A 41581-nucleotide genomic window follows, 5' to 3' on the forward strand; every position below is an offset into this window, starting at 1 on the left:
GACGAATCTCCAGCCTGTCCTCACCTGTCAGCCTTGCTGCTTTCCCTCTGCCTCGCACCCAGTGCCTCCCGTCAAGCAGGGTGCCATGGTGAGCACCCACGTGGTGCGTTCACCGCTTGAGACCGCCTCCGCATCAACGGACACCCACGACATGTCTGGTCCGGCGTCCGGCAGTCGGAGCGTAGTTACTATTTTCAGCGGCCAGCTTGCTCACCAATGGTTCACTGGAGCAGCCGCAGCGGCGTATCCCGCCCCATGGCGATGAACGGCGCCCAGTAGTGCGGATGGGGCTGCGCGCTGCGCAGCTCCCGCATCGCTTCACGCAGCGCCGTGGCCAGGCCCTCGCCGCCGAGCAGGTGGCGATAGTAGGTCTCCATCAACGTGCGCGTCGTCGCGTCGTCCACCTTCCAGAGGCTCATCACCACCGTCTCCGCTCCCGCCACCAGGAAGGCCCGGCGCAGGCCGTAGACGCCCTGGCCTCGCCGGACCGCGCCCCGGCCCGTGTCACAGGCGGACAGGACCACCAGCTGCGTGCCCCACAGGTCCAGGCCCGCCAGCTCCAGCGCCGTCACCAGCGCGCTGTCGGAAGCATTCTTCTCCGTCTCCCCCGCGAGCAGCAGGCCGGAGCGCAGCAGCGGATCCGGCGGGCGCGCGGCCTGCGGATCCTCGCCCAGCGCTCCGAAGGTCGCGACGGCTCGCGCGTTCTCCGGCGCGGCGGCGTCCTCCAGGAAGAAGCCGTGGGTCGCCAGGTGCAGGATGCCCGGCGTGCTCAGGTGCAGCAGCCGCTCCTTGGTCGCCTTCGGTCCCAGGAACAGCTGCGCCTGCGGGAACAGGCGCTGGATGGCCTCCGCCTCCTCGCGCGAGCCCGGCAGCGGCACCGGTGCCCAGTCACGCGCCACCAGGTCCTCGCGCCGCAGCGAAGGCGAACGCTCCGCCACCACGGACGCGCCTCCCGCGGGGAGCGTGGAAGCCTGGAGCCCCGTGTTGAACGTGGGATCCGCCAGCACCACCACCGAGGACGCCGGCCTCCGCTGCTGGGGCCGGGGCAGCAGATCCTTCCCGGAGGTGACGTAGGTGAAGTCGTAGCTGTCCACCAGGTACCGCCGGCCGTCGTGCAGCGCCGCGAAGGGCACCAGCGCCAGCTGACCATCCGGTGAGAGGAAGAGGCGGCGGGCCTTCCCCAACAGCGGGAGCAGCGGTTGGAACGCGAGCCGGTAGAGCGCGTGCGCGGAGTCCTCGAAGGCCGCGTCCCGGCGGGCCAACGCGTCCCGCAGACTGGAGGCCGCGGCCTCGATGGGCGCCGCGGGCCCCAGGTCCAACGCGCGGATGTTCCCGTCGGGCAGCAGCACCAACGCCAGACAGCGGAGCTGGGCCGTGCCCGTTCCCAGCACGAGGGGACGGTCCTCGTAGGTGATGAACTCCACGAGGGCACCATCGTCCGGCAGGGCTCCCGCGACACGGTCGACGATGTCATCCGGCGCGGGCAGCGCGGCCAACGCGCGCAGCGGCGCGGAACGGCTGGCGAGCGTCGCCTCCAACGCATCGCCCTGCTCGGTCAGCGCCGTGAGCTGCCGCTGATAGGAGGACGGCGTGAACGCTCCGGGCCCGTGCAGCGAGAGGCTGGCCAGCTGGGTGCGCAGCTTGCGCAGTTGCTCGAAGGTGCCTCGCTCCTCCGCGCCCAGGCTCCGGTAGACCGCTCGGGAGATGTCCGCCGTCTCCTCCACGGAGCGGCCCTTGAGCAGCAACGCGGCGCTCAATGCCAGACGCCGGACGTTGGCGGAGTCCGGATGCGCTCGCACGAGCGCGTAGAGCTGCTCCTCGTCCGCGCGCAGGTGCTGGAGGAAGCTGGACAGCCGCGCCTCGGAGAACTCGAGCGCCTCGCGACGCAGGCGCTGCTCGGAGACTCCGAAGGCGCGCGTGAACAAGGGCACCGCGTCGTCCAGGCGGTGCTGCGCCAGACGCAGGAGCGCCAGGTTGTTGAGCGACGCAGCGAGGTCCGGATGATTCCGGCCCAGCACGGCTTCACGAATCGCCAGCGCGCGCTCGTAGAGCGGCTCCGCCTGGCTGTACTTCCCCTGGTCCCGGTAGAGCGTGGCCAGGTTGTTGAGCGACCCCGCGACGTCCGGATGCCTCTTGCCGAGAACCTCCTCCCAGATGGCCAGCGCGCGCGCGTAGAGCGGCTCCGCCTGGCTGTACTTCCCCTGCTTCCGGTACAGCGTGGCCAGGTTGTTGAGCGACGCCGCGACGTGCGGATGGTGCGTTCCGAACGCCTTCTCCCAGATGGCCAGCGCCCGCGCGTAGAGCGGCTCCGCCTGGCTGTACTTCCCCTGCGCCTGGTAGAGCGTGGCCAGGTTGTTGAGCGCGGCGGCCAGGTCCGAAGAGCTGCCGTCCGTCGCCGCCTCGCGAATGGCCAGCGCCCGCACGTAGAGCGGCTCCGCCCGGTCGTACAGCCCCTGGTCCTGATAGAGATTGGCCAGGTTGTTGAGCGAGTCCGCGACCAACGGATGCTTCTTGCCGAGCGCCTCCTCCCTTATGGAGAGCGCGCGCAGGCCCAGCGGCTCCGCCCGGCCGTACTGGCCCTGGTCCTGGTAGAGCGTGGCCAGCGTGTCGAGCGAGTCCGCGACCAGCGGATCCTCCTTGCCCAGCGCCGACTCGCGCAGGGCGAGCGCCCGCACGTAGAGCGGCTCCGCCCGGCCATACAGCCCCTGCTCCCGGTAGAGCAGCGCCAGGTTGTTGAGCGAGTCCGAGACGGTGAGGTGATGCTTGCCGAGCACGGTCTCCCTCAAGTCCAACGCGCGCGAGTAGAGCGGCTCCGCGCGGCTGTAGAGCCCCTGCTGCTGGTAGAGGTTGGCCAGGTTGTTGAGGGACTCGGCGAAGGCGGACTGGTTCTCGCTGAGGGTCACCTCCTGGCTGGCGAACGCCCCCATGCGGCGACGCTTGTCCAGGCTGAACAGGTTGTTCGTCCGCCGGGACATCGCGTGCCCATGGTCGTAGAAGCCCCCGGCCTGACGGTCCGTCTCCATGGCGGGCGAGGCGGCGAAGCCGAGCAGCCTGGCCACCGTGACGGCCTTCACCGCGTCGTCGTTCACCACCGCTTCCCGGATGGCCAGCGCGCGCTCGTGAACGACGCCCGCCCGGGCGAAGTCTCCCTGGAGGCGGTACACCTCCCCCAGCAGGCTCAGGCAGTAGGCGACGTCCGGATGCGAGTCCCCGAGCACTGCCTCCCGCAGCGCCAGGGCGTGCTCACCGGGCGCCACGGCCTCCGCGTACCGACCCTCCTCGTAGAGCGTCGCGGACTGCTCGTAGGCCTGGAGCGCGTCCTTCAGCCGCGGATCCGAGGGTTCCCGCCCCACCGGCATGAGCGAGGCACACCCCAGTGCCATCATCACCATGCACCCGAGAACCCACCGCATGCCGACTCCTCCTGGAGACCGAGGCTGACCCAGCCGCCTCCCCCTGTCCGACTTAGAGGCAGGGACCCCAAGAATCATGCAGGAACATGTGCGCGGAGCGACGCCTACTGGCCATACCCCCGGAATTGCTGGAACACGCGCTCCATTTCCGCGTCGTCCAGCACCACGGGCTCGCCCAGTTGGAGCGCGCGCCAATACATGGCCGCCAGCGTCTCCACCTCCACCGCCAGCTTCCAGGCCGCGGCCAGGTCCATGCCCACGGCGACCATGCCGTGGTTGGCCAGCAGACACGCCTTGCGGCCCTCCAGGGCCACCATCATGTGCCTCGCCAGCTCCGGCGTGCCGAAGGTGGCGTACTCGGCGCACCGGATGTCCGTGCCGCCCGCCGCGGACACCATGTAGTGGAAGGCGGGGATGCCCCGGCGCAGGCAGGCCAGCGTGGTGCTGAACATGCTGTGCGTGTGCAGCACCGCGCCCACCTCCGGCCGCGCCTGGAGGAGGTCCCGGTGCAGCTGCCACTCGGTGGACGGCTTGCGGTGGCCCTCGTGCGAGCCGTCGAAGCGCATGAGGACCAGGTCCTCCGGCGTCATCGTCTCGTAGTTCATCCCGGACGGCGTGAGGAGGAAGCCGCCCTCCACCCGCTGGCTCAGGTTGCCGGACGTGCCCTGGTTCAGCCCGGAGGTGTTCATCCGCCGCGAGGTGGCCACCATCGCCTCGCGCAGTGCCTGGTGGCCCCCCGCCCCGCTCACTTCGCGGGGCTCCGCTGAGCGCGCCGCTCCGGGAAGAGGGACAGCATCCCCTCCTCCGTCGCGGGACACACGCCGCGCTCCGTGACGAGCGCCGTCACCAGCCGCGCGGGCGTCACGTCGAACGCGTAGTTCGCGGCGGGGCTCCCCGGAGGCGTAATCCTCACCGTGGCGATGTCTCCCGAAGGCAGCCGGCCCGTGACGTCACTGAGCTCCGTGCCGTCGCGCTGCTCGATGGGGATCTCCTTCACGCCGTCCTGGATGGTCCAGTCGATGGTGGGCGACGGCAGCGCCACGTAGAACGGCACGCCGTTGTCCTTCGCGGCCAGCGCCTTCAGGTACGTGCCGATCTTGTTCGCCACGTCCCCGCGCGCGGTCGTGCGGTCCGTGCCGACGATGCACAGGTCCACTTCCCCGTGCTGCATCAGGTGGCCGCCGACGTTGTCCGCGATGACCGTGTGAGGGACGCCGTGCTGTCCCAGCTCCCACGCCGTCAGCACCGCGCCCTGGTTGCGCGGGCGCGTTTCGTCCACCCAGACGTGCAGGGGGATGCCCGCGTCGTGCGCCAGGTACATGGGCGCCAGCGCCGTGCCCCAGTCCACCGTGGCCAGCCAGCCAGCGTTGCAGTGCGTGAGCACGTTGAGCCGTCCCTTGCGGCCCTTCTTGTCCCACGCCTCCTGGAACAGCTTCAGCGCGTGCTCGCCGATGGCGCGGTTGATGGCCACATCCTCGTCGCACAGCGCCGCCGCCTGCCGGTACGCCGCCTCCACGCGCTCCGACGGCTGCAGCGGCGCGAGCACCTGCCGCATCCCATCCAGCGCCCAGTGCAGGTTCACCGCCGTGGGCCGCGTGGCCCGGAGCATGGTCAGCGCCTTCTCCAGCGCGCCGTCGGACGCGTCCTGGCGCATGGCCAGACACACGCCATACGCCGCCGTGGCGCCGATGAGCGGCGCGCCGCGCACCAGCATGCTGCGGATGGCATGGCCCGCTTCGTCCGCCGTGGACAGCTTCACCTTCACGAACGCGTGCGGCAGGCGCGTCTGGTCGATGACGCCGACGCTCCAGCCGTCGGACTCGACCCAGATGGAGCGCATCGGAACGCCTTGGACTTTCATCGCCGTGTCTTCCTTGTTCGGCCGTTCAGCGCTTGAGGACGCGGCCCGCCACCGCGGAGAGCTTCTCCACCATGGCCGGGTCGCGCGCGTCGGGCGACGTCATGATGGCGTGCTCCAGCGCCGTCTGGCAGCCGGCGTGGCACGGGGTGGAGTGCTGGCTCACGAGCGGCGCGATGTTCTTCACCAGCCCGCGCGCCTTGCCCGCGTTGCCCAGCAGCACCGCGATCACCTGGTCCACCGTCACCGCGTCGTGGTCCGGATGCCAGCAGTCGAAATCCGTGACCATCGAAACGCTCGCGTAGCAGATCTCCGCCTCACGGGCGAGCTTGGCCTCCGGCATGTTGGTCATGCCAATCACATCGCAGCCCCACTGCCGGTACATCTTGCTCTCCGCCAGCGTGGAGAACTGCGGGCCCTCCATCACCAGGTACGTGCCGCCGCGCACGACCTTGATGTCCAGGCCCTCGCACGCGGCCATCACCGCGTCACCCAGGCGCGAGCACGTGGGCTTCGCCATGGACACGTGCGCCACCAGGCCCTGCGAGAAGAAGCTCTTCACGCGCGCGAAGGTGCGGTCCACGAACTGGTCCACCACCACGAAGGTACCCGGCGGCAAATCCTCCCGCAGGCTGCCCACCGCGGAGACGGAGAGGATGTCCGTCACGCCGCTGCGCTTGAGCGCGTCAATGTTCGCGCGGAAGTTCAGCTCCGACGGCGGAATCTTGTGCCCACGCCCGTGGCGCGGCAGGAACACCACCGGCTGGTCGCCGATGCGGCCAAAGCAGAACTCGTCCGACGTCTCACCGAACGGCGACGACACCCGGCGCCACGACACATCCGTCAGGCCGTCAATCTGATACAGGCCGCTGCCGCCGATGATGCCCAGCACGGGCTTGTTGGAACTCGACATGGGGGGAGGCTCCGCTCCGGGAAAGCTCGGGATGAGGAATCAATTCAAGACACGTGCGCGAACGGGTCGAGCGACGTGAAGTCGTGGAACACCGGGTGCCCGTGGCCCGGCGGCAGGGCCACCTCGCCCCGGTCCAGCGCCGCGGTGCGGAAGCCCGCCTGCTTCGCCGCGTCCAGCTCCGCCGTGTTGTCGGAGAGGAACAGGATGTCGCCGGGAGGCAGCTCCAGCGCCTGGGCAATCTTCGTGTACGACGGCGCCTCCACCTTGGGTCCGGTGGTGGTGTCGAAGTAGCCGGAGAACACCGGCGTCAGGTCCCCTTCCACGCTGTAGCCGAAGATGAGCCTCTGCGCGGCGATGCTGCCGGAGGAATAGACATACAGGCGCAGGCCCTTGCTGTGCCATTCACGCAGGGCCCGGGCCGCGTCCGAGTAGACGTGGCCCTTGATTTCGCCGCGCGCGTAGCCGTCCGCCCAGATGAGCCCCTGGAGCGTCTTGAGCGGCGTGGCCTTGCGGTCCTCGTCCAGCCAGCGCTGGAGCAGGGCGACGGTGCCCACCTCGTCCAGGCCGGGCTCGCCCGCGAGCGTGCGGGCGTCGGACAGGCACTGGCGCACGGCGGCCTGCTGCCCGTGCGTGGCGATGTACTCCGCCAGGTGCTTCCGGGCGAAGGGGAAGAGGACGTCCTTCACGAAGGCGATGGAGCTGGTGGTGCCTTCGATGTCCGTGACGACCGCCTTGGGGGCACTCACGGCGCGTACTTCGGGAAGCGCTCGGCGATGGTCTCGCCGGTGAAGTGGCCTACCCAGCCGTCCGGGCGGATGAAGAAGCGGATGGCGGCGAACCGGGGCGCGGCGCCCATGTCGAACCAGTGCTTCATGCCTTCCGGCACGCTGATGAGGTCACCTCGCGTGCACTCCACCTGGAAGACCTTGTCGCCCGCGTGCAGGTAGAAGCAGCCGCTGCCCTCCACCATGATGCGCGACTCGTCCTCCGTGTGGGCGTGCTCGGAGAGGAACTTCGCGCGGGCGGCCTCCACGTTGGGGGCGTCCGGCTTGATGCGCGCCACGTCCACGGTGTTGTAGCCGTGGGCCTTCATCTCCGCGTCCACCACGTGCTTGTAGGCCGCGAGGACCTCTTCCTGGCCCGCGCCGTCCGGCAGGTCCACGGACGCGTCCACGCGCTCGAAGCGCACGCCCGCGGGCTTCAGCTCGCGACGGATGTCCTCGGGTTCGGTGAAGACGCCCAGCGGCGCCTCCGGCTGGTGGTCGTTGTAGACAATCAGCTTGCTCATCGCCGCACCTTCATCTTCTCGAGTTCGTACGTCAGCAGGTGTTCCAGCGCCACGACGTGGCGGCGGGCCTCGGCCATGCTCCGGCCCCAGGTGTAAAGCCCGTGGCCGGCGATGAGATACGCGACCAGGTCCGTGCGTTTCGCGAGCATCGCGGTCACCTTGTCCGCGAGCCGGGGGATGTCCTGGTCGTTGGGGAAGATGGGGATGGACACCGCCGCCTCGTGCGTGCGCGTGTCGCCCAGGGCCTTGAGCAGCTCGAAGTCCTGGAGCACCAGCTCGCCCTCCGGCAGTCGCAGGTTCGACAGGAGCGCGGCCACCACGGAGTGCGTGTGCAGCACGGCCTGCGCCTCCGGCCGGTCTCTGTACAGCTGCAGGTGAAGGGGCGTCTCCGCGGACGAGCCCTTGGGCGGCGGCGCGTGGATGTCCGCGACCAGGATGTCCGCCTCCACCAGCTCGCCCTTGTCCACGCCGGAGCGGGTGACGGCGGCGGTGCGGGCATCCAGCCTGCGGGAGAAGTTGCCGCTGGTGGCGGGCACGAAGTTGCGCACGCTGAGGAAGCGGCCCACTTCGACGATTTCACGGGCCGCTTCGGACAGGGTCGCGGCGGGGGCCGGGTCGATGCTCATCCATCCCTCGGGGGAGCTTGAGGACGCGATGAAACATCGCGTTGATGACACCGAGCATAATCCGGCGCTCACCGGTAGGCGCAAGGGAACGCAACGCAGGACGTCATGCGTCCTGCCGGGCCGCTCAGCTGCCGTCGAGCGCGAACCTGGCCAGCCGCGCGAGATCCTGCTGACCCTCCCGCTCCAGCACGTCGTTGTGGCCCGCGCCTGGCACGGTCACCACGAGGGCGTGCGGGAAGCGCTGGCCCAGCGTGCGGCCCATGTCCACGGGGACCACTTCGTCCTGCTCGCCATGGATGATGAGGACGGGGATGGGGATGTCCTTGGCCTTGTCGAGCGACTGGTAGCGGTCGCGCATCAGCAGCGACACGGGGAGGAAGGGCATGGTGCGCTGGCCCATGGCGACCATGGACGTGTACGGGGACACCAGCACCATGCGTGCACCGTAACCGCGCCGGGCCATCTCCACGGCGACGCCGGTGCCCAGGCTGCGCCCGCTGAGCACGATGTCCTCTGGCTTCACGCCCTGCTCACGGAGGAACTGGAGCGCGGCCTCCGCGGACGCGTACAAACCCGCCTCGGACGGACTGCCCGGCGACGCGCCGTAGCCGGGGTACTCGACCGCGAGGAAGCCCAACCCCACGTCCCCGAGCGCCTGGCCCAGGCCCTGCTGCCACAGGAGCTGCTCGCCGTTGCCGTGGAAGTGCACCACGGTGCGGGCTCCCGGAGGCGCGGGCAGATAGAAGCGATCCACGTTGAGGCCTGAGGCCAGCGGCACCACGCCGAAGCCCGGCTGGTCGCGCAGGTTCGCGGGCTCCGTGTGGGGCGCGGGGTAGATGAGGGAGCGCTGCGCGGCGAAGGCGAGGGCGCACAGCGCGAGGTACAGCATGCCAGTGACGAGGACGAAGGCCATGAGGAGGCGGCGGAAGCGTTGCACGCCGCCAGTCCATCACACCGTGCGCGTCCGGGGCGACACGGTTCAGGTGAACATCCCGAGGACCCGGTCCTCCCGGTAGCCGGGGAACACCTTCGCCAGGGCCACGCCGGGGCGGCAGGCGCGGAGGGCCTCGGACAGGGGGCGCGGACGTCGGTCCAGGAGGGCACGTCCCGGCCGTCCTGGAGGCGGTCCACCGTGAGGGATTCGAAGCGGCCGTGCACGCCACCCTTCACGCCGCCGCCCAGCGCGAACATCACGCCGCCCACGCCGTGGTCGGTGCCCTGATTGCCGTTCTCCTTCACGGTGCGGCCGAACTCCGTCATCACCAGCACCGTCACGGTGTCGAGCTTCGGGCCCAGGTCCGCCGCGAACGCGGCCAGCGCGTTGCCCAGCTCCTCGCAGCGCCTCGCGAACGCGCCCTGGGTGACTCCCTGGGCGACGTGCGTGTCCCAACCGCCCATCTCCGTCGCGGCGACCTCCAGCCCTACGTCGCCCTTGATGAGACGCGCGATGTCCTGGAGACGGCGGGCCAGCGGCGTCCCCGGGTACGTCACGCCGGGAGTAACGGGCAGCTTCGCGAGGCGGGCTCCGTCCAGCTTCGACATGGCCTCGAAGGCGTCCGCGCCCGCGCCCTTCAGCGCTTGATCCACCGCGCCGGAGTAGAGCGCGGAGAAGCCCTGGCGCGCGTCGCCATGCTTGCGTCCGGTGCGCAGCCGGAAGTCCTCCAACCGCCCCATCGCGAGGGCCCCCGCGTTGCCGTAGAGGGCTCGCGGCAACGTGGGTTGCAGGGCCACTGCGCGCAGGGGTGAGTCGTCCTTCGCGTCCAGGAGCGCGCGGTTGAGCCAGCCGTCCGCGGTGGACTTGCGTCCCGGCGTGCCGGACTCCAGGAAGTCCTGCGCGTCGAAGTGCGAACGTGGCGTGACGGGAAGCCCCACGCCGGGGAGCACCGCGAGCTTCCCTTCCGACCACAGGGGCATCAGGGCGCCGAGCGAGGGGTGCAGACCGAAGGGGCCCGTGAGCTTCAGTGCGGCGTGCTCGCCCTCGAACTTGAGCGCGAGCGTGGGCCGTGCGCGCTGATAGGCGTCGTCTTCAACGGGTGGAACCAGCGACAGGCCGTCCGCGCCACCTCGCAGGAACACCGTCACCAGTGCGCGACGGGTGGGCGCATCACCAGGACTCGCGGCCCAGGCGCGGGACAGGAAGGACGGCGCCAGCACGAGGCCCGCGCCCGTCATGCCCAGGGCTTGAAGGAGCTGCCTGCGGGAGAGTCGTGTCGTCATTGTTTCTGGAACTCCGGCGAGCCGAGCAGCAGCCCCGCGATGAGAGGCACGTCCACGGGTGGCGCTTCATCCACGGCGCTCGCGGCTTCTCGCTTCTCCGCCAGCGCCGCGAGGATGGTCGCCCTTGTCTCCTCCGATGGCTTCGCGCCCAGCAGCGTCTGTCCCAGGCCGTCCACCCACTCAACAGCGGAGGGCGCCTGCTTCGGCGCGAACGCGTCCAATGACACACGCGCTCCGGGCAGCCGGCCTCCCACCAGGTCCAGACCGAAGTTGAGCCTCGCCACCAGCGCTCCACTGTTCACCCAGGGCTCCGCCACCTCCGGGAACCCCCTGGGCGCGGGGGCCCGGTAGAGCGGCTCTCCCATCAGGGCCAGATGACGCAGCAGGCGGGGCGTCACCTCCACCTGTGCGTTCGTCGCTCGCAGCGCGGACACCACGTATTCGAACGGCGTCTTCACCTTCGCGGCCCGCGCCTGCGGCGACTGGAACTCCGGCGACTGGAACAGCGCTCGATACACCGCGCGCAGGTCTCCCTTCGTATCGAGGAACACCCTCGCCACGCGCTCCACCAACTCCGGTGAGGGCTCATCCGCGACGAAGCGTTGCGCGAGCTTCCGCGCCACGTGACGCGCTGTCGCGGGATGACTCGCCAGCAGGTCCAGCACCCGCTCCCCGTCCTTCTCCCCGCCTCCCGCTGGAATCACCTGGCCCAGCACCACCTTCGACTCCGCGTCGTGCGCCACCTTGCGGAAGATGAAGCCTGGGTCCTTCCTTGGCTGGCGGATGCTCCAGCCCGTGAAGCAGCGCGCGACCTCGCGCACGTCGTCCTGCGTGTAGCCTCCGTCCACGCCCAGCGTGTGCAACTCCAGCAGCTCGCGCGCGTAGTTCTCGTTGAGGCCCAGCTTCGGCTTCGCCTCTTCTTCGTCCTCCGCGTCCTCCATCATCGCGGCCTGACGGCGGAAGCGGCGCGGGTGGCGCAGCTCCTCCTGGCTCAGGCCCTCACGCGTGCTGCGCCAGTTGTCCAGGTAGAAGAGCATCGCCGGGTGGTGCGCCGTCGCGCCCAGCAGCTCCCGGAACGTGCCGAAGACGTGCGGCCGGATGGCGTCGCGCTCGTAGGACGTGGCCAGCCACTTCACCGCGCCTTTGTCCTCGGAGACGTTGAAGTGGTTGAACCAGAAGTCCACCAGCACCTCCTCCAACTGGCGCGGACTCTCCACTGCTCGCAGCACCCTCGCGGAGGAACGCTCGAAGACGACGCGCGCCGGGCCTCGCTCGCGCTTCTCCTCGCGTGGCATCTCCGGGGGCGGCCTCGGGTAGTCCTCCACGAGTTGCGCCATCGACAGGCCCAGCGTGGGGAACGCCTGGAGCTTCGCGCTCAACCCGGGTGGCAGCGCATCACCAGACGCGGGCTGGAGCTGGGCATCCACCCACCCTTCCACGCCCAGCCGCTTCATCTCCGACAGGTCGCTCGCCGAGGGGCCGTACGCCAGCCGCTGCAGCACGTGCACCGCGCGCGCCTCGTCGAAGGGCGCAGGCGCTTCAGGTGCCGTGACCTGCGACCGTGACGCACACGACAGGCACACGGCCACCAGGGGCCAGACAGGGAGGGCGCGCATGGTGATGCATTCAACCCCGGACGCGCCCGGAAGTTACGAGCCTGCCTTCAACTCAGTGCAGCATCGCGCCGAACAGCGACATGCCCAGGTTCACCGCCGACGCGATGACCAGGCCCGCGCCCACCAAGCCCGCGGCCGTGAGGGCCATGGGGTTGCGGTCCGCGGCGCGCAGGCCCTTGTGCAGGGTCTTCTTCAGCATCGTGCGCTGGCAGTGCACATGGATGCGGCCCTCCAGCGCGGCCTGCAGCTGCGCCACCATGTCGTCCACGGACTCGAAGCGCTCCTTGGGGTCCTTGCTCATCCCCTTCTTCACGAACCACATCAGCTCCGCGGGCACCGGGCCCTGCGCGCTGTTCTTGTGCATGGACCCCATGTCCAGCGTGCGCGTCTGCACCGCCGTCATGATGTCCGGCACCGACTGGATGCCGTCCAGGTAGTGCGACAGCGACAAGAGCTCGTGGAAGAGGACCGACAGGCTGTAGACGTCGCTGCGCGCGTCCATCGTGTCGTGCTCGCCGCGCGCCTGCTCCGGGGACATGTAGAGCGGCGTGCCCACCACGGAGCCCAGCTCCGTGTGCAGCGGCCGGGCCGAGTGCAGGTCCGTCGGCGTGCCAGCCGGCAGGGCCCTGTCGGAGGCCGCACCCACGCGGCGCGCGAGGCCCCAGTCCAGCACCGTCACCTCGCCGAAGGGGCCCACCATGATGTTCGCGGGCTTGATGTCGCGGTGGATGAAGCCCTTGCCGTGCGCGTACGACACCGCGTGCAGCACGCCCAGGAAGATCTGCACCCGCACCTGGAACGGATAGCGCACCAGCGCGTCCAGCTCCGAGTGGCGCAGCCGGGCGATGATGGACTCCAGCGTCTCGCCCTTCAGGTGCTTCATCAGGAAGTAGTACCGGCCCTGCTCATCCACGCCCACGTCGTGCACGGGCGCGATGTTCGGGTGGTCCAGCATGCCCACCGTGCGGATCTCCTCCACGAAGCGCAGCACGCGGTCCAGGTCCGCGCCCGGAGGCAGCCGCTTGAGCGCGACCTCCCGCTCGATGTCGTGGTCGCGGATGAGCACCACCTCGCCCATGCCGCCCTGCCCCAGGGGACGCACTTCCTCGAAGCGCTCGCGCTGCAGCGGCACCACGCTGGGCTGCTGGCCCTTCCACTCCACCCGGGGCAGCACCGTGTTGCGGCGCTGGGTCGTGGAACCCCCAGGCGCGAGCGTAGGCGCCAGCTGCGCCCCGGAGGACGGAGAAATGAGCGTGTTTTCCAGGCCGACCGAGAGCGTTTGACTCATGGGACGCCAGGAATAGCAGGCACTCCCCGCGCGCGCCCACATACGCGCAGTCCATGATGCAAACGCGCGAAACTACAAGGCCAGCAGGCGGCCAGGCGTCACCCCGCCGGGGTGAAAGGCACGTCCAGCACCGGCAATTTCGTAGCGCCGGGCAGGTCGTAGTGCCGGTGCCACCACACCATCTGGCCGTGGTGGCAGCCGGCGCTTTCCGCCCTACTGGCCAGGAACGCTATTCCCGAAGTTCGTGTCTCCTACGCGGAGTGCGGGTCCTGTCGGCTGAGGCAGGGGGCCCGCAGGAGACTCGCCAGAACGCGATTTCGTCCCGCCGGGAACATTGAAGGCGTCCGTGGCATGAACTCCGAACCCCTCGCCTTGGGCGTCAGCAATGAGACGAATGGGCTCGCTGGGCGGAACGTCAATCTGGAACGTGAGTTCTCGGCTGTAGGTACCTTGCTGAGCATCAGCCGGAACCATCCAGGAGGAGGGGCCATCCACCATGCGGACGCCTTCCGGTGATTGCACCTGCACCGTCAGGCCGGTACCAAAAGCCGCCAGCTTGCGAATGTCAGCGCGAAGTCGGAGCTGATTCGTCCCTTGCTCAAGAAGGACCCATTGCACCACCGCAGGAGCCTGCGGACTTTCCGAAACCGAAGGAGCCGCTTCTTTCGCGGAAGTCTCCCTCGTTATACGCGGCTGGCCTCCTCCGGAGCTTGGAGCAGCCGCGTCAGGGTGGTGACAAGCGCCCACGAACAGCATCATTGTCGATACCATCAACCCACGAAACATAAGGCGAACCATAGCAACCTCGGCGTTTGAAACGCCTACAAACGATGAAGAGCAGGAACACTCAAACCTGTTAGGCACATCTGCTAGCCCGCGCTGCACACCCCGGCACTACAGACCTGGCCGGCACCACATGATTCACAGGCAGTACCGGGCCCACCACATGCGGCTGCGGCAGTGCCTGCCAGACAGACGCCCGCCCGGCAGCAGCCAGCACAAGTGCTGCGGCAGCTCGAGTCCAAACAAATAGGAGCGTTACTTGGGTAGGGATATGCCACCGTCGGCTCCGTCGCCGAATCCACCGCTTTCGACGGGAAACCTTCACACACCATCGCGTCCAAAAAGTCCGCCAACATGGGGCGCGGAAGGCCGGTGTCTCGCACGTTGACGAACTGACCAGTCCCCATATCTACTTCCCATATGTAACGCGTATACCCCCGCGTGAAGGGCGCCGCGTTCAACTGCCGCGAGCCCAAGGCGCGATCTATCGCCTGGGGGCCCCATGGACGTGACATCGAAAGCCGCCAGAGGATGGCTGAAACCTCATTTTCATCCATGAACTGTATCAGCCCATTGCTCGGGGACGGACGCGACCAAGGGAGCTGTGCGTAAGAATAGGCTCTCGCATCAAGGTTCAGCCAGAACATGGAGCCCCCCTGCTTGTCCACGTAGTAACTGTCGCTCCGCAAGTTGGAACTGAACCAGGTCGCGTAGCCTTCCGACCAGGCTTGGCCAGGAAAGGTCGGCTTGCCTATCGAATGAGGTCCACCCTCTTCAGGGCTGGTTCCGTAACTCGCCATGGCCCAATGGCCCAACTCATGTCCGGTAACCGAGTCCGCCCAATATTGTTGATTTACGTCCGCAGGAATCCACATCTGCGCAAGAAATGGCAGATTAAACACACGCGCAGGCACTGGCGCGAAGCAAGCACCACAAGACCAACTCGTTCCATAGCCCAACCAAACGACAAGCGGCAATCCAGGGCGTCCATCGTAGCGCTGGCGCGCTACCGCATATGCGTACCGCAAATAATCGTAGACCCGGACAGCGCCCGACCCCATCGCCTCGGTGATCGTGAGCGTAGAGGAGGCACTAACATTTGAGGTCCTGAACGCATAGGACCAAAGAGATGGATTTGGCTTCTCCCCAAGAATCTCTTGCATCCCGGGCGCAACATACCCTGGAGCAACAACGGCAAACGCAAGCGAATTGGCCCCGTCACTTGAAGCAAGAGCAACAGCCACTGTGTCCGATGCCTTGGGGGTTGTCGGAACATCAATGGTGAAATTTCCATCATTTTCCGCGACCGCCACGTCCAGCAATTGCCCGTCCGCATACGAAAGAACCAGCACTCCAATGGCAGGTACCTTTCCGAGCGGCCCCCAGTCCGTCCGTTGGGCATTGGGGCCGCGTACTTCATAGGCCACCTTGGCGCTCAACGACTTCTTCGATATCTGCGGGGCGCAAAAGCTCCCCAAAACACTCGAATTGCATCCACCCGCGCAAACGGTGGCCACCCACTTTCCGCTTGAGCAGGTTTCCAGGGCACCGGCGCTCCCACACTGGGATTCGCCCTCGCGGCATGCTCCGGCAAGTACACACACCGCCTTCCCCTGCCGGGTGGCACAACTCTCTCCGCGCTCACAGTCGTAGCCAATCACGAGCGGAGAGGAGGCGCCGGTTGGCGTCACACATGCCTCAATGCGTGTCGCCGAGGCACAACGCCCTGTATCTGGAATACCATCGCAAACAGGGACGCCTGCATCCACTACCTGCGTTCCTGAGTCAGGGCTACCGGCATCTTCCGGCGTGCTACCTGCATCCTGACGCGGTAGCGGTATTTCCCCCGGGTCGTCTGTTTCAGATTTTCCACATGCGCCAAGAAACAGCACTAGCGTCATCAACCACACTCGTAAGCGCATAGTCCCCCCAGCCGGCCCATGTACTCATTGGGGCCGGTGAGTTATTGCCACGGTTAAAGAGGTGGCAGGATTTAGCACTTTTCGTCCGCTACTGAACAGAGGCGAAAATACCCCACCCACAGGGTTCGACAACTGCGCTCGTTGCGGAACACCGTGCGACATGCCATCGCCCAGGCTGTCCACTGCCCATCAGCCAATGACTACTCGGCCGGGGTGAAGGGCACGTCCAGCACCGGCAATTTCGTAGCGCCGGGCAGGTCGTAGTGCCACCACTCCATCCGGTTGCGCTGGAAGCCGGCGCCCTCCATGGCCTTGCGCAGCACCTCGCGGTGTTCGCGTGAGGCGGGGGTGCCACCGGTGTAGCCGTGGTGCGCCGCGGGGGTGAAGTCGTCGAAGGGGGTGGGCATCTCCACCTCCGCCCCGTCCTTCGTCACCAGGGTCAGGTCCACCGCCCCACCCCGGTTGTGGTTGGAGCCCTTGCGCGGGTCCGCCACGTAGCCGGGCTTCGGCAAAATCTTCCACATCTCGTACTGCACCGCGCGCGGCCGGTAGCAGTCGTACACCTTCAGCCGGTAGCCCTGGGGGCGCAGCGCGTCCGCGGCCTGCGTCAGGCGCTTCACCGAGTCCGGCAACAACAGACACCGCGCGCCATCCGGGTACACCTGCCGCTTGAGGAAGTTGTCCTTCGTCGCGTAGCGCAGGTCCAGCATCAGGTCCGGGATGACGGTGGTCGCGTCCACCAGCTCCGCCTTCGGCGCGGCCTTCGGTGCGCCTCCGAGCAGCGCCAGGGTCAGCGTGAGGCCTGTCGCCGAGAGCATCAGCGCACCCCGTCCGTGTACACGGTGGGGTCCGGCACTCCCGCTTCCTGGAAGCCCTTGGCGCGCAGGAGGCAGCTGTCGCAGCGGCCACACGCGCGCCCCTGGGCGTCCGGGTCGTAGCAGGAGTGCGTCATCCCGTAGTCCACGCCCAGCTTCACGCCGGCCTGGATGATCTGCGCCTTGGTGAGGCCGGAGAGCGGCGCGTGCACCTTGAAGGTCGCGCCCTCCACGCCCGCCTTGGTGGCCAGCTGGGCCATGGTCTCGAAGGAGCGGATGAACTCCGGGCGGCAGTCCGGATAGCCGCTGTAGTCCACCGCGTTGACGCCGATGTAGAGGTCCGTGGCGCCCACCACCTCCGCCAGGCCCAGCGCCATGGAGAGGAACAGCGCGTTGCGCGCGGGCACGTAGGTGACGGGGACGTCGTGGGACATGTCGTCCTCCGAGCGGTCCTTGGGCACCGGGATGTCGTCCGTGAGGGCGGAGCCGCCCACCTGCCGCAGGTCCACCGTCACCACGCGCACGTCGCGCACGCCCATGATGGCCGCGACCTTCTTCGCCCGCTCCAGCTCCACCGAGTGGCGCTGTCCGTAGGCGATGGACAGGCACACCGGCTCGAAGCCGTCCGCCTTCGCCATCGCCAGGCACGTCGTTGAGTCCAGGCCTCCGGACAGGAGCACCACCGCACGCTTCGCCATTCCATCCTCCACTTCGGGGCGGCGCACGTTACACGACGGGGACAGGCCCCGGGTGTTTCAGTCGATGCGGTCGCCGCTCACCGTGTACACGGTGGTGCAGGTGACCGGGTTGCATTTGCAGCTCGCTCCCTTGCCCGGCAGGAAGATGTCCGTGAGCGAGCCGCACGCGAGCGACACGTCGTAGCCGTTCTCCGTGGGCGCGGGGAGGTCGCCCTCCGGCACGCCGCCGTCCAGGCGCTTGCAGTCGCGGGCCACGTTGCGCGCCTGGCTGTCGCTCAGGAGCATGACGTTCATGGCCTCCTCGATTTCGGAGTCCTCGCAGCCGGTGCCGCACGAGTCGCGGCGCGCGATGGCGCGGTGGGTGGAGGACACGCTCTGGCCGGTGTAGCCCGCGTCGCGCGAGAACCCCTGCACGGTGAAGAAGCCCGTGCCCGCGTCCGTGTCGCGGGAGAAGGTGCCCTCGAAGTAGAAGCTGCCCGCGTCGTCCAGCTGCGCGAAGTCTCGCGCGCCCGCGTCACACGTGGTGCGCGCCGCGTCCAGCTTCGCCTGGAGGCGGAACGTCCCCATCACCTGGTTTCCCGGGTAGACGGGGTCGGAGAAACAACCCACCGCCACGGCCAGGACCGCCGCGGGGAAGAGCGCCACTGCCAGTCGCTTCAGGTGCATGAGGCGCTCCAGGTTAGGCGTCCAGCGACGCCAGGGCCAATTGGCGGAAGGCTTCGCTGCGGGACAGCACCGCACCCACATCCACGCTGGCCGGGTCACCGCCACGCACGTCCGAGTCCAGCCGCGCCAGCACGCGCCCCGCCGCCAGCGTCGCGGGCATCGCACGCCAGGCCGCCACCGCCGCGTCCTCCCACGTCAGCACCGCGCCGGGACGGGTGAGCTCCACGCCCTCCGAGCCCAGCGCCAGCGCCAGCGCGCACAGCCAGCCCAGCTCCACCGCGCCGAAGCAACCCAGCGCACCCGCGCCCAGCACCAGCGCGTCCGGCGACGTGAGGTACGCCTCCACGCCGCCGCGAGGGTCCACGGACACGCGGACGGCTTCCGCGCCCAGCGACTCGAGCACCGGCTTCAGCGCGACGTGCAGCCGCGCGAGGCTCGACTCCGTCACCGGCACCAGGCCGTCCGGCTCCGGGTGCTGGAAGTCCTGCGCGGGACGCTCCAGCCTGGACACGGGCGCGCGCGGCGCGGGGGCGTCACTGCTCACGAGCGCGGCGCCGATGCCGTCCGTGCGCTCCGCCTCCGGACGTCCCAGGGCGTGCAGCGCTTCCGCGTACAGCGTCCAGCCGTCCACGTCCGGCCACTTCTCACGCAGGAGCGCGGGCCAGAAGCGCACCGCGAGCACCGCGCCGTCCGGGGACGGAGAGAAGCGCTCGGTCACCCACCGCGTCAGCGCGGGCGTGAGTTGCTGCGCGTCCGCGAGCCGCTCCGCCAGGCGCACCGCCGGGCCCACGAGCTGCGCGTCCAGGTAGCCACGGAGGATGACCTCCAGCTCCGCGGGGTCCTGCGTGAGGCGCTCGCGCAGCCGCAGCGCTTCGCCCACCAGGCCGCGCGCTTCCGCGAACTTCACGCGGCGGGCCAGCCGCTCGTCCGTGTCCGGGAGCTGCTCCAGCTGCGTGGCCGCTTCGGCCCAGCGCTGCTGCGCTTCGTAGGCGTCCGCCAGGCGCTCGCGGTACGGCGCCCATGCGTCGGCGCCCGCGAGCTTCGCGAGGGTGTCCGCCAGCGTGAGGAACACCGTGGACTCGCGCGCCTCGTCCACCAGCGCGAGCAGCGACTGCACGGCCGCGAGGCTGTCCGCGTCGTCGGTGAGGGCGGCCTCGAAGGCCTCGCGCGCCTCGGCGGGCTGGGCCAGCGGGCCTTGCAACAGCTCACCGCGCTCCAGGTGCAGCAGCGCGCGCGACTTCGCGTCCTTCGTGTCCTGGGCGATGAGCGCCAGCGTGCGCTCCGCGGACTCCAGCCGGCCCAGCTCGCGCTCCAGGGTGTAGCGCTCGCGCAGCAGTTCCTCGCGGCGCGCGGGCCAACCGTCCGCGGCGAAGGCCAGGGACTCCAGCCTCGCGGACTCCGGCAGTGCGCGCACGCGGGCGAGCACCGCTTCGGCCAGGGCTTCCGGCTCCAGGCCCAGCTCCGGCAACAGGAGCATCAGGCGCGCGCCGAGGCCGGGCTCTCCGCCCAGTTCCTCCAGGGCGCGCAGGCGCGCGAACACCGGGGCCGGACGGGCGCGCAGCACCTCGTCTCGCAGTGCCACGGCGAAGGCGGCGTCACGGTCGTAGGAGAGGGCCGCCAGCTCCAGCAGGCCTTCCCACTCCGCGTCCTCGCGCAGTCCGTCCGCCAGCGCGGAGGCGTGAGCGGGGTCCGCGTCCGGCATCGCGACCAGGGCCCAGAGGGCCACGCGCGTGCGGGGCACGTCGCCCGCCTGCGCGGCCATGGCCAGCGCGTCGGTGTACTCGCCCGCGGCCATGGCGGGCGCGAAGCCCACGTCCAGGGCGCGCGCGAAGGCGCCCAGGCGTGCGAAGCGCTCGGCCAGCTCCGTCGCGGACAGCATGTCCGGCGCGTCGGTGGCGATGCGCTCGACGACCTCCAGCGCCTCGCCCATTTCGCCCGCCTTCTCCCAGAGGCCGGCGGCCTCCAGCAGCAGCGGGGGACGCTCCTCCGGGGCGGCGAGCCGGGCCGCCTGCAACAGCGCGCGGGCCGCGCGGGGCGCGTCTCCGGAGGCGCGGTGCAGGTGCGCGACGAGCAGCGCGGCGCGCAGGTCCGGCTCCGTGGCGACGGCGGCCTTCGCGGCCTTCAGCGCGTCTTCCAGCAGCCCCGCCTTCTCGAAGGCGCGGGCGGCGGCCACCAGCAGCGACACGCGCTGCTCGCCCGACGAGAGCTCCGCGCGGGCCACGCGCACCTCGGCGCGGCGCGCGTGCGCATCACCGAGCAGCGGCTCCAGGGCCTCCAGCGCGTCGGCGTAGCCGGCACCGGAAGCGCCTCGCGCCACCACGACCTCCAGCGCGTCGCGAGCGGCTGCCTCGCGGGCCGCGTCCTTCGCCAGCCCCGCGAACTCCAGCCGGAGCACCGCGGACTCGTCCGCGTCATCCGTGAGCGGAATCAGCCGCTCCAGCGCGGCGAGCAGCTCCGTGGACTCCTTGCGCGCACGCAGGCCGTCCACCAGCGCGCGCAGGGCGGCCGGGTTCTCCGGATCCGCCTCCGCCGCGCGGCGCGTGAGGGCCCAGGCCGTGTCCGCGTCCGACAGCGACTCGTTCGCCACGGACGCGGCGGCGAGCAGCAGCTCCGCGGCGCGCGAGCCTCCCGCGGCCTCCGCGCCCGCTTCGTAGATGCCCAGCAGGTCGCCGTGGCGGCCCAGGGCGCGCAGGCCCTCCACCGCACGGTCGATGACGCCCGCGTCCGCCGGACGCAGCCGGGCCAGGGGCACCAGCGCGTCGATGGCCTCGCGCGGGTCGTCGAAGAGGTCGGCCGCGCGGCGCAGCAGCACCTCTTCCGTCGCCGCGTCCTGGGCCCTGCGCGCCAGCTGCAACGACGCCCGGTACAGCCCGGGGCCGTTGCCCGTGCGCGAGTGCACCTCCGCGAGCAGCGACAGCGCCTCACCGCCGCGCGCGCCCTCCGGCTCCAGCGATACCACCGCTTCGAAGGCATCCGCCGCGTCGTGGAACGCGCCCGACGCGAGCGACGCATGGCCCAGGCGCAGCCACGTGCGCACGCGCACCGGCACCGGCAGCGAGTCCCCGCCCAGCGCCAACACCCGGCGGTCATACGGCTGCGCGGCGGCGGGGCCTCCACCCTGGGCGGCCAGCTCGGCGCGCGCGCAGAGGGCGTCCACGTCACCGCCCGCGCGGCCCAGGTAATCGTCGAAGGCCTCCGCGGCCTTGAGCGCTTCGCCCGCGTCCAGCAGGCGCTGGGCCCGCTCACGCAACAGGGGCAGCGCGTCCTCGGGGTTCACGGCCTCCGCGCGCTGGCCCAGCAGGTCCGCCAGCCGGCGCACGTCTCCGGCGGCGCGCTCGCGCACGTGCTGGAAGGCCTCCGCGTTGGCGGGATCCAGCTCGAAGGCGCGGTCCTCGCAGAGGATGGCGCGCTCGCGGGCACCTTCTTCGCGGAAGGCGCTCGCGGCGGCGAGGTAGCTCGCGGCGGCCTCGGCGGGCGTCTGGCGCTCGGCGCGGCGGAGCATCAGCTCGGCCAGGGCCTGACGCTCGCCGCTCTCTTCCAGGAAGGCGCGGTGGCGCGTGAAGACGGGCTCCCGGAACGGATCCGCCTCCAGGAGGATGGCGTCGAACTCGGCGGCGTCCGCGGGGCGGCGCACCTGGTGCAGCAGCTCCGCGGCCTGCGCGGTCAGGTTCAGGTCGTCCGGCTTCGCGGCGCGTGCGGCGATGAGCGCGGCGGCGGCGGCCTCCGGCTTGTTCGCGCGGTCGCGGTAGAGGACCGCGGCCTGGTACAGCAGCGCCGCGTGACGGTCGGCGTCGAGCTCCGACTCCGCGCACTCCTCGTACCAGGCGGCCAGCTCCGCGAGCCGGCCGTCGCGCTCCAGCAACTCCGCGAGCAGACCTTCGGCTTCCGTGAGCCAGCGATCCTGGCGCAGGGCCTGGCGCAGGAAGCCCTCTGCCTTCGGCGTGTCCGAGAGCTCGCCCAGGTTCAGGCGGGCCAGGCGCAGCAGCACCGCCGCGCCCTCGCGCGTGCCCGTCATCCGGGGCAGCCCGCGCTCCCACCAGCGCGCCTCGGCGGCCGCGTCGTCGCGGCGCTCGGCCAAGGCCGCGCCCATGCGCGCGGTGTCCAGCTCCGCGGCCAGACCGAAGGCACGCTCCAGCGAGGCCTCCGCCGCGTTCAGGTCCAGCTTCACGTCGCGCAGCAACTCCGCGCGGCGGCGCTCGCAGGCGGCGGCTTCGGCGTTGCGTTCACCAGCGGCGAGCAGGTCACGGGCGTTGGCGAGCGAGCGCAGCGCTTCGTCCGCGCGGCCCATCGACTCCGCGAGCCGGGCCTCCTCGTCGTAGGCCGCGAGCGCGGCGTCCACGTCCCCTGCCTGGAGGCTGAGCGCGGCCACCGGCTGGAGCTCCGCGAGGAGTTCCGACGTGCGGCCCGTCTCGCGGTAGAGGGTGACGAGCCGGCGGCGCAGCGGCAGCGGCTCCTTCGCCATCTGCGCCGCGTGGGACAGCAGCGATGCGGCGATGCCCGCGTCCGCCAGCGCCTCGCGCGCCCGCTCCGCCAGCGACACCAGCCGCGCGACGGTGTCCTCGGACGGCGCCAGCACGCGCGCGTGGGCGACGCGCACCTCGAAGGCACCGCGCGGGTCGTCGCGCTCCAGCAGCGCGGAGAGCCGCTCCACGGCGCGCTCGCACAGCGGACGCTCCGTGAGCAGGTACCGGTACGCGGTCACCGCGCGCTTCACATCGCCGGACTGCTCGGCCAGGTCGCCCAGGCGCAGGCTCGTGGCCTCCGCCGCCTCCGGGGCCGCGCGGAAGTCCGCCGCCTGGACCAGGGACTCCTGCAACGGCAGGGCTTCGCGCACCGCGCCGCGCAGGTAGAGCAGGTCCGCCAGCGTGGCCAGGTCCTCGCCCTTCGCGGGCACCCGCGCATGCGCGCGACGCGCCAGGGCCAGCGCCCGGTCCAGCTCCTGGGCCTGCCGCGCGTAGGTGACACCCTCGCGCAGCAGCGCCGCGGCCTCGGCGGCGTCGGCGTCCTCCGCCGCGGCCTCCAGCAAGCCCGCGGCCTCCAGCAGCTCGCCGCGACCGGCGACCAGCGACACCAGCCGGCGGCGCACCGCCGCGTCCGCAGGGGTCAGCCGCAGCGCCTGGCGCAGCGCGGCCTCGGCGGGCGCGCTCTGTCCCAAACGGTCGAGGTAGAGGCTCGCGAGCTCCGAGTACAGGGACGCGGCGGCGGCGGGCGGAGCATGGGGCGCCTCGGCGGCGAGCAACTCCGCGAGCCGGGCCCAGTCCTCCAGGTCGCGCAGCACGCGCTGCAACGCGAGCGTGGCCTCCTCGTGGCGCGGTGCCAGGCCGAGCGCGGCTTCCAGGTCGCGCGCGGAGGCCTCGCGGTCCCCCTGGCCTTCGAGCAGCGCGGCGCGCATCAGGAGCGCTTCCACGCGGCGGGCGATGGGCCCCTGGCGCGCGGCCTCGGCCAGCGCGGCGGCTTCGTCCGCGGGATTGCCGTCGCGGCGGGCCAGCTCGGCGAGCTGGAAGAAGGCATCGCACCGCGCGTCGGCGGGCGGCTCCAGCGAGATGGCGGCACGGAGCGCGTCTCCAGCGGAGGCGCGCTCGTCCTTCTCCAGCAGCACCGTGGCCAGGGCCAGCAGCCGCTCCCGGGCACGAGCGCCCAGGGTGGCATCGGCGGCCACGGCGCGGCGCCACGCATCCAGCTCGGCGGGCGCGTCCGACGCTTCGCGCGCCAGCTCCGCCAGCATCAGCAGCAGCGGCGCGGGCCGGCGCGACAGCTTCGCGGCCTGAGCGCAGTCGTCGCGCGCGGGACCCGTGCGGCCGGCGCTCCGGTGCAGCATGGCCCGGCGCGCGAGCAGTTCGGCGCGGGCTTCACCCGACGCCGCGGACACCAGCGTGCCCAGCAGCTCCAGCCGCTCGGACTCTTCTTCCAGCGTGCCCGTACCGGGCGGAGGCAGCAGCTCCAGCAGCGCCTGCGCCGCCCACGCGTCCTGCGGCTCCTCCGCCAACAGGCTGCGCAGCGAATCCGCCGAGGCGCTCGCGCGGCCCAGGGCGAGGCACAGCTCGGCCAGCTCACGGCGGGCCTGACGACGGGCGTCTCCGGAGAGGCGCGGCCACAGCTCCACCAGCAGGTCCGCCAGGGCCTCGCGGGCACCGGCCTTGCGGTGCAGCGCGGCCAGCTCCAGCCGCGCGTCCAGGTCCTCCGGCGTGCGCGCGCAGAATTCCGCGAGCAGGCGCCGCGCCGCGTCCGTGCGGTTCGCGCGCACGGCGGCGGTGGCGGCCTTGCGCGTGAGGGCCACGCGCTCCGCTTCGCGCGGGGCATCCACGTCCGCGGGAGGCAGTGCCAGCACCGCTTCGAAGTCCTCCAGCGCGGCGCGAGCATCCGTGGCCAGCCGCAGCTCGCCCCGGCGGATGCGCGCGGGCGCGAACGTCGCGTCGCGCTCCAGCGCCTCGGCGAGGAAGGCCTCTTCGCGGCTCGTGCCGGCGGCCAGCAGCGACGCACGGAAGAGCAGCTTCGAGCCCGCCCGGGCATCCGGCACCAGCGTAGCCCGCCGCGCGTACAGCCGCGCCGCCTCCAGCTTCTCGCCGCGCTCCAGCTCCAGCTCGGCCAGGGCCTCCAGTACCTCCGCGGCGAGCGGCCCCTCGGGGCTCGCTTCCAACGCGGAGGCCAGGCGCATCAGCGCGGCGGCCTTCTCTCCACGCTCCAACAGGGCACGAGCGCTCTGGAGGAACAGCGGCGCCGCCTCCTCCGCCCGGTCCGCGCCCGCCAGCGCCTGCGCGCGCGTGGCCCACAGCTCGGCCAGCGCCTGCGTCTCACCGGCCTCCGTGTAGAGGGCCTCCAGCCGAGTGGCGAGCACGTCGTCCAGCCGCCGCAGCGGGAACGCCTGCGCGTACGCGGCGATGGCGCCCTCGCGGTCACCCAGCAGCTCGCACGCACGACCCAGCCGAGCGCGCACGTCCGCCAGCTTCTCCGGCGCCGCGGTGCGCGGCAGCGTGGCCAGCAGCGACTCCAGCGCGCGCCGGGCGTGCTCGGGCCGCTCGCAGCGCAGGCTCAGGTCCGCCAGGTCCAGCAGCACCGCCGCGTCCGGAGCGAGCCGCGCGGCCTTCTCCAGCGCCACCAGCGCGTCGCCCACGCGACCCAGCCGCGCCTCCAGCACGCCAGCCAGTTCGCGCAGCGCCGCCGCCGCCAGCCGCTTGTCACCCTGCGCTTCCGCCACCCGCGCGCGGTCCTCCAGCGCGGTGGCGAGCCCCGCCAGGTCGGAGCGCTTGCGCTGCAACGCGCACAGCTCGCCCAGCGCCGGCAGGTCGTCCGGCTCCGCGCGCAGCACCTCCTGCAACGCGTGAACGGCGAGATCCAGATCGAACGCCAGGTCGCGCGCGGCCACCGCGAGGCGTCGGTACTTCTGCGCCCGCTCCTTCGGCTCCGTCGTCAGCCGCGCCAGCGCCGCGAGGCAGCGGGTGAGCTGCGCGCCGTCGCGGCGGGCCTCGGCCAGCGCGAGCAGCGACTCCAGCGCGGGCCGGTGGTCGCCGTCCGCCTCCAGCGCGAGCGTGAGAAGCTTGTCGGCCTTGTCCGCCAGCTGGAGCTTGCCCCGGTACAGCTCGCCCGCTTCGGCCCACAGCGCGGCGCGGGCCTTCGGCTCTTCCTTGAGGGCGGCGGCCTTCTCCAGCGCCTCGGCCAGCTCCTGCGAGCGGCCGGTGACGCGGAAGTACGGAATCAGTTCTTCCAGCGCGACCGCGTCGCGAGGATCCAACGCGAGCGCCGCTTCCAGGTGCTCACGCGCCCGCGCAGGGTCGCCCAGCTTCGTGCGCGACAGGCGCGCCAGCGCGTGGTGACTCTCGTGCGCTGCATGACGCACGCTCTCCGAACGCGGAGCCGGCCCTGCCAGCTCCAGCGCCTGCTGGTAGCCGCTCAGGGCCTCCTGCAACCGGCCCAGTCCTTCGGCTACGCGCGCGGAGGCGAACAGCGGCTCCGGCTCACCGGGCAGCAGCGACACGGCCTCGCGGTAGCGCAGCAGCGCGTTCTCCGGCTGCTTCAGGCCCTCTTCCCACACCCGGCCCGCGAGCAGGTCCGCCTGTCCCACGCGGTCCAGCTCATGGCGCGCCATGGACACTTCGCGCAGCCGGTCCAGCGCCTTCAGCGCGCGCAGGTGCTCACCGCCGCGGTGGCACAGCTCGCCCAACAGCAGCAGCGCGTCCGGCTGGTCCGGCGACAAACGCAGCGCGGCCTCGCAGTGCAGCCGGGCCCCCGCGATGTCGTCCTCCGTCTGAGCGCACAGCCGCGCCAGATGCACGTGCGCGTCCGCGGCCTCCAACGGATCGCGAGCCAGGGCCGCGAGCCGCCGGTACGCCCGCACCGCGCCAGCCCGGTCGCGCGCCTGATCCGACGCGCGAGCCAGTGCCTTCAACGACGGCAGGTGGTCCGGCTTGAGGCCCAACAGCTCATGCAGTGCCTTCACCGCCACCTGCGGCGCGGTGTCGCGCGAGGAGCGCGCGGCGGCCTCGGCGGCGAAGAACGCAGCGGCCTCTTCCGAAGTACGACGGGCCAGCGCGCACAGCGCCAGGTAGCGCTCCGCCGCGCGGGCACCCTCGCCCCGGCGCTCGCGCACCACGGCCTCGCCCCACAGCGCCGCGGGGCTGCGGTCGCGTCGGCGAGACAGCGTGGCCGCCACGTCCAGGGCCAGGTCATGCGCCTGCGGATCCGCGACGAGCAGCGCCAGCAACCGCTCCGCCGCGAACGGGTGCGCGTCCTGCGCGTCACCGGCCTGGAGGTACGCCTGCCGAGCCTCCGCGAGCCGCCCCTGCGCGACCAGACCTTCCGCGTCCGCGAAAGCCCGAGCGCCCTCCAGCGCCAGCATCAGCTCCTCGTCCGGAGCGGCGGGCGGCGGCAGCCCTCCGGCGGCGAAGCGCAGGCGCAGACCGGTGCTGGAGACCTCCGCCGCGGACAGGCGAGCGGTGTCCAGCGTGGGCACCTTGTAGCCCCGGCTCAGCGAGGCCAGCTCGCACAGCGAGGGCAGCACGCGAGTGGAGAAGCCGGTGGCGCCTCGAACCTCCACGTCCGGCAGCAGACCCAGCGCGCCCACGGCCTCCGACAACAGGCCCGGCAGCTGCACCGACGGCGTGGCGGAGAAGCCATACAGCCGCACGTCGTAGACGTAGACGGCCAGCCGGTCCCCGTCCGCGTCGAAGGCGATCTTGAACGTGAACGGCGTGCGCTCCGGCGCCGGCAGCCGGCCCTGGCCCTCCAGGTAGCCGGGGCGGAAGTGCAGCCGCAGCTCCTCGATGCCCACGAGCCGCCCGGCCAGCTCCGCCACCTTGCGCGTGACCAGGTCCGCGTCGACCGTCAGCTCCAGGAAGCCGAAGAGCAGCTTCTTGCGCTGGTAGCGCGTGGCGCCCGCGCTGACGTTGAACGGGAAGCTGACGTCCGGAATCTGGAGCGCGAAGTCGGCGATGCGCAGCCCGGGCTGGACCTCCAATGCCGGAAAGCCCACGAACGCACGCCGATCCAACAGGCGAAGCTCGGGGGCGGCGCCTGAAGCAGGCGCGACGGGCTTGGGGGACTCGCTATCGGTGGCCATCGGAGGAGGCTGGGGAGGCTACCATGACCCCTAAGCCCTGGAATTTTTAGGCAAACCCTCGGTAGGACGGCAGGCGGCGGGGCATGGCGTACCCAGGCGTTTCCCAGGTGATTCCGTCCAGGAGGAACGTCATGCGCCCAAAGCGGAAGCCGTGCAATATGCCGCGCCGTGCTGGCCCCCGACGCACTGGTCCTCGACGGTCGATTCCGGGTTCTCAAGCCCCTGGGCTCCGGGGGCATGGGTGAGGTGTACCTGGGTGAGCAGGTCTCCCTGGGCCGCAAGGTCGCCATCAAGGTCCTGCACCACGACTTGCACGCCCAGGCCGGCATGGCCGAGCGCTTCAAACGCGAAGCGCGCCTGCTCTCCGCCGTGGAGCACCCGGCGGTGGTGCGCATCGTGGACTTCGGCCAGTCCGGCGACGCCGCGTGCCTCGTCATGGAGTTCGTGGAGGGGCAGAGCCTCTACGACGCGCTCCAGGGCGGCCCGCTGCTCGCCCCCCGCGCGCTGGCGCTGCTCCAGCAGTTGGCGGAAGGGCTGGCCGCCATCCACGACAAGGGCATCATCCACCGCGACCTGAAGCCGGAGAACGTCCTCATCTCCCCGTCCGCGCGCGGGGAACAGGCGCGGCTGCTGGACTTCGGCATCGCTCGGCTGGTGGAGCCGGAGGCGGGCAGCGCGCTCAGCCAGGTGGGCGTGGTGCTGGGCACGCCGGAGTACCTGTCTCCGGAGCAGGCCGTGGGCGCGAAGGTGGACACGCGCAGCGACCTGTACTCCTTCGGGGTGCTGGCCTACCGCGTGCTGTCCGGGCGGCTGCCGTTCGACGGACCTTCACCGCGCCACTTCCTGTCGCAGCACGCCTCGCACGCGCCGCTGCAGCTGGATCGCGCGGCGCCGCAGCTGTCGCGCTACGTGGGGCTGCTGTCGCTGGTGATGCGGCTGTTGGACAAGGACCCGGCGAAGCGCCCGCAGACGGCGAACGAGCTGGCGGAAGCGCTGGGCCTGGCGCACGCGGCGCTGATGGCGTTCACCCCCAGCCAGGGCACGCCCATCGTCCACGCGAACGCGACGCCCTCCGCCGGCACGTCCGCCTTCGGATTGAACCCGGCGGCACCGGCCGGCCCGAGTTCGGGCACGGCGGCGTTCGGCGTGAATCCCGCGCCCGCGGGCCCGGGCTCCGGCACGTCGGCGTTCGGCGTGGCGCAGGCTGCGCCTCCGGTCACGGCGCCCCCGGTGCAGACCGCGCCGCGCACGGGCACGGCGGCGTTCGGCATGACGGGCCGGCTGACGGGCCCGCTGGGAGCGGTGACGGGCGGCGCGGTGGTGACGAAGGCGCAGAACGTGACGGTGATGCTCACCGACATCCAGGGCTTCACCGACCGGATGAGCCGGCAGACGCACGAGGAGAACGCGCGGATGCTGGACACGCACGACCGGCTGCTGACGCCGCTGGTGCGCGAGCACGACGGAAAGCTGGTGCAGAAGCGCGGAGACGCACTGGTCGCGATCTTCCGGGCCCCCAGCGCCTCCATCCGCTGCGGCATGGCGATGCAGCAGGCGCTGTGGCGCTACAACCAGACGGTGCCGCAAGAGCACCAGCTCCACGTCCGCGTGTGCCTGCACGCGGGCGAGGTGCTGGTGACGAACGACTCGGTGCTCGGCGAGCCGATGGAGGTCGTGAAGGCGGTGGAGCACGTGGCCGCCGCGGACGAGGTGACCTTCACCGAAGCCGTGAACATGGTGCGAAACCGCGCCGAGGCCGCCGCCGAGCCCTGCGGCACCATTCCCCTGCCCGGACGCGATGAGAAGGTGCAGCTGTACCGGGTGACGCGCGCGACGGAGGGCTCGCCGTTCGGCGTGGCGCTGGGCATCCCCGGCTCCGGGGCGAAAGTGTCACCACTGGCTGGGCTGGTCTCGAAGGCACGCGAGGGTGCGGCCCTCTTGCGGCAACGTCCGCTCGTGCAAGCTGGCGTCGCGGGAGCGCTGGTGCTGGTCCTGGCGGGTGCGGCCTGGACGGTGCACGCGAATGATCCGCTGGTGCAGGCGCGTGGGTTGCTGAAGGACGGCAAGCCCAAGGAAGCACTCCAGCGTCTGGACGCGCCAGGCGTGCCAAAGGACGCGGCGACGGCGCGGCTGCGCGCGTTGGCTAAGCACGCGGTGGGCGCGCACAACGAGGAGCACGCCCTCATCCTGGGCCTGGACAAGGCAGGCCGGGAGGCTCCGGAGATGCAGCTCCTGGACGGACTGGCCGAGGACTTCGGGGACAACGAGAAGGACCTCTCCGCGCGCAGGGCCCTGGAGGCGTTGCCCGCCACGACGGTGCGTTCCCAGCTCGAGTCCCTGGCCAAAGGGACTCCCTCGACGAAGCAGTGGGGAGCGCTGCGCTATCTGGACTCGAAGGACAACTCGGGCCTGGACCTGGTGGGGCTCTACTCCACGTCGTTGGAGTCCAGCGACTGCGGCGTGCGCACGAAAGCAGCGTTGCGACTGGCGAGCCTGGGCAACGCGGCCGCCCTGCCCGCCCTCACGCGCGCGGCGGGAAACCCTCCCGGCGGCAAGGCCTGCAACCCGCAGACGTTCAATCGGGCCATTGAAGACCTGAAGAAGAAGTCCGCGCCCTGAGCCCGGCGTGGCTCCGCGGACGCGCGTGTGGCACGCGGGCCACGCGATCCCCGCGAATCCGCTGTGCATCCATCTTGCACTCGCGGCGGGCCTCCCATGCGTTCCCCTTTCTGGAGCCTCATGAATCCACTGCGCTGCGGCCCTCTCCTGCTCCTCCTCACGGCCTGTGCCTCCACGCCCTCCGTGCCTCCTCCCCATTCCCAGGAGGAGTTCGTGCTCGCGAAGGACGTGCGTGTGCGGCGCATGGCGCCTGGCGTGTGGATGCATGTCACGGAAGCGAGCGGGGACTGGGCGGGTGTGACCGCGAACGGGCTCCTCGTGGAGGACGGTGACGCGTCCATCCTCGTCGACACCGGCTGGACGCCCGAGCACTCACAAGCGCTGCTCACCTGGGCCCGCGACACGCTCCACCATCCGGTGCGCGCCGCGGTGGTGACGCACTTCCACCTCGACCGGACTGGCGGCATCCCCACGCTCGACGCGCAGGGCATCCCCGTCCACGCTCGCGAGGACACCGCGCTCCGTGCGGGCAAGCAGGGCAACCCCGTTCCCTCGCGGCGGCTGGCGGATGCGCAGGACTTCGGACCGCTGTCGGTGTTCTTCCCCGGCGCGGGCCACTCGCCCGACAACCTCGTCGTCATGCACCCGGCGTCAGGCATCCTCTATGGCGGCTGCTTCATCAAGGACGCCCACGCCAAGAGCCTGGGCAACCTGGAGGACGCGGACGTCGCCGCGTGGCCGTCGAGTCTCCAGCGCGAGCGTGAGCACTTCCCCAACGCTCGCGTCATCATCCCCGGCCATGAGCAGCCCGGCGGACCGGAGCTGCTCGACCACACCGAAGCCCTGCTGAAGCGCTGAAACACGCGGTGCTTCAGTCGTCCCGGTGCGCGTGGCCCTTCTTCTTGCCACGCCCCGGGCCGTCCCAGTCGTCATCCCAATCGCGGCCCTTGCCCTTCACCTTGTCGTTCACCTTGATGAGGTTGCGCGAGTACGCGTCGTAGTCCAGGTGCAGGTGGCCCTTCTCGCCCCGGCCATCCACGCGGAACTTCACCTTCCACACGTTGTTGCCGGTGAGGTGCGCCTCCTGCAGGTCGCAGCGGTAGCCGCGCGAGCGGCACTGGTCGAACCCGCGCCGCACGGCTTCGTCGTAGTTCATCGCCACGGGGCGTGAGGGCGGTGGCGGCCTCGGATGCGGACGCGAAGGACGCGTCTCCGCCACGATGCAGCCGGACGACAGCAACAGGCTTCCCAGGAGCAGGGGCAGTCTCATGCGAGGGATGACGCCACACCCGCGCATCAATTCAAACGTGCGCGCCGTGCGTCCCCTGCGACTGCCGTGAGACTACAAACCTCCAGGTGAAGCGAACGCGACGAACAGCTCACCCGCGAGGTACGCGCGCATCCCCTTGCTCGCCGGTCGGATGAAGTCGTTAAGCAGCGCACCGGAGTTCAGCTTGTGCACCGTGGGGCGCGCCAGGTTCATGTGGCTGCGCGCCACGCCCTTGCCCCCGCGGTGGATGAACGTCACGGTGCCGTCCGGCGCCACGCTCTCCACGACCGCGATGTGCGTCATGCCGTCGTTGCGCTTGCCGTCGCGGTTGCGGTCGTACGTCTCCTTGAAGAACGCCAGGTCGCCCGGACGCGGGTTCAGCCGGTGCACCGCGCCCGCCGCCTGCGCGCGACGGAAGATGCCCGTCACCGCGTTCTCGCCCGCGAGGAAGCCGTGCGCCACCAGGTCGATGCCGGCCTGCAGGTACGCCAACCGCACCAGCCCCGAACAATCATTGGGCACCGAGCGGTCCAACCGCCGCGCGCCCACCAGCTGCGCCGCGCGCGCCACGATGCCGCGCGCCAGCTTCGACGGCGGCGGCAGCAACTCGTCCCAGAAGCCGCCCGGCCCCTGCGTGGGACCGGTGAAGAGCGCCGCGGCCTCCAGCGCCGCCGCGATGACGCCCGCCTCCTCCGGCACCGGGTGCGGATCCGCCTCCAGCAGCGCAGCCAGTCCCGCGCTGCCCTCCGGCGTCACGAAGGCCAGCGGCGGAGGCGCTTCGGCCTTCACGCCCAGTGCGCCCTCCGCGCCCACCGCTGTACCCCTTGGCGCTTCAACTACGGGGGAGCGGGTGACGGCCGAGACCGGAAGTTCCACCGCCATGCGAGGCGCGGCGTCCGGGACGTGCGCACAACCCACCAGGCAGCCCAGCGACATCAGGATGACGAGCGACGAACGGCGCAGCAGCAACAAGTCCTCCGGGGGTGAAAGCGGGCGCATTCAACCCCGGAATCGTTTTACGTCAAACAGCGATCATCCCTCCCAGGTCGCGAGCAGGTCGCGCACCCGCCCGTACTTCTGGAGCAGGGTGGCGCGGTGGGCGCTGAGCACCACCATGAAACCCACCACGAGCAGGCCCAGCATCGACAGGAACAGGGCGCCGATGCGGTGGTCGCGCATGCCGAAGCGCACCAGGTTGGCGGCCACCGCTGTCACCAGGAACGCCGAGCCCAGGTACACGTAGGAGCGGATCCGCAGCGCGATGCCCGCCCCCACGCCCACCAGGCAGAGGAACACGCACAGGAGCATCGCCCCGCCGTCGTTGAAGAGCAGCGGCTTCCACGCGCCGGCCACGTAGATGCCCGTCACTGCCATGGCGCGCAGCTGCGCGTAGGCGTCCCGCGACAGGCTCTTGCGGAAGACGCGCAGGAGCAGGAGCAGGGAGAGGCCCGCGGGGATGACGTAGTACTGCGGCTCGCCGGAACCGGTGCCCAGCCACACGAGGTACAGCGCCGTGTTGAAGGCGGCGACGGACATCGTCGACGCGAGGCCCCTCTGCTTCGTGAACGCCCCGAGCGCCGCGAAGTGCGCCGCGTAGCCCACGAGCAGCGCCACCGCGATGAACGGCTGGCTCCACGGCACCGTCAACAGGCCCGCCAGCGGGAAGAGCCACGCGCCCGCCACTGCGGGACGGCGGAAGGCCTTGAGGCCCGAGCCCTCGCGCCGCACGAAGAGGTACAGGCCGATGAAGGCCGCGCCGCCCATGATGGACACCAGGCTGTCCGCGGCGTCGGGGCGCGCGTTCAGGCCGATGAAGCGCACGCAGAAGTAGCCCATCGCCACCGCCGCCTGCGCGAGCCACGCCGCGCCTTCGTCCTCCTCGCGCGCCGCGTGGCGCACCAGGGCGAACAGCAGGAACACCAGCCCGCCGCACGCCACCCACGCCTCGCGCGCCGCGCCGCCCGGCAGGCGCACCGCCAGCACCGCGAACAGCACCTCCGTGAGCGCGATGATGGAGAACGCCCGTCCCATGCGCCCGCGCACCGCCTTGCCCGCCACGGACAGCACCAGCGTGGCGAGCAGCGACGTCGCCGCGCCGAAGTACGGGAGGAGGAACTGCGCGCCCCGGCCAGTGGAGTGCGTCGCGCCGTAGTTCAGGAGGAAGGCGTGCACGGCGAAGAGGGACGCCAGCCACCCCACCCACTCGCGGTCGCGGCGGCGCAGCACCACCACCCACGCCGTGGCCCACGCGAAGAACACGCACAGCGGCATGCCCGGGTGCGTAAGCGAACGCAGGCCCGCGAGTGACAGCAGCGCCAGCACCGCGCCACCGTTGTGCAGCGCCGCGCCCACCGCCACGCCGCGCTTGTCCAGCGCGAAGCCGACGACGGCCAGCAGCAGGCCCGTGCCCGCCACCACCGCGGGCGCCCACAGCGGCGGCACGGCGGCGACCAGCACCAGGCCCAGCAGCGCCGTGGCGGCGTTCATCATCAGCCGCTCGCGCGTCACCATCAGCGTCAGCGACGCGGCGCCCGCGACCAGCGCCACGGACAGGGGCAGCTCGCCCGGCCCCGCGTCCAGCAGCCGCAGGCCCACGAGCAGCGCCACGGTGCCGGCGCCGCCGGCCCACAGCGGCTCGCTCCAGGTGCCCTCGATTCCGGGGGTCAGGCGCGCGGTGACGTTCGTCAGCGTGCGCTGCACGGCGCCGGACTGGCACAGCGCGGACAGCAGCGCGGAGGCCAGACCCACGGCCGCGACGAGCAGGCCGCCTTCCGGACGCCACTGGCCCAGCGAGAAGACGTCCGTCTGGCCCAGCGGCGCGAGCGCGAACACCGCCACCGCCGCCGTGAGCAACCAGCGCTGCGACAGCAGGAACGCGGACAGCAGCACCACCGCCCCCAGCACCGACAGAGAGCCAGGGGTCGGCGACACCAGCGTGGACATCGCCGCGATCGCCAGGGCCGAGCCCGTGGCGGAAGCACGCAGCGCCGTGTCACGCGGGACGCGGAAGAAGGAGACCAGGGCCTGGGGCGCGTGGTGGTCCGCCAGCGCCAGGGCCAACAGCAGGCCCGTGGCCCAGGGCCGCGCCTCCGGAATGAACATCAGCAGCAGGGACGCGGCGATGACGCGGACAGAAGGCAGCGGGCCCGTCATGGGCACCAGCGCGATGGCGCAGAAGAGGGCCGTGCGCTGGCTCATTTCCTGTTCCGGAACCAGCAGCGCCAGTCCGCCCAGGCACGCGAGCGCCACCTGCATGCACATCGACAGCTCGTGGCGCGGGCCCTCTTCCCGCGAGCGCAGGAGCAGCGAGGAGACGGCCGGCACGTGCTCCACGACGCGCACCACCAGCAGCGGGAACAGCGGCAGCAGCGCGGTCCACGCGAAGGGAGGGTGCCAGGCCATCAGGGTCACCACACCGTAGGGCACCATCAGCGCCGCGGCGAAGGGCCGGTGCAGCGAGCGCGTCCACAACAGCGGCAGCAGCGCCGGACCCATGAGCGCGAGCTGCGTGGCGCCGCGCATCTGCGACAGCGCGTGCCCGTCCCACGACAAGGAGGCGTCCGCCAGCACCACCATCGCGCCCAGCGTGGCGACGATGCGGAAGGACTCGCCACCCGCGGCGATGCGCCGCACCGCGGGCACGTCCTCCAGGAGGGCCAGGACGCTGAGGAACGTGGCGAGCCCCAACAGGGCCAGCGGGCCGGACGAGTGCAGCGCGAAGACGGCCTCGATGGAGGCCAGCATCAGCCCCAACGTCACGGGCAGCGTGCGGGCGGTGAAGAGCGCCGCCAGCGCAGCGCCCATCAGGAACAGGGACTGATCACTGGAGCGGCCCAGGGCCACCGGCAACAGCGGCAGGATGAGCGCGAGGATGCCCGCGGTGGTGGTGCTCGCGCTCTTGCCCTTGCGCGCGGCGACGATGGAGCCCACGAGCGATCCGGTGACGAGCAGCACCAGCGAGAGCCCCGGCGACAGCCCCCACGCGGTGTAGGCGTGCGGCACGTCCGGCAGGAGCGCGAAGCCCACGAGCACGACCGCGAACGGACGGACGCCGGGGAAGGAGCGGGAGGCCACCGCCACCGTCGCGGCGGCGGTGAGGAGCACGGGGCCCATGAAGACCTGCTCGGTCAGGCCCCACACCACCGCGAGCCCCGCGAACAGGAGGCCCGGCACGCCGAACCGCTTGAGCAGGCCGCCGCGCTCGCCCAGGAGCGCCAGCACCAGCGCGCCGCCCACCATCGCGGCGACCAGCGCCTGCGTGGAGTGGGCCGCGGCCAGCTTCGGCAGGATGGCGCCCGCGAGGAAGGCGCCGTAGGCCAGGAAGTTCTCGTCGCGCAGCCGGTACGCGGCCAGCAGGACGCCCGCGGCCCCCAGCGTCATGCCCACGACGGGCGCGGCGACGGGAGTGATGCCCAGCGCGATGGCGAACCCGCACGTCGCGATGACACCGGCCACGGCGGAGATGAAGCGCCGCGTGCGCTCGTCCGTGAGCCGCCACGTGAGGCCCGCGAGGCCCAGGGCGAGGATGCCGGACACGACGGCCGCGGGGGCCGCGCCGTAGAGGCGGAAGGCGCTGTAGGGCAGCAGGCCGAAGAGCACCGCGCCCACGGCGGTCAGCGGGAAGCGCTTGAACAGCAGGCCCGCGCCCAGGGACATCGCGGCCAGGGCGAGCGTGGCGAAGAAGGAGGGCCGCGAGTCGGGACCCAGGTGGGAGTAGATGACGAACGCGGGCGCGGCCCAGGTGGTGCAGCGCAGGAGCACGTCCGCGAGTCCCAGGGAGCGAGCGTCACCGGTGCGCTCGCCGCGCCTCTGGGCGAAGAACGCGAGCACCAGGCCCGCGAGCACGAACGGGACGGCCGTCAGCGCGCCGTACTGCAAGGGCAGCGGCGCCGCGGGCGGGTAGCCCATGCGCGTCTTGATGGCATTGATGAGGAGCGTGAGCGCGTGCGGGATCAACTGCGCGCTGGACGCATAGCTGAAGTAGGCGCCCGCGTACGCCGGGTAGAGCCACGGCAGGCGATTCAGGGGGCCGCGCGACAGTGACACGAGCGTGCCGGTGAAGATGGCGGCGGTGAAGAAGAAGGCGGGCTTGGTGCCGACGATGGCACCCGCGAGGCACGCCACCTGGAGCGCGATGGTGACGACCGCGAGCGGATCCGCGGCGCGCTTCTCATCGAGCGTGCGGAAGCGCAGGCAGGTGGCGAGCAGGAACGCCGCGAAGGGCGCGTAGGTGCCAGGAGGAACAGAGGTTCCGGCGACGCCCAGGGCCAGGTGCAACCGGATGGCGAACATCGCGGTGAGGAACAGGGGCGCGGCGAGCGCGAAGGTGAGCGCACCACCCTTGCGAGGGGTCTCGGTGGCCTTGCTCGACAGCAGGAAGAAGAGGATGCACGGCAGGGTGTTGAGCCACACCGCCGTGACGCCCACGCGCGCGGCCACGGGGGCCAGACCCATGATGAGCGTGGCGCCCACGAGGCCCAGCTGGATGAACGGGCGCGAGGGCGCGTCGAAGGACTCGATGGGCTTGCGGGCGAGCCACGCGGCGACGCCGGACCAGGCGAAGAGGAGCGGCACGAGCAGCAAGGGGCGCACGCCGTCGAGGTGGAGCGCTTCACCGAAGCCCAGGGGCCCCAGCGCGACGCCACCGAGCGGAGCCACGGCGGAGCCGATGAGGCCGAGGATGCGGCCCAGCTTGCGCAGGGACTCGCGGCGGGCGAGGTAGCCGCCCCACACGGAGAAGCCGACGGAGTAGCCCACGGTCATGAGGAAGACGGTGAGCGAGCGGGTGACGGACGTCATCCCGTCCCAGGACTCGAAGACGAAGTAGAGCGTGCCGGAGAGGATGAGGAACGCGCCGATGAACCACGCGATGCTCTCGTAGAGGAACGGCCGCCACACGCGGCTCCACGTCGAGGTCTCCTCGACGATGCGGGCGGTGCGGCTGTTCGGAGCGGGCGGATCCACGAAGGGTTCGCCCGGGTTCGGAGGCAACTGGCGAGCAGTCCGCTGTTCGTTGACGGCCCGCGCGCGGGACTCGGCGGAGGTACGGCCCGAGTTCAACCGGCGAGCCGCGGAGGCATCCGACAGGGAGGCGATGCCCAGGCACGCGATGAGGTCGAGCGAGTTGAAGTGGAACGAAGCGCCCGTGGAACCCGGAGTCGCGGAGGCATCGGGGACAGCGTCAGAAGCAGTGGCGGTGTCAGAGACAGCGGCATCAGAAGCAGCAACGTGAGCGACGGAGGCATCGACGACAGCAGCGTGAACAACGGAAGCGGAGTCATCCGCGACGACATTCGCGGTGGCGGCCACCTGGGAGTCCGCGCTCGCGGCCTGCGCGACGGGGATCTCATCTGCGGCCGCCTCCACGGTAGGAAGCGTCACGGGACCGAGGGCGACAGCGCCCTCTCCCATCGTCGGAGGCGTCACGGCCTCGTTGCGAAGCTCGACGGGCGCGGACGTCAGCGCGTCGATAGGCGTCTCGGTGAGGACTGAGAGGAGGACGCGGGCCTGGCGCTCGTAGCGCTCGGTGAGGCGGCGGCCGACCATGGGCGGCACGTCGTGGACATCCCAGCGGCGCACCTCGTCCAGGAGGAAGTGGACATGCGCGAGCTCGGCCTCGAGGGGGGAGCGAGCGCGGGCGGCGAGACGATTGCCACAGACGACGCACTGGGACGCGCTTCCCAGGCGTTCTTGCCGGCAGGCAGGACAGTACATGGAACTTCCCCCTCTACAACGACCGTGCCACGGAGAATGCCCTGGAAAGGCGCAGGATTGAAATCCACCGGGGTGCGTCGGGCGCGTGGCGGTTGTGCAGGGCGCTGCACAGGTGCACACCCGTCGCCGCTGGCCGGCGGTCGTGACTCATGGGACCGTGGAGGTCATGAGCACGGAACTGACGTTGAGGCCCATCGAGGCCCGGGACGACACGGCAGTGGCGGCGGTCATCCGAGCGGTGATGCCCGAGTTCGGAGCGGACGGCCCGGGGTTCGCGATCCACGACCCGGAAGTGGACGCGATGACCGCGGCCTACAGCCGTCCCCGGCACGTGTATTTCGTGGTGGAGCATGGGGGCCAGGTGGTGGGAGGCGCGGGCATCGCGCCGCTGGACGGAGGAGCGCCGGACGTCTGCGAGCTGCGCAAGATGTACTTCCTGTCCACGGCCCGGGGCCACGGCGTGGGCGAGCGCTTGTTGAGACACTGTCTGGACTTCGCGCGAAGCGCCGGCTTCCGGCAGTGCTACCTGGAGACGCTGGCGGGCATGGATCAAGCGCAGAAGCTCTACCGCAAGGTCGGCTTCGAACCGCTCTGCGCCCCCATGGGCCGCACCGGCCACTTCGGCTGCGACCGCTGGTACGCGATGAACCTCACCCCGCCAGCCTGAGCACTACGGCATGACGGCGCGTCGCCCAAGGACCTTGCCCTCGGGCGACACCGCGTACAGTTCGAACCAGTCGAACTCCAGCTGACTGCCCACGGGCCATCCACAACGGTCGAGCCGCCGGTCGACCCGGACGAAGTAGACGCCTCCCTCCAGGCCCACCACTAGGTCCAGCGAACGGGCGGACGACTCACAAGCCCCGGCGTCCTGCTTGGGAAAGCTGGCGAGGACACGCTGGAGCGCGGCGTGGGCCGCCAGGACAGCGGGCCCATCCAACGTCGCGAGCGGGCGCAAGTCCGTGGGCCACTGGATGCCTGCGTCCGAAGCTCCGGCCACGACGCCCCCATCCGGCTTTGCAGGAGGCCCTGCATCGGGCTGAGAGGGCGTGCTTCCACCATCCGCCACGAGCGACACCAGCAGCAGGACGTGATGAGGCTTCAGCAAATGGCACCTCGCCAGTGGGAACGTTGCCTCATCAGCCCTACAGCCTGACCGCCCGCCCACCAGCCCGGCAAGTGCGCCCGGCCAGTCACGTCCTCCAGACCCAACTTCCCAGGTCAGGAGGCCCGCATGGCGGTCAAGAAGCAGTCCCGGTCCACAACGACAGGTCCACGGCGCGCCCCGCGTGCACAGAGCGCCCGCACCGCGCACGCCGCTCCGTCAGACACGGACAAGCTCCCGTTCGACATCGAAGAGGTCCTCCGCCGCGTGCGCCACGAGGTCCGCTCCTTCGCGGACGCCGCCATGTTCGAGCTCGCCGCGAAAGGCCACGGCTCCCTCTTCGAACAGCTCATCGCGTGCATCCTCTCCATCCGCACGCTCGATGAAATCAGCCTCCCCGCGTCCCTCCGCCTCCTCGGCCGCGCGCACACGCCCGAAGCCCTCTCGCGCCTCACCCCGGCGGAAATCGACGCCCTCATCCGCCCCGTCACCTTCCACGAAGGCAAGGCCCACCAGGTCCACGCCATCGCCGTGCGCACGCGTGACGAGTTCCAGGGCCAGCTCCCCGCGGATCCGGACGTGCTCCAGTCCTTCAAGGGCGTGGGCCCCAAGTGCGCGCACCTGGCGCTCGGCATCGCTTGCGGCCACGAGGTCATCAGCGTGGACATCCACGTCCACCGCGTCACCAACCGCTGGGGCTACGTGAAGGCCTCCACTCCGGAACGCACCCTCGCCGCGCTCGAAGCCGTGCTCCCTCGCCCCTACTGGGTGGAGCTCAACCGGCTCCTCGTCCCCTTCGGCAAACACGTGTGCACCGGCTCCCGCCCGAAGTGCTCCACCTGCCCCGTGCTCCCCTACTGCCGGCAGGAGGGCGTCACCTCCCACCGCTGACGACTACCGGTCGTGCCCCGCCCACTGCGTGGCCCGCCGCGCGAACCTCCTCCATGGGTTCGTCCGGCCGCCGTTCTCCAGCGAAATCTCCTTCGAGTGCCGCACGTCCTTCTCCCAGCACGCCTCCAACTTCGCGGCGATCTCCCGGTCCTCGAACACCAGCGACCCTTCGCTCAACTTGTTGAGCGACAGCGAATCCAGGTTCGTGGAGCCCACGACGCACAGCCAGTCATCCACCAGCATCGTCTTCGAGTGCAGCATCGCCGGCTGGTACTCCCAGATGCGCACCCCCGCAGCCAACAGCCGCTCATACGTGGACCGCTGCGACGCTCTCACCACCGGCACGTCGTGCTTCGGCCCCGGGCCCATCACCCGCACGTCCACGCCCTGCCGGACCTTCACCTCCAGCTGCTCCAGGATGTCGTTGGGCGGCGTGAAGTACGCGTTGGCGATCCACAGCCGCTTCGTCGCCGCGGCCACCACCAGCCGCACCATCCGCTCCGCCTCGGTGATGCCCAGCCGACCGGCGCTGTCGATGAACGCCGCGCACCCGCCTCCGTCCGCCTTCAGCTCCGGGAAGCACTCGCGCGGCAGGAACCCTCCGCCCGACTCAATCCAGTGCTTGGAGAACGTCACCTGGATGCGCCGCACCTCCGGCCCCTCCACCCGGATGTGCGTGTCGCGCCAGTTGTCCTCCTTCAGCCCGTCCCCTTCCCACACCTTCCAGATGCCGAAGCCGCCCGTGTACGCGACGCGCCCGTCCACCACGACGATCTTCTGGTGCGACCGGCTCAACAGCCGCCCCAGCACCTTGCCCGCCAGCAGCCGGTAGTAGTGCACCTCCACGCCCGCGTCCGTCAGCCGCTTTTCAATCTGCTGATCAAAGTCCTTGTCCCCGGTCGTCTCCTCGCTTCCCACCGGATCCACCACCACGCGGCACTGCACACCCGCGCGCGAGCGTTCAATCAACGCCTCCACGAACCGGTCCGACAGCTCGCACGGCCGCCAGATGTAGACGAGCATGTGCACGCTGTGCTTCGCCGCGCGGATGTCCTCCAGCATCCGGTCGAAGACCTGGCTGTTCTCCAACAGGTGCATCCGGTGCCCGGGCGACAGCCCCACGCCCGTGGACTGATAGAGCGCGAACGAGAAGCCCTCGGGTCCCGGTGGAAGTTCGAACGGGCCCTGCATCTCGTGCTTGCGCGTCTCGTCGCCGCCGTCGAACCCATGCGCCCCCGGCTGGGGCAGCAACTCGTCCATCAGCTCGCTCATGGTCCTGGCAACGTAGGGACGCCTGCCCTCCCCCGGGAGTCACCGCCCACCTCC

23 protein-coding genes and 1 pseudogene are annotated in these 41581 nt (G+C 71.0%); 4 read left to right on the plus strand and 20 right to left on the minus strand.

Translation table 11 applies throughout. The features are described 5' to 3' along the window. Nucleotides 1-221 precede the first annotated feature (221 nt). From D7Y15_RS18540 to D7Y15_RS18615, 15 genes and pseudogenes are all read right to left on the minus strand, one after another. Complete coding sequence (locus D7Y15_RS18540; protein WP_121753419.1) at nt 222-3413, minus strand: CHAT domain-containing tetratricopeptide repeat protein; 3192 nt, start codon at nt 3411-3413, stop codon at nt 222-224. A 104-nt stretch (nt 3414-3517) separates the two neighbouring features. Next, a complete protein-coding gene (locus tag D7Y15_RS18545) occupies nt 3518-4162 on the minus strand; it encodes a class II aldolase/adducin family protein (RefSeq protein WP_121753420.1) in 645 nt (214 codons plus the stop codon). After that, nucleotides 4159-5274, minus strand: coding sequence for an S-methyl-5-thioribose-1-phosphate isomerase (gene mtnA / locus D7Y15_RS18550; RefSeq protein WP_121753421.1), 1116 nt, complete (start codon nt 5272-5274; stop codon nt 4159-4161). The genes D7Y15_RS18545 and mtnA overlap by 4 nt, the downstream gene beginning before the upstream one ends. A 25-nt stretch (nt 5275-5299) precedes the next feature. Next, nucleotides 5300-6184, minus strand: a complete 885-nt coding sequence (locus D7Y15_RS18555; protein ID WP_121753422.1) for an S-methyl-5'-thioadenosine phosphorylase — start codon at nt 6182-6184, stop codon at nt 5300-5302. Nucleotides 6185-6228: 44 nt separating this feature from the next. Next, the gene (gene mtnC, locus D7Y15_RS18560) at nt 6229-6930 is read right to left on the minus strand and encodes an acireductone synthase (protein ID WP_121753423.1); all 702 of its coding nucleotides are present in this window, start codon (nt 6928-6930) and stop codon (nt 6229-6231) included. After that, entirely contained in the window at nt 6927-7472 is a 546-nt protein-coding gene (locus D7Y15_RS18565) for an acireductone dioxygenase (protein WP_120574542.1), read from the minus strand. The genes mtnC and D7Y15_RS18565 overlap by 4 nt, the downstream gene beginning before the upstream one ends. Next, on the minus strand, nt 7469-8098 hold the full coding sequence (locus D7Y15_RS18570; RefSeq protein WP_120561323.1) for a methylthioribulose 1-phosphate dehydratase: 630 nt from the start codon (nt 8096-8098) through the stop codon (nt 7469-7471). Before D7Y15_RS18570 ends, D7Y15_RS18565 begins: the two co-directional genes overlap by 4 nt. Before the next feature lie 124 nt (nt 8099-8222). Further along, nucleotides 8223-9035, minus strand: a complete 813-nt coding sequence (locus D7Y15_RS18575) for an alpha/beta hydrolase (RefSeq protein WP_121753424.1) — start codon at nt 9033-9035, stop codon at nt 8223-8225. 239 nt (nt 9036-9274) lie between these two features. Then, nucleotides 9275-10315, minus strand: a pseudogene (locus D7Y15_RS18580) (DUF1501 domain-containing protein); the annotation flags it as partial. After that, entirely contained in the window at nt 10312-11931 is a 1620-nt protein-coding gene (locus tag D7Y15_RS18585) for a DUF1800 domain-containing protein (protein WP_121753425.1), read from the minus strand. The pseudogene D7Y15_RS18580 and the gene D7Y15_RS18585, both read right to left, overlap by 4 nt. 52 nt (nt 11932-11983) lie before the next feature. Further along, nucleotides 11984-13219, minus strand: a complete 1236-nt coding sequence (locus tag D7Y15_RS18590; RefSeq protein WP_121753426.1) for a serine/threonine-protein kinase — start codon at nt 13217-13219, stop codon at nt 11984-11986. A gap of 2905 nt (nt 13220-16124) precedes the next feature. Beyond that, a complete protein-coding gene (gene ddpX, locus D7Y15_RS18600; RefSeq protein ID WP_121753427.1) occupies nt 16125-16742 on the minus strand; it encodes a D-alanyl-D-alanine dipeptidase in 618 nt (205 codons plus the stop codon). Next, a complete protein-coding gene (gene queC / locus D7Y15_RS18605; protein ID WP_120574538.1) occupies nt 16742-17437 on the minus strand; it encodes a 7-cyano-7-deazaguanine synthase QueC in 696 nt (231 codons plus the stop codon). Before queC ends, ddpX begins: the two co-directional genes overlap by 1 nt. Nucleotides 17438-17494: 57 nt before the next feature. Continuing rightward, nucleotides 17495-18103 carry a hypothetical protein gene (locus tag D7Y15_RS18610; RefSeq protein WP_121753428.1) on the minus strand — a complete coding sequence of 203 codons (609 nt, stop codon included), beginning with the start codon at nt 18101-18103 and terminating at the stop codon, nt 17495-17497. A 13-nt stretch (nt 18104-18116) separates the two neighbouring features. After that, the gene (locus D7Y15_RS18615) at nt 18117-27656 is read right to left on the minus strand and encodes a flagellar hook-length control protein FliK (RefSeq protein WP_121753429.1); all 9540 of its coding nucleotides are present in this window, start codon (nt 27654-27656) and stop codon (nt 18117-18119) included. 168 nt (nt 27657-27824) lie between these two features. Here D7Y15_RS18615 and D7Y15_RS18620 point away from each other — a divergent pair, with 168 nt between their 5' ends. Next, entirely contained in the window at nt 27825-30275 is a 2451-nt protein-coding gene (locus D7Y15_RS18620) for a protein kinase (protein WP_199733718.1), read from the plus strand. A gap of 120 nt (nt 30276-30395) precedes the next feature. After that, nucleotides 30396-31133 carry a subclass B1 metallo-beta-lactamase gene (gene bla, locus D7Y15_RS18625; RefSeq protein ID WP_233596593.1) on the plus strand — a complete coding sequence of 246 codons (738 nt, stop codon included), beginning with the start codon at nt 30396-30398 and terminating at the stop codon, nt 31131-31133. Between the two features lie 13 nt (nt 31134-31146). Here the strand turns inward: bla and D7Y15_RS18630 are convergent, their stop codons facing one another. The 3 genes from D7Y15_RS18630 to D7Y15_RS18640 form a co-directional block, all read right to left on the minus strand. Further along, nucleotides 31147-31545: a hypothetical protein gene (locus D7Y15_RS18630; protein ID WP_233596591.1), complete on the minus strand. Its 399-nt coding sequence runs from the start codon at nt 31543-31545 to the stop codon at nt 31147-31149. Nucleotides 31546-31617: 72 nt separating this feature from the next. Then, nucleotides 31618-32544 carry a CHAP domain-containing protein gene (locus D7Y15_RS18635; protein ID WP_233596590.1) on the minus strand — a complete coding sequence of 309 codons (927 nt, stop codon included), beginning with the start codon at nt 32542-32544 and terminating at the stop codon, nt 31618-31620. 33 nt (nt 32545-32577) lie between these two features. Further along, a complete protein-coding gene (locus D7Y15_RS18640; RefSeq protein WP_233605005.1) occupies nt 32578-38091 on the minus strand; it encodes a hypothetical protein in 5514 nt (1837 codons plus the stop codon). Between the two features lie 334 nt (nt 38092-38425). Between D7Y15_RS18640 and D7Y15_RS18645 the strand changes: the two genes are divergently transcribed. Beyond that, nucleotides 38426-38926: a GNAT family N-acetyltransferase gene (locus D7Y15_RS18645; protein ID WP_121753431.1), complete on the plus strand. Its 501-nt coding sequence runs from the start codon at nt 38426-38428 to the stop codon at nt 38924-38926. A gap of 3 nt (nt 38927-38929) precedes the next feature. On the opposite strand, the gene D7Y15_RS45840 is transcribed toward D7Y15_RS18645, so the two are convergent. Further along, entirely contained in the window at nt 38930-39367 is a 438-nt protein-coding gene (locus D7Y15_RS45840) for a hypothetical protein (protein ID WP_233605004.1), read from the minus strand. A gap of 126 nt (nt 39368-39493) precedes the next feature. Here D7Y15_RS45840 and nth point away from each other — a divergent pair, with 126 nt between their 5' ends. Further along, on the plus strand, nt 39494-40255 hold the full coding sequence (gene nth, locus D7Y15_RS18655) for an endonuclease III (RefSeq protein ID WP_121753432.1): 762 nt from the start codon (nt 39494-39496) through the stop codon (nt 40253-40255). Between the two features lie 3 nt (nt 40256-40258). On the opposite strand, the gene D7Y15_RS18660 is transcribed toward nth, so the two are convergent. Continuing rightward, entirely contained in the window at nt 40259-41527 is a 1269-nt protein-coding gene (locus tag D7Y15_RS18660; RefSeq protein ID WP_121753433.1) for a phosphatidylserine/phosphatidylglycerophosphate/cardiolipin synthase family protein, read from the minus strand. Nucleotides 41528-41581 lie beyond the last annotated feature (54 nt).

It is taken from the genome of Corallococcus sp. AB030 (assembly GCF_003668965.1).
Classification (GTDB): Bacteria; Myxococcota; Myxococcia; order Myxococcales; family Myxococcaceae; genus Corallococcus; species Corallococcus exiguus.

Excerpts from the sequence above, each read along its gene's own strand:
- D7Y15_RS18540 (WP_121753419.1), bottom strand. The coding sequence starts at position 3,413 with ATGCGGTGGGTTCTCGGGTGCATGGTGATGATGGCACTGGGGTGTGCC.
- mtnA (WP_121753421.1), bottom strand. The coding sequence starts at position 5,274 with ATGAAAGTCCAAGGCGTTCCGATGCGCTCCATCTGGGTCGAGTCCGAC.
- D7Y15_RS18555 (WP_121753422.1), bottom strand. The coding sequence starts at position 6,184 with ATGTCGAGTTCCAACAAGCCCGTGCTGGGCATCATCGGCGGCAGCGGC.
- D7Y15_RS18565 (WP_120574542.1), bottom strand. The coding sequence starts at position 7,472 with ATGAGCAAGCTGATTGTCTACAACGACCACCAGCCGGAGGCGCCGCTG.
- D7Y15_RS18570 (WP_120561323.1), bottom strand. The coding sequence starts at position 8,098 with ATGAGCATCGACCCGGCCCCCGCCGCGACCCTGTCCGAAGCGGCCCGT.
- D7Y15_RS18585 (WP_121753425.1), bottom strand. The coding sequence starts at position 11,931 with ATGCGCGCCCTCCCTGTCTGGCCCCTGGTGGCCGTGTGCCTGTCGTGT.
- D7Y15_RS18590 (WP_121753426.1), bottom strand. The coding sequence starts at position 13,219 with ATGAGTCAAACGCTCTCGGTCGGCCTGGAAAACACGCTCATTTCTCCG.
- ddpX (WP_121753427.1), bottom strand. The coding sequence starts at position 16,742 with ATGCTCTCGGCGACAGGCCTCACGCTGACCCTGGCGCTGCTCGGAGGC.
- queC (WP_120574538.1), bottom strand. The coding sequence starts at position 17,437 with ATGGCGAAGCGTGCGGTGGTGCTCCTGTCCGGAGGCCTGGACTCAACG.
- D7Y15_RS18610 (WP_121753428.1), bottom strand. The coding sequence starts at position 18,103 with ATGCACCTGAAGCGACTGGCAGTGGCGCTCTTCCCCGCGGCGGTCCTG.
- D7Y15_RS18615 (WP_121753429.1), bottom strand. The coding sequence starts at position 27,656 with ATGGCCACCGATAGCGAGTCCCCCAAGCCCGTCGCGCCTGCTTCAGGC.
- bla (WP_233596593.1), top strand. The coding sequence starts at position 30,396 with ATGAATCCACTGCGCTGCGGCCCTCTCCTGCTCCTCCTCACGGCCTGT.
- D7Y15_RS18630 (WP_233596591.1), bottom strand. The coding sequence starts at position 31,545 with ATGAGACTGCCCCTGCTCCTGGGAAGCCTGTTGCTGTCGTCCGGCTGC.
- D7Y15_RS18635 (WP_233596590.1), bottom strand. The coding sequence starts at position 32,544 with ATGCGCCCGCTTTCACCCCCGGAGGACTTGTTGCTGCTGCGCCGTTCG.
- D7Y15_RS18640 (WP_233605005.1), bottom strand. The coding sequence starts at position 38,091 with ATGGTCGGCCGCCGCCTCACCGAGCGCTACGAGCGCCAGGCCCGCGTC.
- D7Y15_RS18645 (WP_121753431.1), top strand. The coding sequence starts at position 38,426 with ATGAGCACGGAACTGACGTTGAGGCCCATCGAGGCCCGGGACGACACG.
- nth (WP_121753432.1), top strand. The coding sequence starts at position 39,494 with ATGGCGGTCAAGAAGCAGTCCCGGTCCACAACGACAGGTCCACGGCGC.
- D7Y15_RS18660 (WP_121753433.1), bottom strand. The coding sequence starts at position 41,527 with ATGAGCGAGCTGATGGACGAGTTGCTGCCCCAGCCGGGGGCGCATGGG.